Consider the following 42371-nt stretch of genomic DNA (forward strand, 5'->3'; position numbering starts at 1 on the left):
ATGGCGGCTCCCTGGGTTCGGGTCGGTGATGGCACAACAATTCGGCCTCGTCAGCCCGCTCGCGCGATGGCGAACGCTGTTGTTCCATGCCACTGCTCGCGGATCACTTCGCCCGAAGGAAGCCGCATGCTGTACGCCATCCTGGCCTATCACGTGGAAGAGACGGTCCAAGCGTGGACGCCCGACGAGGACGCCGCCCTGATGGACGAGCTGAACCAGGTCCACGCGCGCCTTACGGCCGACGGACAGCTGGGACCGGCGGCGCGTTTGGGCGCGACGGGCGCGGGGGTCGCCCTGCGCGGGCCCGGCGAGGGCTTCGTCACCGACGGCCCCTTCGCCGAGACCAAGGAGCAGCTGCTGGGCTTCTATGTGGTGGACGCCGCAACCCAGGACGAGGCCGTCGGCATGGCGCGCGACCTGCGCCGGGCCAATCCGACGGCGGTCTACGAGATCCGGCCGGTCCTGCTGTATCTGCCCGGCGCCCCGTTTCCGGTCACCGAGGCGCCCGCCGTGGAGCCGGCCTAGCGCCTGCGAGAAAAGTGACCGCTAACAGAATTCCTCGGTCGCAAGAGTGACGTTCGGTGAGCTAGGCTTTCCGGAGATGAGCGACCGCGGCCAACGCGGCGCCGGTGAGAGAAGTAGGGAAGGGTTCGTTGTATGGGGGCTGACAGCCAGGCCGCGCCTCATGAAAAGGGCGGCAAGCGCGACGCGCTGGTGATCGGGGCGTCTTCGCTCGGCACCGTTTTCGAGTGGTACGACTTCTATCTCTACGGCTCGCTGGCCGCGATCATCACCGGCCACTTCTTCTCGGGCGTCAACGAGACGACCGGCTTCATCCTGGCCCTGCTGGCCTTCGCCGCCGGCTTCGCGATCCGGCCGCTGGGGGCGGTGATCTTCGGGCGTCTGGGCGACATCTGGGGCCGCAAGAACACCTTCCTGATCACCATGCTGCTGATGGGCGTCTCGACCTTCGTGGTGGGGCTGCTGCCGTCCTACGCCCAGATCGGCGTGGCCGCGCCGATCGCGCTGGTGCTGATGCGCCTGGTCCAGGGGCTGGCCTTGGGCGGCGAGTACGGCGGGGCCGCCACCTACGTCGCCGAGCATGCGCCGGACGGCAAGCGGGGCTTCTACACCAGCTGGATCCAGACCACGGCGACCGTGGGTCTGTTCCTGTCGCTGGCGGTGATCCTGGTCACCCGCACCACACTAGGCGAGGAGGAGTTCAAGCAGTGGGGCTGGCGCATCCCGTTCCTGGTCTCGATGCTGCTGCTGGGCGTGTCGCTGTGGATCCGCCTGAAGCTGCACGAGAGCCCGACCTTCCAGAAGATGATCGCCGAGGGCAAGGGCACCAAGAAGCCGCTCGCCGAAGCCTTCGGCAACTGGAAGAACCTGAAGATCGTCCTGCTGTCGCTGGTGGGCCTGACCATGGGCCAGGCGGTGGTCTGGTACACCGGCCAGTTCTACGCCCTGTTCTTCCTGGAAAAGACCCTGAAGCTGGACGGCGCCGAGGCCAACACGCTGGTGGCCCTGGGCCTGCTGATCGGCACGCCGTTCTTCGTCATCTTCGGCTGGCTGTCGGACAAGATCGGCCGCAAGCCGATCATCCTGCTGGGCTGCCTGCTGGCGGCGGCGACCTATTTCCCGATCTTCAAGGGCATCACGACCTACGCCAATCCGGCCCTGGCCCATGCGGAGGCTTCGGCCCCGGTGGTGGTGTCGACCGATCCGTCGACCTGCGCCTTCCAGTTTGACCTGATCGGCAAGGCCCAGTTCAACACGCCGTGTGACGTGGCCAAGGCCTATCTGGCCAAGGCCGGCGTCAGCTACAGCGTCCAGGCTGCTCCGGCCGGCGCGCCGACGACGGTCCAGGTGGGCGGCGTGACGCTGCAGGGCATGACCGCCGGCGGCGACCGCAAGGCCTGGGAAGCCGATCTGGGCGAGCAACTGACCGCCGCCGGCTATCCGGCCAAGGCCGACCCGGCCCTGGTCAATAAGCCGGCCGTCGTCGGTCTGCTGGCGCTGCTGGTGATCTATGTGACCATGGTCTACGGCCCGATCGCAGCGATGCTGGTCGAGCTGTTCCCGACCCGGATCCGGTACACGGCGATGTCGCTGCCCTATCACATCGGCAACGGCTGGTTCGGCGGCTTCCTGCCGACCACGGCCTTCGCCATCGTGGCGGCCACGGGCGATATCTATTCGGGCCTTTGGTACCCGGTGATCATCGCCGGCATCACCGCCGTTGTGGGCGCGCTGTTCCTGAAGGACACCCGACACAACGTGATCGACGATTAGGCAATCCAGGCCTTGGACCCGGCGGCGGAGCCGTCGCCGGGTTGCCATCGCCGCCTCAATCGGTTTGGTTGCGCCTCGGGGAGGCGTTTATGACGCAAGAGGATGAACACAGGCGCGCCTGGTTCCGGCGGGAAATCCTGCCGTTGGAACCGGATCTGCTAGCCTATGCGCGGCAGTTCTGCCGTGACGGCCAGACTGATCCCGAGGACCTGGTTCACGAGACCTTCGCCCGCGCCATCGCCTGCAAGACCTGGCGGGAAATCAGCAATCCGGGCGCCTTCGCCACCCGCATCCTGCGCAACTGCGCCCTGGACGCCCTGCGCCGGCGCAAGGTGCTGACCATCACCGCCGTCGCCGACTTCGAGCGCATCGAGCCGGTCGACGAGGCCCCCGGCGTGCAGGCGGTGCTCGAATCACGTGAAGAGCTTCAGGCCCTGGCCGACGCCATCGCCGAACTGCCCGCCCAATGCCGGCGCGTCTTCACGATGCGGAAAGTCTACAGCCTGTCCCCGGAAGATATAGCGGTTCGGCTGGGACTATCCGTCTCTACTGTAGAGAAGCACTTGGCAAAGGGTCTCCGGTACTGTTCCGACAAGCTGGGACGGCGTATCGGTCGCAGGAACAAGGTCGACGAAGGACGCTCATGGAGCGCGAGACGGGATCACGACGCGAAGCGGTAAGGCAGGCTGCCGCCCTCTGGGTGGTCCGGCTTGACGAGGCTTCGTGCTCGGACGCCGACCGCGCCGCCTTCGAGGCCTGGCGCAGCGAGAGTTTCGAGAACGAAGCCGCTTATGAGCGCGAAGCCGCCGCCTGGGAGCGGCTGGAGCGGGTGCGCGCCTATCGTCCCGCCGACGGGCGCGTGGACGCCGACCTGCTGGCTCCGGCCCAGCGTCCACGCCTGGAGGGCCTGAGCCGCTCGCCGTGGGCCCGTGGGCTGGCGGCCTGCGCCATGGCCGGGCTGGTGATCGCCGGGACGCTGTCGTTCGGGACCTCGACCGCCTACGCCACGGCCATCGGCGAGCGCCGGGTCGTGGTGCTCAGCGACAACAGCCGCATCGAGCTCAACACCGACAGCAAGGTCGTCGTGCGCTACCGCAAGGGCGTGCGCGAGGTGCGGCTGATGCGCGGCGAGGCGGTGTTCGAGGCCGCGCCTGACGACCGGCCGTTTGTGATCAAGGCCGCCGACGCGGTGATGTCGGCTGACGGCGTCTCCGAAATGGCCGTTCGCCTGCGTTCGGACGGCGCAATCGTGACGGTGAAGAAGGGCGCGGTGGACCTTGATCCGACGCCGAACCGCCAGCAGGCCGAGCTGCGCCTGAAGGCCGGCGTGGCGGCGATCTACGACTCGGCCGGCAGTCGCTCGCGCGCGATCTCCGACAGCGAGATCGACCGCAGCCTGGCCTGGCGCCAGGGCGCCATCGCCCTGAACGGCCAGTCGCTGGAACAGGCGGTGGCCGAGTTCAACCGCTACAATCGCCAGCAGATCCGCATCGCCGATCCGTCGATCGCCGGCCTGCGCCTGGCCGGCTATTTCCAGACCACCGAGCCGCAGAGCTTCGTCTCGGCCGTGACCCACGCCTTTTCGGTGCGCGCCGCCGAAGGCCAGGACGGCACGATCCGCCTGTCGCGGCGCAGCTGATCCTCCTGAAAAAAGTTCCGCCTGTCGCATGGCGGAAACCGCGGTTTCGCCCGTCGGACGTGTAAGGCGCCGCTCCCAAGGGGATGGAGGGCGCTTATGAGGGGTTACTAGAAAAGATGTCGATCGACACCCGCCGCACGGTTCGCGGCTTCCTGATGGCGTCCGCCGCCGTGCTGGTCCTGGCTGGTCCGGCCCTGGCCCAAGAGGCCCGCCACAGCTTCAATATTCCGGCCGGTGACGCCGTCACCGCGCTGCAGACCTTCGCCAAGCAGTCGGGCAAGCAGGTCCTGTTCCCGTTCGAGGCCGCCTCGGGCAAGCAGACGCCGGCGGTGACCGGCGATGTGGCCGACGCCGACGCCCTGGCCCGCCTGGCGGCCGCCGCCGGCTTGGTCGTCCAGTCGGACGATGGCAAGACCATCACCCTGCGCCAGGCTCCGGCCCAACGCCCCCAGTCCGTTGGCGCGGAGGCCGGCGCGAGCACTGAAGAGGCCCAGCTGGTCGAAGCCGTCGTGGTCGTCGGCTCGCAGATCGAAGGCGCTCGCACCACCGAAGCCCTGCCCGTGACCGTGGTCGGTGAAGAGGACATCATCGCCACCGGCGCCGTGTCGGGCGACGAGCTGTTCCGCTCGATCCCGCAGGCCGGCGACGTGCAGTTCCAGGAAGCTCGCACGACCGGCAACCTGAACGACGCGCGCGGCGACATCGCTTCGCTGAACCTGCGCAGCCTGGGCACCGGCAACACCCTGGCCCTGATCAACGGCCGCCGCGCCGTGATGGCGCCCGGCACCCAGACGGAGAACTTCGTCCCGGTCCAGACGGTCAACACCAACGCGTTCCCGGTCTCGGGCGTGAAGCGCCTGGAAGTGCTGCGCGACGGCGCCGCGGCCATCTACGGCACCGACGCCGTGGCCGGCGTGGTCAACACCGTGTTGGACACCAAATTCCGCGGCCTGCGCATGGAAGCTCAGATCGGCGGTTCGGAAGGCACCGGCTACCGCGAAGGCTCGTTCAATGTGAAGGCCGGCACGCGTCTGGAAGACGGCACACGCCTGACCTTCTTCGGCAACTACACCGGCCGCAGCCGGATGATGGCCACCGAGCGCGACTATGCCGTCAGCGAGGATCATCGCTATCAGGTCGAGGGCACGCCGTGGGAAGGCAACACCACCTTCGACAGCCGCACGACCTCCAGCCCCTGGGGTTCGTTCACCCTGATCCCGTCCTCGACGGTGGTCCGCCAGGGCACGACGGCGCTGACGACCTCGGGCGTGTTCCACGTCGAGCCGGTCAGCAACACCGCTGCGGGCTGCTCCAGCACCGTCCTGCCGGGCTCGATCTGCCTGAAGTCGGGCACCATCACCGGCGCGACCTCGCGCGCGCTGCGCTATGACGAGAACCCCGACCGCACCCTGCGCGGCGGCGTCGAGCGGACCAACCTGTTCTCGACGGTCGAGCGCGACTTCGGCGACATCACCGCCTATGGCGAGGCGGGCTACTACCACGCCCTGTTCACGGGCAGCCGCGAGCAGTCGGCCCCGCTCAGCACCGCCCCGATCAGCATCGCGGCCAACGCCTACTGGAACCCCTTCGGTCCCGCGACCAGCCCGAACCGCATCGCCGGCCTGACCGGCGTTCCGGCCACCGGCCTGGCGATGAACATCACCACCTACCGCCCGGTCGACACCGGCCCGCGCACCTACACGGTGACCGACGACAGCTTCCGCCTGCTGGGCGGGCTGAAGGGCTCGTGGAATGGCTGGAAGTGGGATTCGGCCATGCTGTACTCGGCCGCCCGCACCAAAGACATGACGCACAATGCGATCAGCAACACGCTGTTCCAGCAGGCGATCAACCGGACGGACGCCTCGGCCTACAACCCGTTCAACGGCGGCAACCTGGCCAACTATTCGCTGGGCGACACCACGCCGAGCGACCGGGGGGCGATCGACTCGTTCCTGATCAACGTCTACCGGATCGGCGAGACCTCGCTGGCCCTGGCCGACTTCAAGGTGTCCAAGAAGGACCTGTTCTCGCTGCCGGGCGGCGATGTCGGCTTCGCGGCCGGCGTCGAATACCGCCGCGAGACCTATCTGGACGATCGCGACGACCGCATGGACGGCACGATCAAGTACACCAACAGCGTCACCGGCCTGACCTACAACACCGACGTCCTGGGCGCCTCGGCCGCACCGGACATCAAGGGCCACCGCTCGATCATCTCGGGCTTCTTCGAACTGGCCATCCCAGTGATTTCGCCCGAGATGAACATCCCGTTCGTCGAGGAGATCAGCCTGCAGATCGCCGCCCGCGACGAGGAATATTCCGACTTCGGCAACGTGCTGAAGCCCAAGGGCGCGATCTACTGGAAGGTCGGCCATGGCCTGGCCATCCGCGGCTCGGTCTCGCAGAGCTTCCGCGCACCGAACCTGCCGCAGTTCTACGGCGACGGCACGACGGTCTCCAACTCGCGCACCGACTACGCCGCCTGCCGCCTGAACGGGGTCACCTGCTCCAGCGTCAGCACCATCGAAGTGCGCAGCGGCAACAAGGACCTGAAGCCGGAAGAAGCCGACAACGCCACGGTCGGCTTCGTCTATCAGCCGACCTTCATCCCGGCGGAATACGGCAAGCTGACCCTGACGACCGACTTCTGGTCGATCCGTCAGAAGGGCGTCATCGGCATCCTGGGCGGTTTCAACCAGATCGCCTACGACTGGCTGCTGCGCCAGCAGGGCTCGTCCAACCCGAACGTCGTCCGCGACGCACCGGTCGGCTCGGCCACGGTCGGCAACATCGCCTACATCAACGACGTCTATCAGAACCTGCAGCCGCGCATGGTTCAGGGCATCGACTTCACGCTGGACTACGATCTGAACGACACCCCCTGGGGTGACTTCGGCCTGACCTTCAACGTGGCCAAGCTGACCAAGTTCGACCAGTCGCCCAGCCCGATCGAGGCGCTGCTGTCCCAGGCCATCGCGTCGGGCGCCCTGACGGGCATCACGATCTTCAGCGCCGGCGACCAGATCAAGATGGACGGCTTCCCCGAGTTCCGCGGCACCGCCAGCTTCACCTGGCGCAACAAGGGCTGGGGCGCAGGCGCCTTCGTCAGCTATGTGGGCGAGACCTACGACACGGGTCCGGCGCAGGTGGATGGCCGCTACTTCCCGATCGAGGAGTGGACCACGGTCAACCTGTACGGCCAGTACGCCTTCAAGGAAGGCCGCATGGACGGTTCGACCTTGCGCGTCGGCGTTCGCAACGTCGGCGACAAGGCGCCGCCGCTGTCGGCCTCGAACTTCGGCTACTCGGGCGCCCTGCACAACGCCACGGGCCGCTACTGGTACATGAACTTCAGCAAGCGCTTCTAGCGCCTGCTCATCGGACCTCGGCCAGGGGCTGGACGACGCGTGAGTTTGTCGTCCGGCCGGTCGAGCCGATCGCGCCGCGAGGCCGATCCACCCACCGGATGGGTCTCAAGACACGATCATCGGCGCCGGGGCTGCCCCCCTGGCGCCGATTTCGTATCTGGAGTTGCGTGAGGTCAAAGTCGCCGGAAAGCGCCTGAGGCAACTTGGCGTCAGGGTTCTCCAGTTTGCGGTCCAGACGGGAACCCGGCCGATCGACGTCCTCGCCAGTCGGCGTCGTGAGGAAGCTCCGGGATTCCAACCCCCTTGGAATCCCGGAGCGCTTCTCGGCCCCGGAGCTGTCCTCCAGGGCCGCCTGCTACTCTCAAACTGCGTCATCCCGGTGCGTCCTGCTTTCCGGGATGACGCCTTCTCCTGGTCGGCCTATTTCGCGGCCGGCCCGTACAGCAGCCCGTTGAACAGGAACTTGAACGTGCCCCACGACTGGGCGCGCTGGGTGATCTCGGGCCCGAAGGCGAAGATCTTGCCCTTGCCCAGATCGATGTCGAGCATCGCCGTCGAGCCGTTCAGCTTCTCCTGACCCACGGCCCAGCCGCTGCGCAGCGGCTTGTCGGTGTCGAACCACGAGACCTTCGCCACGCCGGTCGCGCCAGCCTTCAGGGTGAAGGTCGGGCTGCGGTCGAAGAACACGTCGATGTCGGCCGGCGCGCCGTAGGCCAGCGGCTGCTTGGGATCGACCTTGGCGCGCAGCACTGAGCCGGGGATGTAGAACTCCCGGTTGGTGTAGGGCTTAACCTGGCCGTTCTCGGTCTTGGCGTTGGCCACCTCGACCGGCGCGCCTAAGGCGGTGGCCAGGCGGGTCGAGGCGCCGATGGCCACGACCGTGCCACCGCCCTTCACGAAGTCGGCGATCTGCGGGAGGGTCTTCTCGTCGCTGATCTTGCCCAGCCAGGCGTGGTACTCGGCCGGGATGTCTTCCGGCTTGGGCTGGGTCGACGGGCGACCGGTCTTGAACGCGCCGCCTTGCGGGGCGGGGACCACGCCGTCGGGGAAGACCAGCACGTCGAAGTCCTTGGCAATGTCGCCGGCGTCCAGGCGCTGGGGATAGACGACCTGGAAGGGGGCCTCGAACTGCTCGAACATCCAGCGGTTCCAGCCCGAGGGCATCGAGCCGCCATAGACGTCCACCAGGCCGATGCGGATCGGCTTCAGGGCGATGGTCGCGCCGGCGGGCTTGGCGCCCACGGCCCAGGCGTCGACGCCCAGATCCTTGACGCCCTGTTCCAGCACGGCTTGAGCCGCCGGCGAGGCCGGGACCCAGATCGCGCCCGCGCCGAAGGCGGTCTTGCCGGCCTTGGCGCCGTCCTTCAGCCACTGCACCTGGGCGCCGGCCTTCAGCAGGCGGTTGGTCAGGGTGAAGCTGGCGTTGGTCTCGTGGCTGATCAGCCAGCCGGCCTTGCCCGAACCCTTGATGGCGCCAGGCGTCACGGCGATCAGGTCCGGCACGCGGGCCGTGGGAGCGGTGAAGCCGCCCAGGATGCGGTCGAACTTGATGCCCATCTGATAGGCCAGGGTGTAGCCGGTGACGTCGTAGGGCGCCTTGGGCGGGCCGCCGGGATACTCCAGGTCGTGCGGGTGGTCCTGGGGCTCGAACATGTCCAGCACGTGCGGGCGATAGGCCTGGGCCGTGCGCACCACGTACGAGCCGGCCGGATAGGTCTTGCCGCCGATGGTGAAGGCCTTGGTCGCCTTCTCGACGTCGACGCCGGTCTTGATCAGGGCGTTGAGGAAGGCCGTGACAGTCGGCATGTCGGCCTGGTCGGACGGAATGACATAGCCGCGCGGATCGCGGGCGTTCGGCGTCTCCAGCACGGCCTTGTACAGGGTGGGATCGACGGCGGCGCCGAACGGGCCGGGCTTGCCCTTGCCGGCTTCCTGCAGGGCCTCGACGCGGGTCGGCGTCATGGTCCAGCTGTCCTGGCTGCCGCGCTTGATGCTGTTGTCGCCCATCTTCCAGATGTTGAAGAGCAGGCGCTCGCGGTTGCGGGCGGCGTAGTCGATGACCGACAGATTCATGGTCATCTGGTAGTCGAGCGAGTCCTGCAGGCGCCAGACGCGGGGCGCGATCGGCGCAGGGCGGTCGTTGTTGGGCAGCTGCAACTCGGGGACCAGATTGACGGTCGTCGGGGTCGGGCCGCCGATGATCTCGGTCAGCAGGCCGATGGCGTTGTGGAAGTAGGCGACCGAGCGCTCCATGCCGTTGTGCCAGGTCGAGTACGACGCGGCGCTGCGGGCGCCCGAGCCGCGCTTGTCCTCGGCCACCAGACGGCTGTGCATGGCCATGCCGACTTCCTGCAGCTCGGTCATGACCAGCGGGTCGTAGTTGAAGTTGAACGGGTCGCGGAACGGCGGCACGAACACCACCATGCCGTTGGGGCCGGTCTGGTGCTGGTTGTAGACGATCTGCGGGAACCACTCGCGGAACAGCTGGCGATTGACGTTGGTCGTTTCGGCCATGGCCGAGAAGAAGCTGTCGCGGTTGTTATCGTGGCCGACGTACTTCTGGTACAGGCGCGGCAGCGAGTTGAATTCCCGCTTCTTGGGATCCTCGTTGCGCATGTACCAGTCGCTGACCATCTCCATGCCGTCGGGATTGTCGTGGGCGAACAGGATGATGGTCTCGTCCAGCAGGCGCTGGGTCTCGGCGTCCTGGGCCGTCAGCATCCGGTGCAGAACCTGGATCTGGCCTTGCGAGGTGATGGTCTCGGAGGCGTGCAGGCCCGCGTCGATCCAGACGATCGCCTTGCCTTCCGCCGCGAGCTTGGCGGCCTCTTCCTTGGAGACGCCTTCAGCCTTGGCCAGCTTGCGCGAGATCTCCTTGTAGCGATCCAGCTTGGCCAGGTTGGCCGGCGAGGAGACGATGGCCATCCACTGGGTGCGGCCTTCCTCGGACTTGCCGATGTCGACCAGCTTCATGCGGTCTGACGCGGCGGCCAGGCTCTTCAGATAGGCCTCGTAGGCGGTGTAGTCGGCCAGGAAGTAGTCGCTGCCCACCGGCTGGGCGAAGGCCTTGTCGGGAGAGGGGATGTCCGCGGCGAACGCGACCCCACTGAAGGCCAGCACAAGGCCCAAGGCCGCACCGGCCATTGCTCCGCTACGCGTCATCGAATTCCCCTTACGCTCCCCGCGGGCACGAGCAGTGTCCGCTTATGAAAGAATGACGGGAGAGGAGGGGCTTTCCGCAAGCCGACCGGCGGCAAAAATGACGTTTTTTGGAAGCGCGGCGCGACTTTTCTCACGAAGCATTCCGGGGTCTGATCGGATCGACCAGATGGCGGAATGGACTAGAGCGACGAGCGCCTGGCCAGCTCTGTACGGCGGGCCGCGACCTCGTTGCGCGCACGCTCAAGGGCGTCGATCTCGGTGGCGGTCAGCAGGTTGTCGATCACCTGTCCCAAGTGCTCGCGCATGGCGTTGCGGGCCTGGGCCGGATCGCGCTCGCGCAGGGCCGAGAGAATGGCCTGATGGTCGTGGATCAGCGGCCGGGCGACCATCTGACGGGCGCGGGACAGCATGGCCCGGCACAGCGGCGACTTGTAGCGCAGGTCCCACAGGTTCTCGACGACCGTGACCAGGGCGGCGTTGCGGCTGGCGCCGGCGATGGCGATGTGGAAGCGGCGGTCGGCCTGCTCGCCCTTGTCGGTGTTGTCGCCGGCCACCAGCATCTCGTCCAGGATCGAGGCCAGCTCGGTCAGCTCTTCCTCGGTGATGGTGGCGGCGGCCAGGGCGGCGACCTCGCCCTCGATCAGGCGGCGGGCTTCGGTCAGCTCGAAGGCCCCGATGTCGAGATCGGGGGCGGGGGCCTCGGGGCGTGGGGCTTCGGTGACATAGATGCCCGAACCGTGACGGGCCTCGACCAGGCCGCGGATTTCCAGGGCGATCATCGCCTCGCGCACGGTCGGGCGGCTGACCTTGTACTCTTCGGCCAGGTCGCGTTCGGACGGCAAACGCTGGCCGGGCTTGTGCAGGCCGTCGCGGATCGCATCGGCGATCGAGCTTGCGACCTGCTGGTAGAGCTTGCGAGTTTCGGCCGTCGAGATCGTCATAAACAAAAGGGTCCTGACCGGTTTGCCAGCGCTTCGGAGCCTATTGCATCGCCTTTCACAGCGCTACAGCGCTGGTGAAGCTTCAGCATAGATGCGTGTAGTTGAGCTTTGGCGGTATGAAAGCGGAGGTTTTTCAGGTCTTCTGGTAAATCTTTCAAACCGTTTCGTCGGGTTGTCGACGAACTTAAATGATCGATCTAAGGTTTGTGCGGTCGCTTTATGACTCTGAAGGTGTTAGCCTGTGGATATTGTCGGCAGCATCATCCTTCGAGCGCCGGTGACTGAGAGATGAAGCCTTGGCTTCTGCTCCCGCTCGGAAAAGCCGGAGCGTAAACCGTGCCTACATTTTTGTACTACCCAAGGCGCGCCGACGGCGTGTCCCTGACCTTTATTGCTGGATCTGCCAGCGATGACCGCAATGCGCTGGATCTGGCGGGCGAGATCGCCGAGGCCCACGACTGCGCCAGCGTTTTCGTCTACGAACCCATGCCGACCGGCGACGAGCGCCTGGTGGGCGAGGTGCGCCGCAAGAGTGTCGCGTCCAAGGCCCGAACGGGCGCCGAACCGCTGGACGCCTGACGTCCCGGTTAGATTATCTGGATTGAGAGAACGTCGTTCAGTCGTAGGGTGGTCGCACAAACCGCCCGCGAAAAGGGTGTGTCCGGGAGGACGCCATGAACGCGCCTGTTTCCATCTCGCACAATGACGCTGTCGACTATGCCGGCTTGACCGTCACGCCCGCCGGCCCCGTGCTGGGCGCCGAGATCTCGGGGGTCGACCTGACGCAGGATCTCAAGCCCGAGATCGTGGCGGCGATCCGTGCGGCCCTGTTGCGCCACAAGGTGGTGTTCTTCCGCGACCAGGACATCGCTTACGAGGACCATGTCCGCTTTGGGCGCTATTTCGGCGATCTGGAGGGGCATCCGGTGACGGCCCATGTGCCGGGCTTTCCGGAAATCCTGCACATTGAGGCCGCCGATGGCATGAAGTTGCGCGAGGACATCGTGCCGATCGTGCGGGCGGCCAATAAGTGGCACACCGACGTCACCTTCCGCGAGGCGCCGTCGATGGGCGGAGTGCTGCGGATGCGGCACATGCCGCCGCTGGGCGGCGACACCCTGTTCGCCGACACGGCCGCCATCTATCGCGACCTGCCGCAGAAGCTGAAGGATCAGCTGGCGACCCTGAGCGCCGAGCACGACATCATTCAGAGCTATGGCTATCGCGTCGACGAGGCCAAGCGTCAGGAGCTGCGGGCGGCCTATCCGCCGATGGTCCATCCGGTGGTTCGCACGCACCCGGAGACCGGCGACAAGCACCTGTTCGTCAACAAGGTTTTCACAACCCGGATCCTGGGCCTGCCAGAGGATGAGGCCAAGGCGCTGCTGAATGAGCTGCTGGACCGGGTGAAGGCGCCGGAATACCAGGTGCGCTTCCGCTGGACGCCGAATGCGATCGTCTTCTGGGACAATCGGGCCACCCAGCACTACGCAATTCTGGACTACTGGCCCCAGGAGCGGATCGTCGAGCGCGTGACGATCAAGGGCGACAAGCCCTTCTGAGCAACCCTAGGTCTTTGGGCCTAGAGGGCGTGCGCGACCAGGCGGACGGCGTCGATCAAGGCGACCCACAGAAGCAGCGTCGCGGCCAACGGGGCCACGCGGCGTTCCAGCGTGGCGCGGGCGTTAAAGCTGATGGCGAGGCTATGGGACAGCGTCATGGTCGTCGGTGGCCTGTGCGAGGGTTGCGGCGGTCTCTGTGGTCGTTTCCAGGAAGCGTTGAACGGTAGCGCTTCGCTAGGGATTTAAAGTTGCACGATTAAGTCGTGTACAATGTTTTACGTTTCGGAGGCGTTGGGGCGGGGCCGTGGTGGAAGACGGGACCTTGGAAGCCGGGAGTGGGGAAAGCGAGCCGGCTGGGTCATGTCCAGCCGGCTCATACAAAAAAAGTTGTCGGACGCGGTGGGGTGCGCCGAGTTCCTGACACATCGACGAGTCCGGCCCTCAAGGCAACGCTCGTCTGTGTCACAGCTGTGCGACAAAGGCGCACACGCGCTCCGGATGCAGGTAACCACAACAAGAAAAGGGCGGTTCGCGAGGTGCGAACCGCCTGCAGGTGGGGTCTCAAATACGCGTGAAAGCGGCCGCCGCGAGGGCGGCCGCGATCGTCCCTAGAAGCTCTTGCGAACCGTCACGCCGTAGGTGCGCGGGGCGCTGGGATAGCCGCTGTAGCTGCCGTCCTGGGACACGGTCGGGAACGTCGAGATCAGGTACTTGTCGTTGGTCAGGTTGCGCGCAAAGACCATCACTTCCAGCTGGTGAGGCGTGTTGGTGACCCCCAGCGAGGCGTTGACGATGTTCTGGTCGAAGCTGGACAGGTTCGGCGGAGTCGTCTCGGTCAGGTGGGTCTTGCTGGTGTAGTTGTATTCCACCCGCATGAAGCCCTGATAGTCGGCGCTCAGCTCCTTGTTGATCGTCGCCGAGGTCGAGAACGACCACTTCGGAATGCCGGCCGGGGTGTCGCCCGTCAGGTCGCGGAAGTTCGGACGCAGGCCGGTGGCCGGGTTCACCGGGCAGCGGGCGGTGTCGTAGTTCACGCAGGCCGCGCCGGTGAAGCTGTCGTACTGGGCGTCCAGATAGGTCACCGAGGCCGCCAGGTTCAGCCATTGGACCGGACGCCAGGCGCTGTCGATTTCGAAGCCCTTCACCGACTGCTCGCCGGCGTTGACCAGGCTGTAGCCCAGGCCTGTGAAGGCGTTGGACTGGAAGCCCTGGATCGACTGCTTGAAGGCCGCCAGGTTGGCGTAGCCGCCCGGGAAATTGGCCTTCAGGCCGATTTCATAGACGTCGACATCTTCCGGATTGGCGGTGCGGCCCACGCCGTTGGCGTTCGGCGGACGGCTGTCCGACGACAGGTTGTAGGCGCCGGCCTTCCAGCCCGTGGAGTAGCTGACATAGGCGTTGATCGGGCCGAAGTCGTAGGCGGCGCGCACGGCGTAGGTGACCTTGTCGCCCTTCAGCTGACCGGACTCGGTGGCGTTCGGGTAGTTGACCGGGGCGTGGTTGGTCGTGTTGCCGTAGAAGAATTGCAGCGCGCCCAGGGCGTTGTAGATGTTGCCGGGCAGGCCCAGGGCCGGGAACTGCGGCACGGCCGCCAGGTTCAGCGCCGAGAACGGGTCGTTCAGGACGACGTTCGAGCGGGCCTTCTTCTCGTCGTTCAGATAGGCCAGACCGCCCGTCAGGGTCAGCTTGTCGGTGACCGCATAGTCGACCTGACCGAACAGCGAGTACGACTTCTGCTTCATGTTGTAGAAGTCGTTGATGCCCTGGCCGGCCTGGAAGTAGGTCGAGCCGGGACGCACCAGGGTCGGCGTGGCCAGGCTCTGCAGGAATTCCAGCGCATAGATATTCGAGCGACCGGTCAGGGCCGGACGGATCGCGGCGGGCAGGGCGCCCAGCAGCGCGGCCGGCACCGGACCCGAGAGGGCGTCGGCGAAGGCGCGGATGTCGCTGCCGTAGGTGATGGTGCGGCCGGTATCGAGCTTTTCGTCTTGGTAGAACGCGCCGGCCAGCCAGTTGATCGGCCCGTCGCCGCTGGACGCCAGGCGGATCTCCTGGGTGAAGGTCTTGATGGTGTTGGCGGTGCGGTTGTTGGAGATGTCCGCGCCGGTGAAGTCGATGTCCTGGAACGAAGCGCTCTTCTGGTTCCGGTAGGCGGTGATCGCCGTCAGCTTGGCGAAGCCCAGGTCGTGGTCGATCTGGCCCGAGATCCCCTTACCCGACAGGGTGTTGTTGGGGTCGGTGTTGAAGATTACCTCGCGGTCGAAGATCTTGGCCGGGTTGCCGATCGGCTTGCCCAGCACGCCGCCGATGGCCAGGGTGGCCGGACCGTTCAGGATCGAGCCGACGGCGCAGCAGGTCTCGTCGATCTTGTTGTAGTCGGCGATGATCCGCACCGAGGTCTTGTCGGTCGGCTCCCACAGGGCGTCGCCGCGCACCGACCAGCGGTTACGGTCGTTGACGTCGTTGCCGGTGGTCAGGTTGGTGAACAGGCCGTCGCGCTTGTTCAGGCTACCTGAGACGCGGAGCGCCAGGGTGTCGCTGACCGGGCCGGTGAACGTGCCGCGGATCTGCCGGGTGTTGAAGTTGCCGACGCTGGCTTCGATTTTGCCGCCGGCTTCGAACTGCGGGCGCTTGGTGACGATGCTGATGGCGCCGGCCGACACGTTCTTGCCGAACAGGGTCGATTGCGGACCGCGCAGCACTTCGACGCGCTCGATTTCCGGAAGGTCGTCCAGGGCGGCGGCCGAGCGGCTGCGATAGACGCCGTCGATGAAGACGCCGACCGAGCTTTCGATGCCGTCGTTGCCGTTGCCGTTGCCGAAGCCGCGGATGATGAAGTTGGTCTGGCCGGTCGCATTAAACTGCGAGACCTTCAGCGAGGGCACGACCGTCTGCAGGTCGATCAGGTCGCGGACCTGGGCTTGTTCGATGGTCTTCTGGCCCGTGACGGCGACCGAGATCGGCACGTCCTGCAGGGTCTGTTCGCGTTTGGTGGCGGTGACGACGATTTCGTCGATGACGCTATTGGAGGATTGCTGGGCGTAGGCAGGTGCGGCGATGGCGAGCGCCAGGGCTGACGCCCCCAGCAGGTGGACGTTTCTCATGTTCAACTCCCTGTATTTTTTTATGCGCCGCAGTCTTCCCCGCTCCGGCTCGAGCATGCCGAAGTTTCCTGGTGGGGAGCGCGGTCGTGTTGACGTTGGGGAACTGCGATCCTGGCCGTGCGTCCGTTCCGCGTGAGGCGGTCGGGTAAGCCTGGCCGAGGATAGTGACGCTTTGCGTCATCGTTCGCCCCTAGCACGCCCGGTCTTGCATCCCGGTACGTGGCTGGGCCGATTTTAATATGAACTCGATATTCTAGCGCAAGTTAGAATTTATCGGATTGATCCCGGTCACGTTCAGGACGAGCATCTTTGTCCGGAAAAGCGCTGGGCGACAGAATCGAGCGCGCCGGACGGGAGAGAGCGCGGTTGCCGAAGGGTTTGGACCCCGCAGCCCTGGTCGATGACGCCAGGCCGTTGGCGCAGAGCCGGAAATCCGAGCAGAAACGCGCGGAGATCCTCGGCGCGGCCATCAAGATCATCAACGCCAAGGGCTTTGCGGCGGCGACCATGACCGAGATCGGCGCGGCCTTGGGCCTGCGCGACGCGGCGCTCTACTACTACTTTCCCAACAAGCAGGCCCTGGCCTTCGCGGGCCATCAGCGCTCCCTGGAGCGGTTCGAGGCCATACTGGTGCGGGTCGAGGCCGGCGGGGGCATGGGCCTGTGCAAGCTGCGGCGGTTCCTGAAGGCGGTTCTGGACGACGGGGTCGAGAACGGTCCGCAGCTCTATTTCGGCGACCACTCCTATCTCGAGCCCGCCCAGCAGGCGGCGATCGAGGGCTGGACCGCGCGGCTGAGACTGCGGCTGGAGCGCTTCCTGGAGGAGGGGCTGGCCGACGGCACCATCGCCCCGTGCGAGCCGGCCCTGGTGGTCCAGCTGCTGGTCGGCATGCTGATCTGGCTGACCCAGTGGGCTCCGGGTACGCCGGGCCTGACCAACGAGCGCCTGCTGGAAGCGATCGAGACCACGGCCCTGCAGGGTCTGGCGAAGGCCTAGAGCCCCAGTTCGGCCCGGGCTTTCTTCGTCAGCTTGGCGGCGATCAGGCCATGGGCGGTCCGCACCCAGTCGGTGACCGCGTCGGCGTCCAACTCGGCCAGGTCCGGGAAATGCACCCACTTGGCGCGGGCCAGATAGGGGGCGGGCGCAGCGCGGCCGCTCTCGGTCAGGACCTCGAACGCCACGTCCGAGGCCTTGAACGAGATGCCGCCGCCCAGGGTGACGCCCGTGCCGCGGACGGCGAACATCTTGCCGCCGACCTTGAACACGTGATCGTCGCCCCACTGCACCGACAGGGTGGCGCCCGGCAGGCCCAGGCAGGCCTTGTCGAAAGCCTCAGGCGTCATCAGGCTTCGGCGCTCGCATCGACGCCCAGGCCGATCGGGCAAACCACGCCGGTGCCGCCGATGCCGCAATAGCCGTTCGGGTTCTTGGCCAGGTACTGCTGGTGATAGTCCTCGGCGAAGTAGAACGGGCCGGCGGCCTCGATTTCGGTCGTGATATCGCCCAGGCCCTTGGCCGACAGCGCCTGTTGGTAGGCCTCCTTCGACGCGATCGCGGCGGCGGCCTGGGCGTCGTTGGTGGCGTAGATGCCCGAGCGGTACTGGGTGCCGATGTCGTTGCCCTGGCGCATGCCCTGGGTCGGGTCGTGGTTCTCCCAGAAGGTCTTCAGCAGCGCCTCGTAGGTCACAACCTTCGGGTCGAACACCACCAGCACCACCTCGGTGTGGCCGGTGCGGCCGGTGCAGGTTTCCTCATAGGTCGGGTTGGGGGTGATGCCGCCCGCATAGCCGGCGGCGGTCACGTAGACGCCGGGGACCTGCCAGAACACCCGCTCGACGCCCCAGAAGCAGCCCATGGCGAAGATCGCCGTCTCCAGGCCGTCCGGGTACGGGCCCTTCAGGGCGTGGCCGTTGATGAAGTGGGTCTCGGCGGTGGGGATCGGCGCGGAACGGCCTGGCAGGGCGGTGTCGGCGGTCGGCAGGTCGAGGGTTTTCTGGAACAGCATGGCGGGCCTTTCGGACGCGGAATTCTTCGTCGCTGGATATAGGCGCATCCGACGCGGGTTTCATCCTTGCCCTGAGCCTGCCCCTGAGTATATTGCGCGCCTTCCCGCGCCGGGGGTCTCAACCACCCCCGACTCGATTGCGCTGGTGAGGTGGCCGAGTGGTTGAAGGCGCACGCCTGGAACGCGTGTATAGGGGAAACTCTATCGAGGGTTCGAATCCCTCTCTCACCGCCACCGCCCTTGCTAGGGTGTTGATTTTCTTCATGAAAATCGTGCCGCTTTAATTGGGTCCTACCCTGGGTCCCACTTTGGAACGGCCATAGCCGCCGCGTTTTCGGGCCGCGAGCGGGTTGTCATTTCCGTGGCGGGACGCCAGGCGCTCATTTCTTGGCGCGACATCAGGCGTCGTCGCAAAGATCTGGCGCGATCGCGCGGTCGTGGGAAGCGCTGCAGCGCCCTGTCAAATCAACTTGGAAAGCCAAGGTTGGCCTGGCTATCGCTGGCCAGGCCTCCTTTGAAATGCCTCAACGACCCAAATGCGGCCGTCTACTTGCCTCGCGCGCCGCGGAGACGACGGGATCAAGCGGGCGGGTGAAAAGCTCGCGGTTTTAAGATTTCGCTCAACCCGCGCGCTTCAAGGCGATCGACGGGAAGTCGACCGGCACGTCCAGCGCGACGTTGACGTAGTTGGTGAAGAGATTGAGCGCCACATGGGCGATGATCTCCACGACGCCTTCGTCGTCGAAGCCGGCGGCCTTTAGGGTCGCCACATCGTCGGCGCTGACCGCCGCGCGATCGCGCACCACCTTCAGCGCGAAGGTCAGGGCCGCCTGGGTGCGCGGATCGGCCGAGACGCCGGCCTGAGCGGCGGCCATCTCGTCAGACGTTGCGCCGGCCTTGCGGCCCAGGGCGGTGTGGGCGGCCAGGCAGTATTCGCACGCGTTGGCGTTGGCGATCGCCACGGCGATCTCCTCGCCCAGACGCGCGCCCAGCGTTCCGCCGCCCAAGGCGCCGAACGCGCCCCACAGGCTGGTCAGGGCCGCCGGCGAATTGGCGACCGCCTTGAACATATTGGGGACGACGCCGAACGCGCCCTTGATCTGGTCGAGGGTCGGCTTGACCGCGGCCGGGGCAGCGGCGGGGTCGACGAGGCTGATGTTGGCCATGGGTGTTCTCCTTTGTTGAACTTGAGGGTCAGTTGGGAAGAGGGGCGGGGCAGGCGCCGGCGGCGCAGTCGTTCGCGTGAGAAGGCTCGGCCTCGTCGCGCGTGGCGTCCTGGAGGATCCGGGTGATCTCGGCTCCGACGTTGAGGTCGGGCGCCTGGCCAAACACCTGGCGGCGCAGGCGGCCCTGGGCGTCGATCAGCACCAGGGTCGGGGTGCCGCGCATGCGGTAGGCCGACATGGTTTGCGGGATCGGATCGTCGATTCCGGCGGCGTCGATGCCGACCGGAAAGCCGATCCGGTACTCGTGCAGGAAGGCCTCCAAGGTCTCGGCGCTGTTGGCGGCGTGGTGCTCGAACACGCTGTGCAGGCCAACGACGGCCAGGGCGTCCCCGGGGAAGGCCTCGCGCAAGCGCTGGGCCTGGGGCAGGGCGTGGCTGACACAGCCGGGGCACAACATCTGGAAGGCGTAGAGCGCCACCGCCTTGCCGCGTAGCGCTGGCAGGTCCAGCGGCGCTGACGTGTTGAACCACTGGGTCGTCGACCACGACGGCGCCGGGGCGTTGATGATGGGGGCCATCTTGAGGATCTCCGCGGCCACGAGGACCGCGACCGATGCAGCCAAGGTGGGCGTTGAAATCTGCAGCGGGACCGCCCAGTTTCGCCTAGCGGTCATTCAGATTTGCATGGGGTGAGAGATGGACTGGGATGATCTGCGCGTCTTCCTGACGGTGGCCCGGCTTGGCAGCCTGACCCGCGCGGCCCAGGTGCTGGATCTCAGCCAGCCAACGGTGGGCCGGCGGATCGCCGCCTTGGAGAAGCGCACCGGTTCGCGGCTCCTGGAGCGCACGCCCACGGGCTACGTCCTGACCGTCGCCGGCGCAGCGATCCTGGCCAATCTGGAGCGGATGGAGGGCGAGGCCCTGACCGTCGAGCGGCTGATCAGCGGCCACGATGCGGGCCTCAGCGGTCCTGTGCGCGTCACCGCCATCGAGTGGTTCGCCGCCCGCACCCTGGCGCCGATCTACGCCGACTTCAGCCTTCGCCACCCCGAGGTGACGATCGAACTGCTCACCGACGTGCGCCTGTTTAGCCTGACCCGGCGCGAGGCCGATATCGCCCTGTCGTTCAACCGCTTTGACCAGGCCGATATCTTCCAGCGCAAGGTCGCCGACGTGCCGCACGCCCTGTTCGCCGCGCCCGACTACATCGCCCGCCACGGCCGTCCCAGTTGCGCCGACGGCATGGACGGCCACGCGGTGATCCAGATGGACGAGCAGCACGGCGGCCAGGTCGACGCCGCGTGGTTGGCGGGCCTGGCCGCCAGCGCCCGCATCGTCCTGCGTAGCAACAGTCGCGAGGCCCAGGCCCGCGCCTGCGCGGCCGGCGCCGGGGTGGCGGTGCTGCCCAAGTGTCTGGGCGAGAAGACGCCGGGCCTGGAGGAGATCGTCACGCCCTCGCCGCCGCCCAGCCGCACGGTCTGGCTGGGCGTCCACCGCGACGTGCGCCACACGCCCCGCATCCGCGCTCTGGTCGAAGCCACAGCAGAGGGCTTGAGAGCGTCAGGCTACCTCAATGACGACCTCAAAAACCCATAGCGATCTCAGGCGCCCATGGGGCGCAAGAGTCCGCCAAACTGTTCATCCCAACCCGCCCCAGGCGGCGTCGTGGCGTCCTATTAATATACTGAAATTGTTTGGGTATTTATGAGTATTGTGTCATGCTGTCCGCCTGGGTCCTGCCCCGTCCCCCGTCGGAAATGGGGCCCAGAGTAGGGCCAAAGATGGGGCCCGGTTGGTTGGCGGAGGCGGCTATGAGCGGGCGTTCCCTGTACAGGCTGACAGCAACCCAGGCAGCCAAGCTCACCAAGCCTGGACGACATTCTGACGGCGGTGGCCTCTACCTCTCCATCGACGCTCACGGCCGCAAGCGTTGGGTTTTCATGTACACCCGCTTGGGTAAGCGCGTTGAGCTTGGGCTTGGTGGGCGGCGCGATCTGAGTTTGGCCGACGCCCGCAAGGAGGCCGCGACCCTGCGGGCGATGCTCGCGGTTGGCGGCAATCCCAAGGTCGAGCGGGCGAGGGATGATACGGTCCAGACCTTCGGAGCCTGCGCTGACGCGTATGTCGAAGCCATGCAGCCTTCGTGGCGAAACGCCAAGCACGCTGCCCAATGGAAGATGACCCTGACCAAGTACGCCGCGCCCATCCGCGAGCGGGCCGTCAAAGATATCACCACCCAGGACGTCCTGGATGTCCTGCAGCCGCTATGGAACCGGACGCCTGAAACGGCTGAGCGCTTGCGCGGCCGGATCGAGAACGTCTTGGATGCCGCTAGGGTCAAGGGGCTGCGGAGCGGAGAAAATCCCGCGCGCTGGCGTGGCCATCTGAACCGACTTCTGCCCAAGCGGCAGCGGTTGACCCGCGGACGCCATGCGGCGCTTTCCTACGACGCCGCGCCCGAGTTTATGGCCAGCCTGCGCCTACGCAGCGCCATGGCGGCGCGCGCGCTGGAATTCCTGATTTTGACGGGGGCTCGCTCCGGGGAGGTTTTGGGCGCGACCTGGGATGAAATCGACCTTCGCAAGGAGATTTGGACCATCCCCGCCAAACGCATGAAGGCGGGGCGCGAGCACCGTGTCCCCCTCTGCGGACGTGCGATGCAGATCATCGCAGAGCGGTCCGAAGCGGGCGGCGTGGGCTATATTTTCCCCAGGACGTCGGCAGACTTGCCTCTATCCTCGATGGCTATGGCGATGCTTCTGCGGCGCATGAAACAGGGCGTCACGGTGCACGGATTCCGGTCCACGTTCCGCGACTGGAGCTCTGAACGCACGGGCTTCTCGCACGAGGTCTGCGAGATGGCTCTGGCTCATACCATCGCCAATAAAACGGAGGCCGCATACAGGCGCGGCGACTTGTTCGAGAAGCGGCGCAAGCTCATGGAGGCTTGGTCTGGATATTGCGCCGGCGGCATGAAGCAGAGCCAATCGCCGCGTCCGGCCTGATGATGTCTCTGGAGAAAGCGCGCCCTTTCTGCGGGAGGGCGCGTCAGCTGCCCGTTCGCTAGACGTGCGCCGTCCTCTGGAGCCGCCCTCTGGCGCCGTCTTCAGGCGCTGGCCTCTGGCATCGGCCTTGTCGTTTGCGTCAGGTGGGCTCATCGGCCCTGGCGCCGTAACCGGCCGGATCCGCAATCCACCGATTGATCGCGGACTCGCGCCATCCGGCCGCATGAACGCTAATGGGGATTTGCCGCGGGAACGTGCCCTGGCCCATTTTCCGGTAGAGGGTCGAGCGACTTAGGCCTGTGCGCGCGAGCACAGTCTTGAGGCGCACGATGCGGTCGAGTTCGGCCATCGGGACGATTTCCATTCTCGAGGATCAGACGGTATTCGACCGGCGAGAGTTGGCGTCACCGCGGCAAACAGCAAGACCACACCCGGCTCAATCGCACTTTGTGAAACAAAGACAAACGAAGGGCGCCAACGAACGGCGCTGGCTTCCCCTGTAGTGCGCTTGGCGCCGACCAGGCCGTAATCCTTGAGCCCGCTCAGTGCGGCCACATGGGATTTGCCCAAACGAGTATTTCGCCTTCGCGCCGTGTGGCGCGAGGGCGCCAGACCGACCTTCGCCTTCCAAGGTCCAGGTCACGGCGAAGGCGTCTTCGCCGTCCTAGTCGGCGGGTCTGAGGGCTAGCGTGTAAGGCGCTTGAGCCGACGCCGATGTCGCAGAAGGTCAGGCTCACAGATCCATTGCTGCTGAACGGACCGCGCTTGAGCCAGCCCACGCCGGTCCTGGTCGCCCGTCACCCTGCGGTGGCCGAAGGCGCTGGCGACCGGCTCTGCGCTGACCAGGACGCCGTCGAACCCGTGGCTCAAGGCACAGGGCCAGGTCGGCGCGGCAGAAGCCGGCGGCTTGCGCGTTGCGGATGACGTGCTGCGGTATCCACGGCGGCAGCCTTTGGCCTGCCCCGACTAGGATCGACCTCCGAGTTGGACGTGACCCTATGGGACGGTCAGGCCGGCGCGAACCGTCGTTCCACGCGGCTTTTTCCCCGCCGCCGTCCCTGGCGGTCCAGCGTCTCCTCGCGGGCGCTTTGCGCTCAAAAACCCTCTGGCTCGCCAGTCCTCCGCTCCGCTGCGGCCCTTCGGGTCTGCCGGCCTTTTGCCCGCCCCATCACGCGGGTCCACGCTCGGGGATCGGCCCTGGGCGGAACAGGAAAAAGGCAGAACACCATGAGCAACCTGGGCATCGTCATCCGCAACCCGCAAACCGGCGCCTTCAAGGGTGTCTACAAGACCCTTCGCCTCGACGCCGAGATCGACATCATCCCGATCCGCGATAAGCCGGCCGCCAGCTTTCCCGATTACCGCATCATGTCGTCGGGCGTGGAATTGGGCGCGGGCTGGCTCAATCGCGGCCAGTTCAGCGGCAATGAGTATGTGAGCCTGACCTTCTCCCACCCCGACATCGGCCCGAGGGCGATTAAGTGCCAGCTGGGCAAAGCCGCCCATCAGGACGACGAAGACGTCTTCGCCATGATTTGGAATCCGGAAAGCTAGGCGGTCTTGTCCGCCCTCGCGCCGCGCGGCGCGGGGGCGAGATCCGCGCTTGGGGAAACCGCATGGCCAAGACCGCCGGTTTCAGGCGCCGACGTCAGGCACGCCGGGGCGACCTGGACGCCGGCTCTGGTCATTGCCGCCAGCACGCCCGGCACGGCCATAAACCGCGCGCCGGGCGCGAAGAGCGTCATCGGCTTGTCGGCGCGGCCCGTCTGGAGCGACGCGCGCATCAGGCCGCCTGGCTTTCGAGCTCGCCAACCGCGCCTTCGCGCCCGGCGTCCAGGAAGTCGAACCGAACCGGCGGCGCCTCGAGGCGCGCGCCGTCCGGGACCAGCGGCGCCCGCGCGCCAGCCAGATGCACCAGCACCTCGTTCATGCCGCGCGTGACCGCGTGCGACCACGCATCATGGGTCGGCAGCGCCGCCCGGCTGATGTCAGCGGTCTCTTCGAGGCAAAAGAGCGTCCGTCCACCGTCCGGGTCGCGTCGCGAAAACGCAAACCGCCCCGCGCCCCGCGCGAAGCGTCCGTCATGATGGTGTAGGCTGATGAACCACAGCCCGTCGATCATCACCGTCGCGCCCATAGCCATGGATCAGCCCCCATTTCCCCTTCCGCGAAGGTAGGGAGATTTTCCGATTCTTTGCCAGAGCCTGTCTTTGATGCGCGTCGTTTCCGGGCCGATTGAGTGGCCAAAGCCATTGCGCAACAAGGGTTTGCGCGGTCTGGACGGACGCCTCCAAACGCCCGCCGGGCGTCCTGTTTCAGGTCCGCGAAGCCTGGTCCCGTCACCGCATCCCCACCGGCGGCGAGACCTCGGCGGCCTGGCCCTAAGCGCGATGTCCCCCCCAATCGCCCGGTCAGGCCGCCACCTGGCGCGACCTTCGGGCGCCAAGCGCGTGGGGCGGCGGCGCAAGGAGATCCCAAGATGTCGGTTATTGGTCAGTTCCGTCGTGACGGCGACGGGTTCGTCGGTCGTGTGGAGACCCTGTCGCTCGAAGCGGTCATTCGGCTGGCGCCATCTGGCCGCCACAGCGCGAAGGGACCGCCACTGCTGGCCTTCAAGGGCGACTTCGAAATCGGGGCCGCCTGGCGAGCGGACGCCGCCAGCGGCGCGCTTTACAACGTCAAGCTCGATGATCCGTCCTGGCCCCAGCCGATCAATGCTCGGCTGATGGCGGCCGAGGACGACGTCTTGCCGCTGACCTGGATCCGTCGCATCGAGGAGCGGTCGCCCGACAAATCGGTCGACAGACCCTCCGGTCCGCCCGGCGCGGACTAGCGCCGGCGCGCGTTACGGCTGACTGTCGCCGTCGCCACCACCAGCCGGGTCTTCGTAGCTCTGCTGAATGGCGCGCGCCATATAGTCCTCGGAGTTGGCTGCCCGGCGCTCGAAGAATTTTTTGATTTCTTCGGAGATGTGCCGAAACCCGGCGATCAAAAGTCCGTCGGGTACGCGCGCCAAGCGGTCGCCGTACTCCCCGTGGAGATCGCGCGTCAGGATGTAAAAGGCCGTAGCCATCTTGTTGTCCATGAGGAGCAGCGGAAATTCGGGCCAATTGTATTGCACGCCGAGATGAATGGCCGACGCGTCGCTGCGCGTGGCCTTCGCAAACAGCCTGATCTTATTGAAGTCGTACTCTCGCGCGCCCTTCTCGAAGTCATGATAGGTGCGCTTGGACACCCCCATCGCCGCGGCGACTTGGTCCTTCGTAAGATGCCGCTCCTCACGCACCGATTTGAGTATCTGATGGAGCAGTCGGCGCTGACGCCCGAGGGCCGTCTTGGGTGTGGCGGCCATAGGAACTCCGACACTTAATCAACCTTGGAGATAGTTGCAGCGCAAGCGTCAGGGGACAACCATTTTGCGAGTTTCTGGATGGTCTGCGACCGGAACGTTTTCCCATTGAGCGGCGCAGTGACCCATGTCGCCGGCAAGCTCGGCTTTCATTGCACTACGGCCTGCAACCAAAAGCCCCCCGAGCGGCAAGGGTTTGCTTTGCGGGGTAGGCGACGTTGCCAACGACGCAATGTGTCCACAGGCGATTGGCGTCCCCCACTCCAGACCGTCCCTCCACGTTAGACGCGCCGCTCGGCTAGGCGGAAAAATTGGTTTTCGACGTGGAGACCAGAGACTTGGGCCGAGATCGTGATCCCTTCGAACGATCCCTCATCGCGCTTCGTCGGCTAGTGACGGCTCCTGACGCCGTTAAGGGGTTGTCGCTGCCCGTACTGCCGCTTGCCGCACAGCTTGGAGTCAGCTCCACGCCCGTCCGCGAAGCCTTGGCGCACCTGGCAGGCGAGGGCTTGATTACGCGCTCGTCCGGAGGTTATCGAACCCACGCCTACGATCGCGAAAGTCTGTCTGCACTCTACGGATTGGCCTCCCTTCTCATCGAGGCCGCGCTCGGCGATCTAAGCCCGACCGAAACCGGATCGCAGGAGGCTTCGCCCGTCGAGCTGACGCAGTTACCCTCGCGTATAAGCAACCTGGCCTTGGGGGCGGCGGCCGGCAGGGTCCTTGGTCAGCTTGCACCTTTCGCACTGGCCGAGACCCAGGTCTTGGGCGAGGACGACGGCAAGCCGCTCTACCAAGCCTTGCGATCAGAAGAAACGGCTCGGCCAACCATCATTGTGCGTGCGCACTACCGCCGTCGCGCTCGCCGGTCTGGCGAAATTCTCGCCGCAGCAATGGGTCTTTAACGAGCACAATTCGGCTCAATCATCGGTCGTAAATATAGAATTGAATATACAACACGCGAGTCGTCTCCTTGAGCCGTCGCACACAGCGACGAACACCAGCCAAGGAGGTCGTCATGACCCGCTTCAAGACCCGGCTGATCCGCTTCGGTTCGGCCAAGGCCCTCACCCTCGCGTCCGAAGGGCTCAAGCAGCCCGAGGCCGAGGACCCCTCGATCCGTTACGATCCGTAACGAGCCGTCCCTGTCGGCGCCGGCAGCGGCGCCGACGTCTTCCCCGTAGCCGCCGTCATGGTCGCATCGCGGACAGACGGCCCTATCCCAGGACATCGCAAATGACGGTTCGCCTGCTTCGCTTCGGCTCAGCCAAGAGCCTCACCCTGGCTTCGGACGTCGGCGACACGCCCGAAGCGATGGACGTCACCCAGCGCTATTTCGTGGGCTGACGATCGTGCCGTCGGCGGCGCTCGCGTCGCTGGCGGCTTGAGGAGCAACGCCGACCATGGGGCTTGTCCTTTCCGACCACGTCCATGCCGTCGCGATCGACGCCGACGTGGTCTTTCTCGATGTCCACGCCGACGTCTACTACTGCCTTGTCGGGGCCGGCGAGGTCATGGCGTTTTCCTCGGACGGGTCGCTGATCATGAACGATCCCCGCGCGGCCGATGCGCTGATCGAGGCTGGACTGTTGACCGTCGGCGACCCGCGCCGGACTTTGGCTCTGCCACCTCGCGCGACCCGAGGGCTCGTCTCTCGTGGCGTGGGCGTGACGCCGGCGCGCGTCGCGCGGGCCTGGCGCGCCAACCTGCGCGCCGCCGCAGCCGTCGAGGCGCTAAGCTTTGCCCAGCTCATCGACTTGGTCTCGCAAGACGCACCGAGCCTGAATGCGATGACCGCCGAGCGAATTGGCGCAAGCGCGTTGGAGCGAGAGGCGGCGCGCTTTGCGCGCCAGGCGGCCTGGCTGCCACGCGACGGGGTGTGCCTGATGCGCAGCCTGCAGCAGCTGTTCTATCTGCGGGCTTACGGCTTTCGGCCGAACTGGGTGTTTGGCGTACGCACCTGGCCTTTCCAGGCTCACTGCTGGCTGCAGGCGGGGACGACCGTGCTCGACGACACCGTCGAGCACGTCAGCGCCTATGCGCCGATCTTGGCCATTTGAAATGCGCGACTATCTGGTGATCGCGGCGGGCGACGAAGCGGCGAACGCGCGTCGGTTTGAGATTCGTGACCGGCTGATCGCGTCAAAGCGCTGGCGGGCGGTCGCCGAACGTCTGGGGATCTCGATCCTGATCGAGACCGCCGCCTCGCCCGGCTACCGGCATCTGCCGGGTGTCGCCGGCGGAGTGATCGGCGACCTCTACGACGCCGCCCAGGCCCGGCAAGGTGTCGGCGCCGATTTCCGTGTCCAGACGCTCGCAGGGCTGTCACCGCGTGACGCGGCTCTGGCGCTCTCGCGCGGCGCCTTTGGGCGGTATCTGGCGATCTTCACCGACGGGCCGAACGTCACCGTTTATCGCGATCCCATGGGTACGATCGAGGCCATGACTTGGCGGAGCCAGGGTCTGGGATTCATCGGCTCGAGGCTTCCGTGCGACCGCGCCCTTTGGCCGGCGGGATTGGCGATCGACTGGTCCGCAGTCAGCAAGATTTTGCGTCAGAAGAACCTCGCCAGCCATCTTTCCCCGCTTGTGGGTGTGACGTCGGTGACGTCGGGGGTGCTAACTCCGCTTTGGCGCGAAGAACCCAGCGAACGACTGTGGGCGCCGGGATGGTTTGCGCAGGGCAGCGACCGGCGCTGGCGCGATCCTGGCGCCTTGGCGCGTGTCGTCGACGGCGCGACCGCCGCCATGGCGCTGGGACGCGACCGGATCATCTGCGAGATCTCGGGCGGGCTGGATTCGGCGATCGTCGCCAGCGCCCTGGCGCGTTGCAAGGCGCCGATCGACTACGCGATCAATCACAGCTGGGCGCAGACCGAGGCCGACGAAAGCGCGTTCGCGCGCGCCGTCGCCCATGAAGTTGGCGCCCGCCTTGAGGTGGTCGACCGCGAGCTTTTGGTGCTCGACGCCGAAAAGCTTTCCTTGGCGGCGGGGGGACCCAGGCCCAACTACGTCGGCGGGGATCCCGATCACGACGCCGACCTTGCCGCGCGGCTGGCCGGCGACAGTCCCGGCGCGCTGTTTACCGGTCGCGGCGGCGATGCGGTTTTCTATCAGATGCCCGCCTCTGAGCTCGTCCTGGACTTGATCGGTCGCTCGGGTGGCGTGCGGCCAATCGGTGCGCTGTCGCGTCTTGCCTCGCGCCGTGCGATGACCGTCTGGCGGCTGCTGCGAGAGGCCAAGGCTAAGAGAAACGCCTCGCTTGCACCACCCGCGCCTTCGCCGTTGTTCAGCGCCGCCGTCGCGCAGGCTGCGGCCGAATGGCACCCTTGGCTCAGCGAACTTTCGGGCGTCAGCCCAGCCAAGCAGACCCAGCTGCGCGCGATCACCAACAGCCTGAGCGCCTTTGGAGAAAGTCAGCGCCACCGCGCCGGGGACATCCTGGATCCGCTTATGGCTCAGCCCGTGGTGGAGGTCTGCTTGTCGATCCCCGCGCCCTTGCTGGCGATTGGCGAGACCGACCGGCCCTTTGCGCGTCGCGCTTTCGCCGACAGGCTACCGGCGGCGATCCTCACACGGCAAGGCAAGGGTGACCTGTCGGTGTTCTTTGCGCGCAGCCTTGCGGCCAGTCTCGATTTCCTGCGGGATTATCTTGTCGAAGGCCGCCTGGCCGCTCACGGACTTCTCGACCGCGAGGCCTTGCTGGCCTGTCTCGACGCCGACCAGCTGATCTGGCGCGACTCCAGCCCGGACGTCTTCGTGATCCTGGCTCTGGAGTCGTGGGTTCGGCGGTGGGAGGCGCTGATCTCCAGTTCGACCGAGCCCACCGCGGCGCCCGCTACGGTGCGCTAAGTCCAGGACCGACGGTGTCGGCCAGGAATTTGAAGATCCGGTCGTGAAGGTCGCGGACGTTGCCTGGCGAGAGCGGGACGTGCGACTCACCACGATAGATCGCGAAGATCGCATCCTTGTTCTGGCGAAAGAGCGCCGCGAACAGGCCCTGCGGCTGGCTCAGATCGTTGTCGAGATCGCCGTAGATCATCAAGACGGGCGCGTTAATCTTGTCAGCTCGCAGGATCGGACTGTTTCGCATGTAGCGCTCGGGATCGGACCAGGGGGGCGCGCCCATCCGGGTCTGTCCCGTTTCGTGCCAGGAGACGGCGCTGCCGATGAGCAGACCGTATTCCGGCGCGGCGTACATGGCCGGGGGCTGGCGCCCGTAGGCGGAGATCAGATTGGTCGTCGCCGACGCGGCGATGACCGCCTTGAACCGGGAGCTCTGGGTCGCGGCCGCCACCACGGCGTAGCCGCCGTAGCTGTGGCCATAGAGCGCCAGTCGGTCTGTGTCGACCGCCGCCTGAAGGCCTGCCGCATCTACGGCCGCCAGGATCTGGTCGGCAAGACCGTCCATCGGTTCTTTGTCGGCGCGATAGGGCAGGGCCGGGACAAGAACAGCATAACCCTGCGCCACTAGCACCTGGCCGTTGGCGATCAGGGCGGAGGCCGGAGGCGTCTGGCCGCGCGGCGCGGTGTCGAGTGTCTGTCCGGGATAGGGGATGACGACCAGCGGCGCGCGGTTACCCGGCGCGGCGCCGGGTGGCATAAAGAGCCAGCTGGTCAGGCTCTCGCCATCGATCCCCTTATGATGGACGGCGATCGGCTTGGCGAACTCCACCGCGTCCAGCGACGCATTGATCGTCACGAGCACCCGGCGCGGGGTTTTCTTCGCCACGATCCCGACGCGCGTGGCGCCGTGATTGTCGCGGGCCACGTCGATCCGCGCTCTACGGGCGGACACGATGGCGGCAAGCTCCTGGTCCGTCTCCAGCGGCGCGAGGACCGCTCCGCCCAATGTGCGGAGGTCTCCGGACGGGCCGCCCCTCTCGATGGCCACCGCTTCCAGAGGCGGCGTCGCATAGACCCCTCTGTCGCCCAAGCCGACCGGGCGTGTAATGCGAGCCCGTGCTCCAGGCGGGAGCGGCGTCACGCCGGCCTGATCCACGCGCCAGAGACGGCCGCGAACTCTGACCAGCAGCATCGCGGGGCCGGCGGCGACGAGCTGGGCTTCGTCCGGAAGCGCGGCGGTCAGGTTCTCGGCGGCTCCCGGCGCCATCTTCCACCAGTCGGCGCGGCCGCCTTTGGTCAACCGGATCATCGGGTCTTCGCCCAACCAGGCGCCCCGTGCGAGCGCGCCCTTGAACTGGGTCGCGTCCATGGCCGGCGCGCCATGATCGGTGATCAGCTCTGTGACGCTCCCGTCCGAGGCGACCACCGTGAAGCCGCCCTGGTCCCAGGGTTTGGCTGGATCTCTGGTGAAGACGAGCAGGCGGCGCCCCGATGGCGACCAGCTCAGGAGCCTCACCATGACGTCGCGGCCGGGCAGGGGGTCTCGCCGCACGCCGCTCTGGGCGTCGACGAGGATGAGACTGCGACGACGCGGGACTTGGTCAGCCCTGGCGGGAGTAGCGGGCGTCGGTAAGAGGCCCTCGTCCATCAAGACCGCCACGGTGCGGCCATCGGGCGACGGGTCGAGATCGATGACCTGGCCTTCGACCAACGGCGTCTGGACGCCGTCCCGCAGGTCTATGCGCACCAGAGCTCCGGGAGCACTTCGTCCCTCCAAGCCAAGCCAGCGTCCGCTTCCAGCCACCGAAACCGCGGCCTTGCCTCGCGCGGCCGCCTCCCAAAGCGGCGGCAGGCGCGATTGGACCAGCCAGCCCCAGCTGAACAGACCATCGAGCGCCTCCGCCGGTCGCGTGGCGACTATGAGCGTATCGTCGCCATGCCACACCAGCGTCCGGCCTAGCCCCGGCAGTCGCGGCGTGACCGCAAACCATCGCACGGCGCCGGAGGCGAGATCCACCACGCCGAGCCCGACGTCGTGACCAACGACACGGTAGACAGCCAGGCGCTTGCCACCCGGCGATAAGGCGGCGGGGACGTATCCGGCGCCCGCCTGGTTCAGGTCGACCGGCCTTTTGTCGCCTGTCGCCAGATCGAACAGATCGATCCGGCTCAGGCCCAAGGCGGTGGCCGCGTCCATGTCGTAGCGCGGCGCGGTGTCCCACGGCGCGAACCGTTGGACGACGAGCCACTTCTGGGTCGGATCGACCTGCACGGAGCCTAAGGCCTCTTGAGCCAGGAGGTCCGACACGGTGAAAGGTTTGGCAGCCGAGGTGTCAAAGGCGAGCAGCACGCAGCCGGCCGCCAGCGCCGCAATGCGTCGCATGTTGGTCTTCCTTCGAGTGGGATTGGGTGGGCGGGCGGCTAGGCCGACTACCAGGCCTTGGTCAGCTGAAGCGACACGGTCCGGCCGATCGGGTCGGCGTTAGCCGGGTCGTAGCCGATCGCGAGCGGGTTGTCGTAGAACGGCGGATCGCGATCGAAGACGTTCTGGACCGTCAGGGACCAGTTGATGCCCGCGCGGCCAAAGAGGCCGACCTTGGGCGAGACCCTCAATTGCAGGTCAGCGGTCGTCCACGATGAAACGCGGCGACCCGTCTCGGCGTCGCTGTCGCCGACATAGTTGAGGCCCGCGGTCACGCCAAGCGCCCCATGCGTCCAGGTCGCCGAGGCCCGAGCTCGGAGGTCAGCCGGATAGGTCGCATGCCCGGAGAGTTCGACCTTGGTCGAAGCCGGCGTGACCTTTCGCTTGTAGTTCATCAGCCATGACAGAGAGGCGTCGAGCTGGAGGGGATCGCCAGCCAGGCTCGTGGCATACGATCCTTGCAGATCCAGGCCGCGCACCATGAGGCTGCCGGTATTGATCTGGCGCGCTTCGATCACCGCGCGGTACGTGTTGATGTCGTAGACACCGGTGTTGGACGCGTGACTGTCGCTGACGAGCTTCTGAAGAAGGGCGAGGTCCGAGGGGCTGGTCGTGGGGTTCACGAACGTCACGAATGGCGCCAGTTCCGCCGACGTCAGCGCCAGGGTGATATTGTCCAGCGCCGGCGAGCCGATGCGGTTCTTGAAGCGGGTCTCGTAAAACGTTCCGGAAAGCTTCAGTCCGGCGAGCGCCTTGGGCTTGAAATCCAGTGTCGCCGCCCACGAGGTGGCGGTCTCTGGTTTCAGATCCGGATTGCCGCCGCTGTAGAACAGGACTGGGACAGAGCCGCCGTTGTAGGTCAGCAGGGTGGGGGAAATTGTGTACGGCGCGGCCACCTCGATCAGCGAGGGGCCTCGGAACGACGTCCCCCAGCTGAGCTTGGCGGTCAGTTCGCTGGTCCAGGCCCAGATCACCCCGATCTTCGGGTTTTGCGTCGACCCGGCGTCATCGTAGTGCTCGTACCGGCCGGCGATCGACACCTCGAGACGTTCGACTCCAGGTCGTGCGTTGACGGCCGACACCAGAGGCAGGTTCAGTTCGGCGTAGGCGCTGGTGACGACCCGTTTGTACTGACGGCGGGCGCGCGCGGTCGCCGCATAGCCGCTGGTCCAGGTCCAGCCGCTCGACCGCAAGGCTTCCCGCCGCGCCTGGGCGCCGACGGCCAGCCGCACAGGACCACCAGGTAGATCGAATAGCGGGCCGTCGAGCGCGATATTAGCCGAACGCGTCTCGCCACGAATTTTCGAGACGTCGCGGCCCGACAGCGCGAAGTCCAGCACCGCCTTGGGGTTTGAGCCAGTCCCGATGAAGGGATTGAAGTAGCCATCGCGCCCCGCGCTGAAAGCGGTCAGCGGGCTGTCGGCCGCCAGACCCGCCGCCTCATTCAGGAAAGTGGAATTGAGCTGGTTGCTCTGGGAGCTGAATGTCAGCTCTTGCGCGTAGGCGACGTACAGGTTGGCCGCCCAGCCGGCGGGAAGCCGGACGTCGGCTCCCAAGCTCGTGGCCATGCTTTCGGTTCGCCCATTCGTCACGACGCCGCCCGCCTCGTTCATGAACGAGTAGGCGATGCGCTCGGACGCTTGGCCAGTAGGCGAGACGTAGAACGGATTGGCCTTTGTCACCGTCAGGTTGGTGAGCGCAGCTGTGGCCCTGCTTGCGAAGGCTCGGCGCCCCAGACGCGCATCAGCCGATAGCGTAACCGCGTCGCCCATCTCCTGACTGATGGCGGCGAGCAAGCTGTGGCGCGATTGCTTGGGGAGCACCCAGAACGCCGCGCGCTGATTTTCCAGGTTCACCGTGCCGGCCACGAAGTCAGTTGGCTTGAGGCCAACGCCGCTCTGGCCGACCGGAATGGCGTAGGTGGGAACATAGCTACCGGCAGCATTCAGCCGCAGAATGTTGCCCGGTTGGCTGTAGGTATTGCGGCGCCGATCCGTGCCGCCGAGCGGCCGCAAGTCGGCGTAGCCGACGTAGGGACGATCGAGCGCGGCCAGTTCGCTGTGGTGGAAATATTCATAGGCGACCATGACATGGCCGCTATCCCAGCGTCGCCCAAGCGCCTGGCTGAACTGATAGCGGCTGTAGCCACCTTGTGTCGCCACGCCGCCGGACGCGCGGCTCTCGCCACCATCGAGGTCCTTTCGCAGCCGGATGTTGACGACGCCGCCAACGGCGTCCGATCCATAGAGAGCCGAGGCGCCATCGAGCAGCACCTCGACCCTGTCCAGCGCCGCCATCGGGATTGAGGACACGTCAGCGAAGTCACCTCTCGACCCGGCGCCCGCCATACGCCGTCCATCAACGAGGACGAGCGTGGCGTTCGCGCCCAGCCCGCGCAAATTGACGCCGACGCCGCGTCCAGTGTTGCCACCGATCGTGTCCGTTCCCGTCGACATGCTGTCTTCGCTGAAGTTGCCGCCGAAGGCCTGGGGCAAGTTGCTCAGCGCATCGGCGACAGTCGCGTAGCCTGCGCGGTCGATGTCGTCGTGGCCGATGACAACGACCGGCGAAGCAGTGTCCTTGACGCCCCGGATGTGCGAACCGACGACGATCTCCGCGACCATCGTCGGAACGTCCATCGCAGGCGCGACTTGCAATACTAGATCTGAACCCTGCAGCTCCTGGCTGGGATCGGCGGTGGGCGCGGTGCTGACCGGCGTGCGCAGCGGGTGCAGCACCATTACACCGGGGCGGACTTGCTCGACGGTCAAACCGCTGCCGAGCAACAGCCTGTCTAGAGCTTGGCGAGGCGTATACCGGCCTTGGAGCGCGGGCGCCTGCAAGTTGGACACCGTGGCGATGTCGAACAGGATTTTGATGTTGCTCTGCGTCGCCACGGTGAGCAGTGACGTCTTCATCGGACCGGCGGGTAACGCGAAGCTGACGGTTGCTTCCTGCGCTCGGACGATCGCCGGCGCGGCCATCGTCAAAACACTCAGCGAAGCAGTGCTCAGCAAACAAAGCGACTTAAGCGTCATCTCACTCACTCTCCCCCGTCACCGGCGGCGCGATCGAGTGATGCGCAGAGACCGCTGGTGAAGCGCGGGTGAGACGTCCGAGGAGAGGCCCTGGGACATCGCCTCGTGAAATAATTATGACTTAAGTGGACTCGGCCTTGGGTTGCAACTCCACGTCGCCATTCGTTCTCGCGACGTGTCGCAGATGATAGACTGACGAGACGGCGGCGATGAAATCGTCGTTGTCGCCAGCCGGGAAGATGCCAGAAACGAGCCGGGTTGCATCGACGCCAGCGCCGAGGATGATCTTGCGGCGGCTATACCGATTGAGCTCGGCGACCACTTCGCCCAGCGGCTGTTCCTGAAATGTCAGGTCGCCGGTGGTCCAGCTCGTGGCGGTCTTGGCGTCCACCGTCACTGGGCGGGCTTTCGCCTCCGCGCGCTCGGGAAGCGCCAGAGCTTGGCCGGGCTGCAGCTTCCAGGTCGAAGCCGGAGCGTCCCTGTCGGTGATCTCGACGCTACCTTGCGCCAGCGTCACGCGGACGGTTTCACCGACGCGCCGCACGTCGAAGCGGGTGCCCACTGCGCGTGTGCACGTGTCTCCAGCGACGACGATGAACGGTCGGGCGGCATTGTGGGCGACGTCGAAATAGGCCTGTCCACGCAGAAGATCGATCCGCCGCTGGCCGGCGCTATAGCGGACACGGATACGGCTGTCGGTGTTGAGTTGCACGCGCGAGCCGTCTTCCAGACGCGTGCTGAAGGTCTGTCCGACGCCAGTGGAATAGGTCGGCTGATGAAGTGTCAGCGCGATCGAGACGCCACCGATTACGACGGCGGCCAAGGCTACGCCGATGATCGGGCGGCCGCGTCGTCGTAGCCATGACGCTTTCGCCCGCGCCGAACTTCCACTCAGCGCCTGCTGCGCCACCGCCTCAATGTCTGGATCGTCATTCAACGCGCGCAGTGTTTGGGAGAGGTCCTCAAGGTGTTCGTAGGCCGCCTTGTTCGCCGGGTCCTTGCGTCGCCAGGCGGCGAACTGTTCCAGCTCTTCGGTTTCGATACGGACGTCGTCAGGATCGTTGAGACGCTCGAACCAGGCCGCCGCTTCGCGCGTCGCCGCTGACGTCTCGCCGTCAAGTTTGTCCATCACGCGCTCGCTTTGTCTCGTAGGGACTGCGTTATTGCCAGCGCCTGGCGAACCTGATCCTTCACCGTCCTGACCTTCATTCCTTTGAGCTGGGCGACATCGCGATAGCTCAAGCCCTTGACCTTCGTCAGGATCAAAACATCGCGCAACTGCTGCGGTAGGGCCAGCACGATCTGTTTGACGAGTACCAGATCCTCTTGGGTGGCCGGCGAAGAGCGCGGTTCCAGGGCAGCTGTATCGCTGGCGTGGGTGCGTTCGCGACGGCCCCTTCTGGCGCGGTCGATCGCTAGATTCTCGGCGACCTTTAAGAGAAACGCTTTGTAGTGGAGAATCTCGACGGCCTCTTCGTGAGCGGCGGCCTTGAGTAGTGCCTCCTGCGCCAGATCGTCGGCGAGCTCACCATACTTTGGCTTCAGCGTTTCGAGGAGCCACAAACCGTGCTGGCGCGCGAGCGCTTCCACGCGCGATTCTGCATCGATGAGTCTTTTCGCGGGAGGGGCAGTGCCTTGCATGGGGCAATCCACTTCTGATTGCCCACAAAATCCTACAACATAGGTATCTTTGAAAGAGCTCTTTTACAAAAGGGACGCTTTCGCGGCCTTTCGCCCGTGTTCGCCGTCGCCGAACATCCTTCGACGTCGAGGGACAGTAGCGCATGGCCACGTTGGCGAAGCAGTTTGGAGCGCTGGTTCGCCACCACCGGAAGCTCGCTAAGTTGAGCCAAGCTCAACTCGCGGAGAAGACTGACCGACAACCTTCTGCCATCAAGAACATTGAAGCGGGAAAATCAGCTCCTAGCTTTGATACACTGGCCCGGCTTGCGAAGGCTTTGGACGTCAGTGCCAGGGACTTCTTCGAATTGGGCGCTTTTGCAGCCGAGGACGGGCGGGACGACGCCTTGGTGGATATCATCGGAGTCTTATCGGGTCTTCCTCAGCGCGAACTCGCGTCAATGAAGGTGCTGATCGAAGCCGCTGTAGACTTTCGGCGAGTTTAGAGCGTCTAGCTGCCGGTTCGCGGTGGACAGCAAGGTTGCTCACAGGGATTTTGCGTACAGGGATCTTTATAGCGCCCGCTTTCAAAAAGGATCTTTCTGAAAGGCTGTCGCTCCTCGTTTACATCGCTGAAGACTCTGCCATTGGCGATAGTCGGGCGAGCTGATGGCGAGTTTGGAGGAGCAGTTCGGCTTTCTGGTTCGGCACCACCGCAAGAACGCCGACCTCACCCAAGCGCAGCTGGCTGAGCTGATCGATCGCCAGCCTGGTGCTGTTAAGAACATCGAGAATGGCAAGGCCGGACCGACATTCGAAACGATAGTTCGCCTGACGAAAGCTCTCCACGTTGAGGCGCGAGACTTCTTCGAAGTCGGGAATTTTTCGGCTCGGGAGGGGCGGCAAGACGCTCTGTTGGAAATCGTGAATGTCCTGTCGGTGCTTCCCGAAGCTGAACTCGTAGCAATGAGCGATGTGATCAAGTCAGCGATGGCTTTTCGTCGCGCTTGAGTCCGCAACGTTACAACTGCACATCGGAAACGTGCGACGCACGGCAAACTGAATCGTTGCCGGTCGATTAGTTTACCGCTGCGAAAACGAGTGTTCTCTGGCGCGTAGGCGTGTCTATCCGGCAGTTCTTTGCTGGCATGCCGCTATGGCAAGGCCGTCGGTTAATCTTGCACAAGTGCGGGCGTCGGTTGTGGGGACCGGCGGCGGTTGGCGCGCATTTCTGGGGCTGACGGTACCCTCTTTTTGCTGGGAATTCCTTCGTCGTAATCCAGACTATCGCGAGGACTTCGCGCATTCGGTGCGCAACGGACAGCGCGTCGATCCGCGTTGGGGGCTTTCGTCGCCGGCCGATCCTGAATTATCCGCGGACGAGGGAAGGGTGGTCTGGCGCGCCGACGTAGCGCCTGGACTTGTCGTTCCCATGGAGCGGGCGACTTTCGGCGCGCCACGCCGATCTCCTTTGTCCAGGCTCTCTCCTATCGTCGGCGAAGATGGCGCCCATCTGCGTCTAGCAAGCGGCTTGCAAGTGCAGTTGCGCGATAATGCCACACCATCAGAGCCCCTCGTGGTGGTGCTGTCGTACGACGCCGACTTTCGTCTCCGTGTGCGCGCCGTCGACGCACTGCGCCGCGCCGAAGCCATCGATGGGCCGCCGCGTTCCCGCCTATCGGCCGTACAACGGGAGCGCCTGGCCCGCGCACTGGGCGCCCTCGACGGTGCTCAGAACCGCCGTAGCTATCGCGATATCGCCGCACACCTCTTCGGCGATATCGGCGACGGCGCCGCGTTCAAGACCTCGTCCGTGCGGGACGTGACGATCCGGCTCGTCCGGCGCGGCCGGGCCCTGATGGCTGGCGGCTATCTCAAACTCCTCCGGGGCGGCTTCTAAAGGGTGGCGATTTCCGCCCAAGCCTGTCTTCGCCATCCTTCGATGTCGATCCTTTGGGCCAACTTTTCCCCGAACCGCCGCCCGTTGCTTGGGAGTTCCCGGCGGTTCTGAGGACCGCTGCATGTCGAGCTCAGACGAAGAGGGCGTGGATCGCCTGCTGTTGGCGCCTGAAGCCGCCAAGATTTTGCGCCTGACGGTCAGCACCCTGGCCAAACATCGCGTCTACGGAACGGGACCTCTGTATCGAAAAAACGGCGGCCGCGTCGTCTATGCGCTGAGCGACATTCAAGCTTGGTCTCGTCGCGGATTGCGCCGCTCGACCAGCGACCGGGACGCAGCGCCGCTTTCTCCCGCCAAAGCTCACGCGGCAATCGCGCCCGCCTATCGGGAGACGCCCGATGAGCGGTGAAACCTCAACCTCCGCGCTGACGCATGTCGATCTCCTCTTTCTCAAGGACCGCATAGAGCGCTGGATTAGGTTCGGAAGACCGGTTTCGGAGGTCGAGCGTGACCGCCGCCGCCGCATCGTGGCGTTCACGCCGGGCGCAGTCTTCTGTCTCGTCCGCTGGCGCGCGAACGAACACGGCACAGTCCAATCGCGCATCGCCGTCCTGCAGGCCTTCTCCCCGGGCGCGCCCTTCACCCTGTACCCGGAGGTCTCGCCGGGCGCGGAGATCCTGCTCAACATCGCCGGCTGGTCGAAGGTCCAAAGCGTCCTCGAAGCGATCGATGCCGTGGAGCGCGGCGGGTTCGCGCCGGAGAGCGTCGCGCCTGACTACTGGCGCCACGTCGGTTCGAGGATCGCGGTCGGGCTGCCGCCCCGCGGCTATGATCGAGCGCGCCACCGCGCATGGCAGGGGCGCCGGAGGATTTTCTCATGAGCGCCCGGCGCCGCAGCCATGTGCTGTTTTGCGGGCTAGTCGGGTGCCTCGCCATCTTCGCCGCGTCCGCCGACCGTCCGCCTCAAGTGCTGTTCAATGCGACCGCCAGCGCACCTGTGGGCTTTTACTGGGTCGCATCTGGACGCTACGCGGTCGGGGATCTCGTCGCCATTCATCCGCCGCCGACGTTGGCCGCCTGGATGGCCAGGCGACGCTATCTGCCCGTGAATGTTCCGCTGCTGAAGGTCGTCGCCGCCGCGCAGGGGCAGCGCGTCTGTGGCGCGAGCGATGGTCTCTATGTCGATGGGCAGTGGCTTGCACGCGCCAAGCGGCGCGACCGGTGGGGGCGACCGCTACCGATCTTCAGCGGCTGCAGAGCGATCGCGGCCCACGAGGTTCTCCTCGTCAACGCCGCAGCGCCTGACAGCCTTGATAGCCGGTATTTCGGACCGGTTTCGGCGCACGGCGTGATCGGGCGCCTGCACCCGATCTGGACCTGGGCGACAACACCGTGAGCGCCGTGTCCGTCCTTTCCCTGTTCGGTTGGTCTTTCGGTCCTTTCCCCGTCCCGGTCGAGACCACGTCGGCGGTCGAGCGCAGGCGCGGTCAAAGGCGGCCTTCAGGACGGCGCGATTCGCGCCTTGCCCTTGACGGCGGCGAGCACGGCCGCACCGTGACTGCGATCAAGACGATCGGAGAGACTTCACGCGCCTCGTGCGCGGCTGCTGCACTCTTCTCCCTGATCGTCGGGGCGTACACGGCGCTTCCGGCAAACGCGCAGCCGCTGCAGCAAGGCGATATGGTCGCCACTGCAGTGGATGAGGCGTCAGTCCGATTTGGGTTGCCGCCAGCCTGGATCCGTCTGGTTCTGCAGCAGGAAAGCGGCGGTGATACGCGGGCAGTCTCGCCGAAGGGCGCAATGGGCCTGATGCAGCTCATGCCGTCGACGTGGCGCGATCTGAACGCAGAATTGTCGCTGGGAACCGATCCTTTCGATCCAAGGGCCAACATCCTGGCCGGCGCTGCGTATCTGCGCCGAATGTACGACCGGTATGGATCACCGGGCTTCCTGGCCGCCTACAATGCTGGTCCCGCACGCTACGAACGATACCTCCTGGGCTCGGGCTCCTTGCCCGCCGAAACCCGAAACTATGTGGCCAAACTCGCGCCTCGCCTCAGCGTAGCTACGCGCGTCGAGCGACCACCGACCAGCTTGGATTGGCGCTCATCCAGCCTCTTCGTCGACGCGGGAAGCGAACTGCTCCCGAGGAGTGATAGGCCGTGAAGGCGCGGCATGCCGGTGGCGCTGGTCGGGTGAGGCAGAGGGCAGAGGAAGCCCGGAGGGCTCTCTGCCTGGTTCATCAGCTAAGGCCACGGTATTTGGCCCGCCACCGCCCGATGCAGCAGCGCTGCCGAAACCCCGACCTGGGCGCACACTGCCCGCCGCCGGCGCTGGGCCGGCGCGGAGCAGAAGGCGCGCGGTCATGGAGCATTTCGCGGGTTTGGACGTGGCGATCGACGAGACGGCGGTGTGCGTCGTTGATGCGACCGGGGAGGTGGTGATGCGCGCCAGCGTGGCCACCGATCCTGAAGCGATCGCGCAGATCCTGTCACCGTTCGCGGCCAGTTTGCGCCGGGTCGGGCATGAGGCCTGCTCGCTGTCGCCGTGGCTGCAGCCGGGCCTGAAGGCGCTGGGCCTGCCGGCGGTGTGCCTGGAGACCCGGCACGTCCGCGCGGCCCTGACGGCCCAGCGCAACAAGACCGACGCCACCGACGCGCTCGGCTTGGCGCACCTGATGCGCACCGGCTGGTTCAAGGCCGCCCACGTGAAGTCCGACGCCTGCTACCGCGTGCGGCAGGTCCTGACCCAGCGGCGGGCGCTCAAGCGCAAGTTCCTGGACCTGGAAAACACCATCCGCCACTCGCTCAAGAGCTTTGGCGTGCGGCTCAACAAGGTCGGACGCGGCGGCTTCGAGGCGGCGGTGCGCGAAGCCAGCGCCGAGGACCCGCTGACCGCCGAGCTGATGGGCGCCATGCTCGAAGCGCGCGCGACGTTGTGGCGGCAGTACCTCAAGCTCCATGCGATGGTGCTGCGCATCGTCGGCGCCGACGAGTTCTGTCGGCGGTTGATGGAGATCCCCGGCGTCGGCCCGGTGACGGCCCTGACCTTCGTCACGGCTATCGACGATCCGGCGCGCTTCCGGCGCTCGCGCGATGTCGGCGCCTACTTCGGCCTGACGTCCAGGCGCTGGCAATCCGGGACGTCGATCGACATTCAGGGGCGCATCAGCAAGGCCGGCGACGCGGACGTGCGGCGCAGTCTCTACGAGGCGGCCAGCGCCATGCTGACCCGCTTCAAGGGCCGCACCGCGCTGAAGGCCTGGGGCCAGAAGCTGGCCAAGCGCTGTCACAAGAAGGCCGTCGTGGCCGTCGCCCGCAAGCTGGCGGTGATCATGCACGCGATGTGGCGGGACGGGACGGCCTATGCCGACGCGCCGCTCTCGGCCGTGGCGGCGAGGGCGGCCTCATGACCATTCGAGCTTCGATCGGCGGCGCATTGAACGCGGCCTGATCGCACGGACTCCGCTGCGGCGGAGAAGGAAGGATGCATGACCAAGGACAGCGGGAAGCACGATATCTTGCCTGCGGACGGAGCGATCCGGCACCGCGCGCTAATGCCTGTGACGATGCCCCGCCAATCCGATCGCCAGGTGCGCCGCCTGGGCCCAGCAGCCGCTTCGACGGCTCTTCAACCGGCCCGGGATGAGCGCGGACTAATGCACGGCGCATCCCGACTTCCTCCCTCGACGGCGCATTCGAGCGATCCGAGAACTCGCAGGAACTTGTGGGAACAACGAACGTGCAGCAGGATGCTGCGCGAAATCTTCTGGAAGAGGATATGCCTGTGTCTGGAGCCGGGGCGAAGAAAATCAGCACCACGTAAGCGTCCGGCCGCTGCACGTCGGTCAGGTGTTGACGTGATTTCCGCTCTTCCAGGCCCAAGGCAGCAGCTCGTCGAGGCGGTTGATGGGGTGGCCATCGACCATGCGCTCCAGCACATCGCGC

At 66.0% G+C, this 42371-nt stretch carries 40 protein-coding genes and 1 tRNA gene (1 of these 41 cut by a window edge); 24 read left to right on the forward strand and 17 right to left on the reverse strand.

The features are described from left to right. Nucleotides 1-2: a 2-nt sliver of a peptidylprolyl isomerase gene (locus ABDW31_RS19910; protein WP_184721805.1), read on the reverse strand. Its footprint begins 601 nt before the window's first position; a 2-nt sliver of its 603-nt coding sequence is all that appears in the window; its start codon straddles the left edge of the window (only 2 of its three bases are visible, at nucleotides 1-2); its stop codon lies off the left edge, out of view. Nucleotides 3-126: 124 nt separating this feature from the next. Between ABDW31_RS19910 and ABDW31_RS19915 the strand changes: the two genes are divergently transcribed. The 5 genes from ABDW31_RS19915 (at nucleotide 127) to ABDW31_RS19935 (ending at nucleotide 7305) form a co-directional block, all read left to right on the forward strand. Next, on the forward strand, nucleotides 127-525 hold the full coding sequence (locus tag ABDW31_RS19915; RefSeq protein WP_184721803.1) for a YciI family protein: 399 nt from the start codon (nucleotides 127-129) through the stop codon (nucleotides 523-525). 132 nt (nucleotides 526-657) lie between these two features. Beyond that, the gene (locus tag ABDW31_RS19920; RefSeq protein ID WP_184721801.1) at nucleotides 658-2295 is read left to right on the forward strand and encodes an MFS transporter; all 1638 of its coding nucleotides are present in this window, start codon (nucleotides 658-660) and stop codon (nucleotides 2293-2295) included. A gap of 89 nt (nucleotides 2296-2384) precedes the next feature. After that, on the forward strand, nucleotides 2385-2975 hold the full coding sequence (locus ABDW31_RS19925; protein WP_184721799.1) for an RNA polymerase sigma factor: 591 nt from the start codon (nucleotides 2385-2387) through the stop codon (nucleotides 2973-2975). Further along, complete coding sequence (locus tag ABDW31_RS19930; protein WP_184721797.1) at nucleotides 2939-3934, forward strand: FecR domain-containing protein; 996 nt, start codon at nucleotides 2939-2941, stop codon at nucleotides 3932-3934. Before ABDW31_RS19925 ends, ABDW31_RS19930 begins: the two co-directional genes overlap by 37 nt. A 116-nt stretch (nucleotides 3935-4050) precedes the next feature. Next, nucleotides 4051-7305 carry a TonB-dependent receptor gene (locus tag ABDW31_RS19935; RefSeq protein ID WP_184721796.1) on the forward strand — a complete coding sequence of 1085 codons (3255 nt, stop codon included), beginning with the start codon at nucleotides 4051-4053 and terminating at the stop codon, nucleotides 7303-7305. A 420-nt stretch (nucleotides 7306-7725) separates the two neighbouring features. On the opposite strand, the gene ABDW31_RS19940 is transcribed toward ABDW31_RS19935, so the two are convergent. Both ABDW31_RS19940 and ABDW31_RS19945 read right to left on the reverse strand, forming a co-directional pair. Beyond that, on the reverse strand, nucleotides 7726-10467 hold the full coding sequence (locus tag ABDW31_RS19940) for a M14 metallopeptidase family protein (RefSeq protein WP_343699440.1): 2742 nt from the start codon (nucleotides 10465-10467) through the stop codon (nucleotides 7726-7728). A 179-nt stretch (nucleotides 10468-10646) separates the two neighbouring features. Then, on the reverse strand, nucleotides 10647-11408 hold the full coding sequence (locus ABDW31_RS19945; RefSeq protein ID WP_184721792.1) for a FadR/GntR family transcriptional regulator: 762 nt from the start codon (nucleotides 11406-11408) through the stop codon (nucleotides 10647-10649). A 375-nt stretch (nucleotides 11409-11783) separates the two neighbouring features. Here ABDW31_RS19945 and ABDW31_RS19950 point away from each other — a divergent pair, with 375 nt between their 5' ends. Beyond that, nucleotides 11784-11987: a hypothetical protein gene (locus ABDW31_RS19950; RefSeq protein ID WP_343699441.1), complete on the forward strand. Its 204-nt coding sequence runs from the start codon at nucleotides 11784-11786 to the stop codon at nucleotides 11985-11987. Between the two features lie 95 nt (nucleotides 11988-12082). Continuing rightward, nucleotides 12083-12970 carry a TauD/TfdA family dioxygenase gene (locus ABDW31_RS19955; protein ID WP_184721788.1) on the forward strand — a complete coding sequence of 296 codons (888 nt, stop codon included), beginning with the start codon at nucleotides 12083-12085 and terminating at the stop codon, nucleotides 12968-12970. A 20-nt stretch (nucleotides 12971-12990) separates the two neighbouring features. Here ABDW31_RS19955 and ABDW31_RS19960 read toward each other — a convergent pair whose 3' ends face one another. Beyond that, nucleotides 12991-13128 carry a hypothetical protein gene (locus tag ABDW31_RS19960; protein ID WP_184721786.1) on the reverse strand — a complete coding sequence of 46 codons (138 nt, stop codon included), beginning with the start codon at nucleotides 13126-13128 and terminating at the stop codon, nucleotides 12991-12993. 450 nt (nucleotides 13129-13578) lie between these two features. Then, nucleotides 13579-16074: a TonB-dependent receptor gene (locus ABDW31_RS19965; RefSeq protein WP_343699442.1), complete on the reverse strand. Its 2496-nt coding sequence runs from the start codon at nucleotides 16072-16074 to the stop codon at nucleotides 13579-13581. Nucleotides 16075-16440: 366 nt separating this feature from the next. Here ABDW31_RS19965 and ABDW31_RS19970 point away from each other — a divergent pair, with 366 nt between their 5' ends. Continuing rightward, on the forward strand, nucleotides 16441-17070 hold the full coding sequence (locus tag ABDW31_RS19970) for a TetR/AcrR family transcriptional regulator (RefSeq protein ID WP_184721782.1): 630 nt from the start codon (nucleotides 16441-16443) through the stop codon (nucleotides 17068-17070). Here ABDW31_RS19970 and ABDW31_RS19975 read toward each other — a convergent pair. Next, on the reverse strand, nucleotides 17067-17417 hold the full coding sequence (locus ABDW31_RS19975; protein WP_343699443.1) for an MmcQ/YjbR family DNA-binding protein: 351 nt from the start codon (nucleotides 17415-17417) through the stop codon (nucleotides 17067-17069). The two genes, ABDW31_RS19970 and ABDW31_RS19975, sit on opposite strands and share 4 nt — an antisense overlap. Next, nucleotides 17417-18079 carry a peptide-methionine (S)-S-oxide reductase MsrA gene (msrA, locus tag ABDW31_RS19980; protein WP_184721778.1) on the reverse strand — a complete coding sequence of 221 codons (663 nt, stop codon included), beginning with the start codon at nucleotides 18077-18079 and terminating at the stop codon, nucleotides 17417-17419. The genes ABDW31_RS19975 and msrA overlap by 1 nt, the downstream gene beginning before the upstream one ends. 144 nt (nucleotides 18080-18223) lie before the next feature. Here msrA and ABDW31_RS19985 point away from each other — a divergent pair. Further along, nucleotides 18224-18313, forward strand: a tRNA-Ser gene (locus ABDW31_RS19985). 386 nt (nucleotides 18314-18699) lie between these two features. Here ABDW31_RS19985 and ABDW31_RS19990 read toward each other — a convergent pair. Continuing rightward, nucleotides 18700-19245 (reverse strand): peroxidase-related enzyme, encoded by a 546-nt coding sequence (locus tag ABDW31_RS19990; RefSeq protein ID WP_343699444.1) that lies wholly within the window; start codon nucleotides 19243-19245, stop codon nucleotides 18700-18702. Nucleotides 19246-19273: 28 nt separating this feature from the next. Further along, the gene (locus ABDW31_RS19995) at nucleotides 19274-19822 is read right to left on the reverse strand and encodes a redoxin domain-containing protein (protein ID WP_343699445.1); all 549 of its coding nucleotides are present in this window, start codon (nucleotides 19820-19822) and stop codon (nucleotides 19274-19276) included. Between the two features lie 118 nt (nucleotides 19823-19940). Between ABDW31_RS19995 and ABDW31_RS20000 the strand changes: the two genes are divergently transcribed. Together ABDW31_RS20000 and ABDW31_RS20005 are read left to right on the forward strand one after the other, a co-directional pair. Continuing rightward, on the forward strand, nucleotides 19941-20840 hold the full coding sequence (locus ABDW31_RS20000; protein WP_343699446.1) for a LysR family transcriptional regulator: 900 nt from the start codon (nucleotides 19941-19943) through the stop codon (nucleotides 20838-20840). Between the two features lie 215 nt (nucleotides 20841-21055). Next, nucleotides 21056-22249 (forward strand): integrase arm-type DNA-binding domain-containing protein, encoded by a 1194-nt coding sequence (locus tag ABDW31_RS20005; RefSeq protein WP_343699447.1) that lies wholly within the window; start codon nucleotides 21056-21058, stop codon nucleotides 22247-22249. Between the two features lie 139 nt (nucleotides 22250-22388). Here ABDW31_RS20005 and ABDW31_RS20010 read toward each other — a convergent pair whose 3' ends face one another. Beyond that, nucleotides 22389-22598 carry an AlpA family phage regulatory protein gene (locus tag ABDW31_RS20010; RefSeq protein WP_343699448.1) on the reverse strand — a complete coding sequence of 70 codons (210 nt, stop codon included), beginning with the start codon at nucleotides 22596-22598 and terminating at the stop codon, nucleotides 22389-22391. An 878-nt stretch (nucleotides 22599-23476) separates the two neighbouring features. Between ABDW31_RS20010 and ABDW31_RS20015 the strand changes: the two genes are divergently transcribed. Then, complete coding sequence (locus tag ABDW31_RS20015) at nucleotides 23477-23803, forward strand: DUF736 family protein (RefSeq protein WP_343699449.1); 327 nt, start codon at nucleotides 23477-23479, stop codon at nucleotides 23801-23803. Here the strand turns inward: ABDW31_RS20015 and ABDW31_RS20020 are convergent. After that, a complete protein-coding gene (locus ABDW31_RS20020; protein ID WP_343699450.1) occupies nucleotides 23800-24033 on the reverse strand; it encodes a hypothetical protein in 234 nt (77 codons plus the stop codon). The two genes, ABDW31_RS20015 and ABDW31_RS20020, sit on opposite strands and share 4 nt — an antisense overlap. After that, complete coding sequence (locus ABDW31_RS20025; RefSeq protein ID WP_343699451.1) at nucleotides 24033-24371, reverse strand: hypothetical protein; 339 nt, start codon at nucleotides 24369-24371, stop codon at nucleotides 24033-24035. Before ABDW31_RS20025 ends, ABDW31_RS20020 begins: the two co-directional genes overlap by 1 nt. Before the next feature lie 357 nt (nucleotides 24372-24728). Between ABDW31_RS20025 and ABDW31_RS20030 the strand changes: the two genes are divergently transcribed. Next, nucleotides 24729-25082: a DUF736 domain-containing protein gene (locus ABDW31_RS20030; RefSeq protein ID WP_343699452.1), complete on the forward strand. Its 354-nt coding sequence runs from the start codon at nucleotides 24729-24731 to the stop codon at nucleotides 25080-25082. Nucleotides 25083-25094: 12 nt separating this feature from the next. Here the strand turns inward: ABDW31_RS20030 and ABDW31_RS20035 are convergent, their stop codons facing one another. Then, nucleotides 25095-25601: a helix-turn-helix transcriptional regulator gene (locus ABDW31_RS20035; protein WP_343699453.1), complete on the reverse strand. Its 507-nt coding sequence runs from the start codon at nucleotides 25599-25601 to the stop codon at nucleotides 25095-25097. A 335-nt stretch (nucleotides 25602-25936) separates the two neighbouring features. Between ABDW31_RS20035 and ABDW31_RS20040 the strand changes: the two genes are divergently transcribed. The 3 genes from ABDW31_RS20040 to ABDW31_RS20050 all read left to right on the forward strand — a co-directional run bounded on the left by ABDW31_RS20040 (nucleotide 25937) and on the right by ABDW31_RS20050 (nucleotide 29450). Further along, nucleotides 25937-26503 carry a GntR family transcriptional regulator gene (locus tag ABDW31_RS20040; RefSeq protein WP_343699454.1) on the forward strand — a complete coding sequence of 189 codons (567 nt, stop codon included), beginning with the start codon at nucleotides 25937-25939 and terminating at the stop codon, nucleotides 26501-26503. A gap of 498 nt (nucleotides 26504-27001) precedes the next feature. Continuing rightward, nucleotides 27002-27658: a lasso peptide biosynthesis B2 protein gene (locus ABDW31_RS20045; RefSeq protein WP_343699455.1), complete on the forward strand. Its 657-nt coding sequence runs from the start codon at nucleotides 27002-27004 to the stop codon at nucleotides 27656-27658. 1 nt (nucleotide 27659) lies between these two features. Next, the gene (locus tag ABDW31_RS20050; RefSeq protein WP_343699456.1) at nucleotides 27660-29450 is read left to right on the forward strand and encodes an asparagine synthase-related protein; all 1791 of its coding nucleotides are present in this window, start codon (nucleotides 27660-27662) and stop codon (nucleotides 29448-29450) included. Here ABDW31_RS20050 and ABDW31_RS20055 read toward each other — a convergent pair. The 4 genes from ABDW31_RS20055 to ABDW31_RS20070 all read right to left on the reverse strand — a co-directional run bounded on the left by ABDW31_RS20055 (nucleotide 29437) and on the right by ABDW31_RS20070 (nucleotide 36545). After that, a complete protein-coding gene (locus ABDW31_RS20055) occupies nucleotides 29437-31827 on the reverse strand; it encodes a prolyl oligopeptidase family serine peptidase (RefSeq protein WP_343699457.1) in 2391 nt (796 codons plus the stop codon). The two genes, ABDW31_RS20050 and ABDW31_RS20055, sit on opposite strands and share 14 nt — an antisense overlap. Nucleotides 31828-31874: 47 nt before the next feature. Beyond that, nucleotides 31875-34904, reverse strand: coding sequence for a TonB-dependent receptor (locus ABDW31_RS20060; protein WP_343699458.1), 3030 nt, complete (start codon nucleotides 34902-34904; stop codon nucleotides 31875-31877). 121 nt (nucleotides 34905-35025) lie between these two features. Beyond that, on the reverse strand, nucleotides 35026-36033 hold the full coding sequence (locus tag ABDW31_RS20065) for a FecR family protein (protein ID WP_343699459.1): 1008 nt from the start codon (nucleotides 36031-36033) through the stop codon (nucleotides 35026-35028). Further along, complete coding sequence (locus tag ABDW31_RS20070; RefSeq protein ID WP_343699460.1) at nucleotides 36033-36545, reverse strand: RNA polymerase sigma factor; 513 nt, start codon at nucleotides 36543-36545, stop codon at nucleotides 36033-36035. Before ABDW31_RS20070 ends, ABDW31_RS20065 begins: the two co-directional genes overlap by 1 nt. Nucleotides 36546-36688: 143 nt before the next feature. On the opposite strand from ABDW31_RS20070, the gene ABDW31_RS20075 reads away from it, so the two are divergent. The 8 genes from ABDW31_RS20075 (at nucleotide 36689) to ABDW31_RS20110 (ending at nucleotide 41836) form a co-directional block, all read left to right on the forward strand. Continuing rightward, nucleotides 36689-37030 carry a helix-turn-helix transcriptional regulator gene (locus ABDW31_RS20075; RefSeq protein WP_343699461.1) on the forward strand — a complete coding sequence of 114 codons (342 nt, stop codon included), beginning with the start codon at nucleotides 36689-36691 and terminating at the stop codon, nucleotides 37028-37030. A 163-nt stretch (nucleotides 37031-37193) separates the two neighbouring features. Next, nucleotides 37194-37535 (forward strand): helix-turn-helix transcriptional regulator, encoded by a 342-nt coding sequence (locus ABDW31_RS20080; RefSeq protein ID WP_343699462.1) that lies wholly within the window; start codon nucleotides 37194-37196, stop codon nucleotides 37533-37535. 565 nt (nucleotides 37536-38100) lie between these two features. Beyond that, nucleotides 38101-38424, forward strand: coding sequence for a DUF2285 domain-containing protein (locus ABDW31_RS20085; protein ID WP_343699463.1), 324 nt, complete (start codon nucleotides 38101-38103; stop codon nucleotides 38422-38424). A 121-nt stretch (nucleotides 38425-38545) separates the two neighbouring features. Continuing rightward, nucleotides 38546-38833, forward strand: a complete 288-nt coding sequence (locus ABDW31_RS20090) for a DNA-binding protein (RefSeq protein WP_343699464.1) — start codon at nucleotides 38546-38548, stop codon at nucleotides 38831-38833. Beyond that, complete coding sequence (locus ABDW31_RS20095) at nucleotides 38823-39305, forward strand: DUF2840 domain-containing protein (protein ID WP_343699465.1); 483 nt, start codon at nucleotides 38823-38825, stop codon at nucleotides 39303-39305. Before ABDW31_RS20090 ends, ABDW31_RS20095 begins: the two co-directional genes overlap by 11 nt. Beyond that, entirely contained in the window at nucleotides 39302-39820 is a 519-nt protein-coding gene (locus ABDW31_RS20100; protein WP_343699466.1) for a S26 family signal peptidase, read from the forward strand. The genes ABDW31_RS20095 and ABDW31_RS20100 overlap by 4 nt, the downstream gene beginning before the upstream one ends. Beyond that, a complete protein-coding gene (locus ABDW31_RS20105; protein ID WP_343699467.1) occupies nucleotides 39817-40590 on the forward strand; it encodes a lytic transglycosylase domain-containing protein in 774 nt (257 codons plus the stop codon). The genes ABDW31_RS20100 and ABDW31_RS20105 overlap by 4 nt, the downstream gene beginning before the upstream one ends. A 199-nt stretch (nucleotides 40591-40789) precedes the next feature. Then, nucleotides 40790-41836 (forward strand): IS110 family transposase, encoded by a 1047-nt coding sequence (locus ABDW31_RS20110; protein WP_343699468.1) that lies wholly within the window; start codon nucleotides 40790-40792, stop codon nucleotides 41834-41836. Nucleotides 41837-42371: the final 535 nt, after the last annotated feature.

Origin of the sequence: Caulobacter sp., assembly GCF_039596335.1 — a bacterium.
Taxonomy (GTDB): Bacteria; Pseudomonadota; Alphaproteobacteria; order Caulobacterales; family Caulobacteraceae; genus Caulobacter.

Bases quoted from the DNA above. Each gene is read 5' to 3' on its own strand.
- ABDW31_RS20095 (WP_343699465.1), top strand. From the start codon at position 38,823: ATGAGCGGTGAAACCTCAACCTCCGCGCTGACGCATGTCGATCTCCTC.
- ABDW31_RS20050 (WP_343699456.1), top strand. From the start codon at position 27,660: ATGCGCGACTATCTGGTGATCGCGGCGGGCGACGAAGCGGCGAACGCG.
- ABDW31_RS20010 (WP_343699448.1), bottom strand. From the start codon at position 22,598: ATGGCCGAACTCGACCGCATCGTGCGCCTCAAGACTGTGCTCGCGCGC.
- msrA (WP_184721778.1), bottom strand. From the start codon at position 18,079: ATGCTGTTCCAGAAAACCCTCGACCTGCCGACCGCCGACACCGCCCTG.
- ABDW31_RS20030 (WP_343699452.1), top strand. From the start codon at position 24,729: ATGTCGGTTATTGGTCAGTTCCGTCGTGACGGCGACGGGTTCGTCGGT.
- ABDW31_RS19955 (WP_184721788.1), top strand. From the start codon at position 12,083: ATGAACGCGCCTGTTTCCATCTCGCACAATGACGCTGTCGACTATGCC.
- ABDW31_RS19945 (WP_184721792.1), bottom strand. From the start codon at position 11,408: ATGACGATCTCGACGGCCGAAACTCGCAAGCTCTACCAGCAGGTCGCA.
- ABDW31_RS19925 (WP_184721799.1), top strand. From the start codon at position 2,385: ATGACGCAAGAGGATGAACACAGGCGCGCCTGGTTCCGGCGGGAAATC.
- ABDW31_RS20065 (WP_343699459.1), bottom strand. From the start codon at position 36,033: ATGGACAAACTTGACGGCGAGACGTCAGCGGCGACGCGCGAAGCGGCG.
- ABDW31_RS19960 (WP_184721786.1), bottom strand. From the start codon at position 13,128: ATGACGCTGTCCCATAGCCTCGCCATCAGCTTTAACGCCCGCGCCACG.
- ABDW31_RS19990 (WP_343699444.1), bottom strand. From the start codon at position 19,245: ATGGCCAACATCAGCCTCGTCGACCCCGCCGCTGCCCCGGCCGCGGTC.
- ABDW31_RS19920 (WP_184721801.1), top strand. From the start codon at position 658: ATGGGGGCTGACAGCCAGGCCGCGCCTCATGAAAAGGGCGGCAAGCGC.
- ABDW31_RS20055 (WP_343699457.1), bottom strand. From the start codon at position 31,827: ATGCGACGCATTGCGGCGCTGGCGGCCGGCTGCGTGCTGCTCGCCTTT.
- ABDW31_RS19930 (WP_184721797.1), top strand. From the start codon at position 2,939: ATGGAGCGCGAGACGGGATCACGACGCGAAGCGGTAAGGCAGGCTGCC.
- ABDW31_RS20035 (WP_343699453.1), bottom strand. From the start codon at position 25,601: ATGGCCGCCACACCCAAGACGGCCCTCGGGCGTCAGCGCCGACTGCTC.
- ABDW31_RS20000 (WP_343699446.1), top strand. From the start codon at position 19,941: ATGGACTGGGATGATCTGCGCGTCTTCCTGACGGTGGCCCGGCTTGGC.
- ABDW31_RS20015 (WP_343699449.1), top strand. From the start codon at position 23,477: ATGAGCAACCTGGGCATCGTCATCCGCAACCCGCAAACCGGCGCCTTC.
- ABDW31_RS19915 (WP_184721803.1), top strand. From the start codon at position 127: ATGCTGTACGCCATCCTGGCCTATCACGTGGAAGAGACGGTCCAAGCG.
- ABDW31_RS19975 (WP_343699443.1), bottom strand. From the start codon at position 17,417: ATGACGCCTGAGGCTTTCGACAAGGCCTGCCTGGGCCTGCCGGGCGCC.
- ABDW31_RS20025 (WP_343699451.1), bottom strand. From the start codon at position 24,371: ATGATCGACGGGCTGTGGTTCATCAGCCTACACCATCATGACGGACGC.
- ABDW31_RS20110 (WP_343699468.1), top strand. From the start codon at position 40,790: ATGGAGCATTTCGCGGGTTTGGACGTGGCGATCGACGAGACGGCGGTG.
- ABDW31_RS20020 (WP_343699450.1), bottom strand. From the start codon at position 24,033: ATGCGCGCGTCGCTCCAGACGGGCCGCGCCGACAAGCCGATGACGCTC.
- ABDW31_RS20060 (WP_343699458.1), bottom strand. From the start codon at position 34,904: ATGACGCTTAAGTCGCTTTGTTTGCTGAGCACTGCTTCGCTGAGTGTT.
- ABDW31_RS20070 (WP_343699460.1), bottom strand. From the start codon at position 36,545: ATGCAAGGCACTGCCCCTCCCGCGAAAAGACTCATCGATGCAGAATCG.
- ABDW31_RS19965 (WP_343699442.1), bottom strand. From the start codon at position 16,074: ATGAGAAACGTCCACCTGCTGGGGGCGTCAGCCCTGGCGCTCGCCATC.
- ABDW31_RS20045 (WP_343699455.1), top strand. From the start codon at position 27,002: ATGGGGCTTGTCCTTTCCGACCACGTCCATGCCGTCGCGATCGACGCC.
- ABDW31_RS20005 (WP_343699447.1), top strand. From the start codon at position 21,056: ATGAGCGGGCGTTCCCTGTACAGGCTGACAGCAACCCAGGCAGCCAAG.
- ABDW31_RS20075 (WP_343699461.1), top strand. From the start codon at position 36,689: ATGGCCACGTTGGCGAAGCAGTTTGGAGCGCTGGTTCGCCACCACCGG.
- ABDW31_RS20080 (WP_343699462.1), top strand. From the start codon at position 37,194: ATGGCGAGTTTGGAGGAGCAGTTCGGCTTTCTGGTTCGGCACCACCGC.
- ABDW31_RS20100 (WP_343699466.1), top strand. From the start codon at position 39,302: ATGAGCGCCCGGCGCCGCAGCCATGTGCTGTTTTGCGGGCTAGTCGGG.
- ABDW31_RS20090 (WP_343699464.1), top strand. From the start codon at position 38,546: ATGTCGAGCTCAGACGAAGAGGGCGTGGATCGCCTGCTGTTGGCGCCT.
- ABDW31_RS19940 (WP_343699440.1), bottom strand. From the start codon at position 10,467: ATGACGCGTAGCGGAGCAATGGCCGGTGCGGCCTTGGGCCTTGTGCTG.
- ABDW31_RS19935 (WP_184721796.1), top strand. From the start codon at position 4,051: ATGTCGATCGACACCCGCCGCACGGTTCGCGGCTTCCTGATGGCGTCC.
- ABDW31_RS19995 (WP_343699445.1), bottom strand. From the start codon at position 19,822: ATGGCCCCCATCATCAACGCCCCGGCGCCGTCGTGGTCGACGACCCAG.